The 54,911-nt window shown below is 66.1% G+C and carries 57 protein-coding genes (2 of these 57 only partly in view); 25 read left to right on the forward strand and 32 right to left on the reverse strand.

Annotation, left to right across the window (positions count from 1 at the left end; genetic code table 11):
• From AOA14_RS08955 to AOA14_RS08995, 9 genes are all read right to left on the reverse strand, one after another.
• Nucleotides 1-980, reverse strand: the 5' portion of a protein-coding gene (locus AOA14_RS08955) for a purple acid phosphatase family protein (RefSeq protein WP_238929762.1). The gene continues 493 nt to the left of window position 1, outside the view; only the first 980 of its 1,473 coding nucleotides appear in the window; it begins with the start codon at nt 978-980; the stop codon falls past the left edge of the window.
• Between the two features lie 13 nt (nt 981-993).
• Complete coding sequence (locus AOA14_RS08960) at nt 994-3,780, reverse strand: TonB-dependent receptor (protein WP_062901541.1); 2,787 nt, start codon at nt 3,778-3,780, stop codon at nt 994-996.
• Nucleotides 3,781-3,982: 202 nt separating this feature from the next.
• On the reverse strand, nt 3,983-5,722 hold the full coding sequence (locus tag AOA14_RS08965; protein ID WP_202988477.1) for a heparinase II/III family protein: 1,740 nt from the start codon (nt 5,720-5,722) through the stop codon (nt 3,983-3,985).
• 42 nt (nt 5,723-5,764) lie between these two features.
• A complete protein-coding gene (rpe, locus tag AOA14_RS08970) occupies nt 5,765-6,433 on the reverse strand; it encodes a ribulose-phosphate 3-epimerase (protein ID WP_062901543.1) in 669 nt (222 codons plus the stop codon).
• A 97-nt stretch (nt 6,434-6,530) separates the two neighbouring features.
• On the reverse strand, nt 6,531-6,821 hold the full coding sequence (locus AOA14_RS08975) for a hypothetical protein (RefSeq protein WP_062901544.1): 291 nt from the start codon (nt 6,819-6,821) through the stop codon (nt 6,531-6,533).
• 13 nt (nt 6,822-6,834) lie between these two features.
• Nucleotides 6,835-7,809 (reverse strand): alpha/beta hydrolase, encoded by a 975-nt coding sequence (locus AOA14_RS08980; RefSeq protein ID WP_062901545.1) that lies wholly within the window; start codon nt 7,807-7,809, stop codon nt 6,835-6,837.
• Complete coding sequence (locus tag AOA14_RS08985; protein ID WP_062901546.1) at nt 7,799-8,032, reverse strand: type II toxin-antitoxin system antitoxin; 234 nt, start codon at nt 8,030-8,032, stop codon at nt 7,799-7,801. Before AOA14_RS08985 ends, AOA14_RS08980 begins: the two co-directional genes overlap by 11 nt.
• Nucleotides 8,033-8,043: 11 nt before the next feature.
• Nucleotides 8,044-8,949 carry an SPFH domain-containing protein gene (locus AOA14_RS08990; RefSeq protein WP_062901547.1) on the reverse strand — a complete coding sequence of 302 codons (906 nt, stop codon included), beginning with the start codon at nt 8,947-8,949 and terminating at the stop codon, nt 8,044-8,046.
• Nucleotides 8,950-9,133: 184 nt separating this feature from the next.
• Nucleotides 9,134-11,323: a M3 family metallopeptidase gene (locus AOA14_RS08995; protein ID WP_062901548.1), complete on the reverse strand. Its 2,190-nt coding sequence runs from the start codon at nt 11,321-11,323 to the stop codon at nt 9,134-9,136.
• A gap of 235 nt (nt 11,324-11,558) precedes the next feature.
• Here AOA14_RS08995 and AOA14_RS09000 point away from each other — a divergent pair, with 235 nt between their 5' ends.
• On the forward strand, nt 11,559-11,873 hold the full coding sequence (locus tag AOA14_RS09000; protein ID WP_062901549.1) for a hypothetical protein: 315 nt from the start codon (nt 11,559-11,561) through the stop codon (nt 11,871-11,873).
• A 76-nt stretch (nt 11,874-11,949) separates the two neighbouring features.
• On the opposite strand, the gene AOA14_RS09005 is transcribed toward AOA14_RS09000, so the two are convergent.
• From AOA14_RS09005 to AOA14_RS09010, 3 genes are all read right to left on the reverse strand, one after another.
• Nucleotides 11,950-12,147, reverse strand: a complete 198-nt coding sequence (locus AOA14_RS09005) for a hypothetical protein (protein WP_062901550.1) — start codon at nt 12,145-12,147, stop codon at nt 11,950-11,952.
• Between the two features lie 110 nt (nt 12,148-12,257).
• Nucleotides 12,258-12,701: a hypothetical protein gene (locus AOA14_RS19745; protein WP_202988453.1), complete on the reverse strand. Its 444-nt coding sequence runs from the start codon at nt 12,699-12,701 to the stop codon at nt 12,258-12,260.
• Nucleotides 12,702-12,822: 121 nt separating this feature from the next.
• Complete coding sequence (locus tag AOA14_RS09010) at nt 12,823-13,692, reverse strand: SMP-30/gluconolactonase/LRE family protein (protein WP_062901551.1); 870 nt, start codon at nt 13,690-13,692, stop codon at nt 12,823-12,825.
• Between the two features lie 344 nt (nt 13,693-14,036).
• Between AOA14_RS09010 and AOA14_RS09015 the strand changes: the two genes are divergently transcribed.
• The 4 genes from AOA14_RS09015 to AOA14_RS09030 all read left to right on the forward strand — a co-directional run bounded on the left by AOA14_RS09015 (nt 14,037) and on the right by AOA14_RS09030 (nt 17,752).
• Nucleotides 14,037-15,191: an acyl-CoA dehydrogenase family protein gene (locus AOA14_RS09015; RefSeq protein ID WP_003041771.1), complete on the forward strand. Its 1,155-nt coding sequence runs from the start codon at nt 14,037-14,039 to the stop codon at nt 15,189-15,191.
• Nucleotides 15,192-15,243: 52 nt separating this feature from the next.
• The gene (locus AOA14_RS09020) at nt 15,244-16,413 is read left to right on the forward strand and encodes an acetyl-CoA C-acetyltransferase (protein WP_003041773.1); all 1,170 of its coding nucleotides are present in this window, start codon (nt 15,244-15,246) and stop codon (nt 16,411-16,413) included.
• Nucleotides 16,414-16,530: 117 nt separating this feature from the next.
• Nucleotides 16,531-17,313 (forward strand): SDR family NAD(P)-dependent oxidoreductase, encoded by a 783-nt coding sequence (locus AOA14_RS09025; RefSeq protein WP_058812323.1) that lies wholly within the window; start codon nt 16,531-16,533, stop codon nt 17,311-17,313.
• 1 nt (nt 17,314) lies between these two features.
• The gene (locus AOA14_RS09030; protein ID WP_062901552.1) at nt 17,315-17,752 is read left to right on the forward strand and encodes an acyl-CoA thioesterase; all 438 of its coding nucleotides are present in this window, start codon (nt 17,315-17,317) and stop codon (nt 17,750-17,752) included.
• A gap of 74 nt (nt 17,753-17,826) precedes the next feature.
• Here the strand turns inward: AOA14_RS09030 and gmk are convergent, their stop codons facing one another.
• Nucleotides 17,827-18,489, reverse strand: coding sequence for a guanylate kinase (gmk, locus tag AOA14_RS09035; RefSeq protein ID WP_062901553.1), 663 nt, complete (start codon nt 18,487-18,489; stop codon nt 17,827-17,829).
• Nucleotides 18,490-18,550: 61 nt separating this feature from the next.
• Between gmk and AOA14_RS09040 the strand changes: the two genes are divergently transcribed.
• The gene (locus tag AOA14_RS09040) at nt 18,551-19,105 is read left to right on the forward strand and encodes a DUF2585 domain-containing protein (RefSeq protein ID WP_062901554.1); all 555 of its coding nucleotides are present in this window, start codon (nt 18,551-18,553) and stop codon (nt 19,103-19,105) included.
• 24 nt (nt 19,106-19,129) lie between these two features.
• Here AOA14_RS09040 and AOA14_RS09045 read toward each other — a convergent pair whose 3' ends face one another.
• From AOA14_RS09045 to AOA14_RS09060, 4 genes are read right to left on the reverse strand one after another with little or no spacing between them, the layout of a single operon-like run.
• Nucleotides 19,130-19,492 carry a hypothetical protein gene (locus AOA14_RS09045; protein ID WP_238929763.1) on the reverse strand — a complete coding sequence of 121 codons (363 nt, stop codon included), beginning with the start codon at nt 19,490-19,492 and terminating at the stop codon, nt 19,130-19,132.
• Nucleotides 19,493-19,514: 22 nt separating this feature from the next.
• On the reverse strand, nt 19,515-20,930 hold the full coding sequence (gene fumC, locus AOA14_RS09050) for a class II fumarate hydratase (protein ID WP_062901556.1): 1,416 nt from the start codon (nt 20,928-20,930) through the stop codon (nt 19,515-19,517).
• Nucleotides 20,927-21,238, reverse strand: coding sequence for a hypothetical protein (locus AOA14_RS09055; RefSeq protein WP_062901557.1), 312 nt, complete (start codon nt 21,236-21,238; stop codon nt 20,927-20,929). Before AOA14_RS09055 ends, fumC begins: the two co-directional genes overlap by 4 nt.
• Before the next feature lies 1 nt (nt 21,239).
• The gene (locus AOA14_RS09060) at nt 21,240-21,722 is read right to left on the reverse strand and encodes an SspB family protein (RefSeq protein WP_062901558.1); all 483 of its coding nucleotides are present in this window, start codon (nt 21,720-21,722) and stop codon (nt 21,240-21,242) included.
• A 97-nt stretch (nt 21,723-21,819) separates the two neighbouring features.
• Here AOA14_RS09060 and hisB point away from each other — a divergent pair, with 97 nt between their 5' ends.
• From hisB to AOA14_RS09085, 5 genes are read left to right on the forward strand one after another with little or no spacing between them, the layout of a single operon-like run.
• Nucleotides 21,820-22,407: an imidazoleglycerol-phosphate dehydratase HisB gene (gene hisB / locus AOA14_RS09065; RefSeq protein WP_003041798.1), complete on the forward strand. Its 588-nt coding sequence runs from the start codon at nt 21,820-21,822 to the stop codon at nt 22,405-22,407.
• A gap of 9 nt (nt 22,408-22,416) precedes the next feature.
• Nucleotides 22,417-23,025 carry an imidazole glycerol phosphate synthase subunit HisH gene (gene hisH, locus AOA14_RS09070; protein ID WP_062901559.1) on the forward strand — a complete coding sequence of 203 codons (609 nt, stop codon included), beginning with the start codon at nt 22,417-22,419 and terminating at the stop codon, nt 23,023-23,025.
• Nucleotides 23,013-23,747 (forward strand): 1-(5-phosphoribosyl)-5-[(5-phosphoribosylamino)methylideneamino]imidazole-4-carboxamide isomerase, encoded by a 735-nt coding sequence (gene hisA, locus AOA14_RS09075; protein WP_062901560.1) that lies wholly within the window; start codon nt 23,013-23,015, stop codon nt 23,745-23,747. Before hisH ends, hisA begins: the two co-directional genes overlap by 13 nt.
• Nucleotides 23,744-24,508 (forward strand): imidazole glycerol phosphate synthase subunit HisF, encoded by a 765-nt coding sequence (gene hisF / locus AOA14_RS09080; RefSeq protein WP_058812331.1) that lies wholly within the window; start codon nt 23,744-23,746, stop codon nt 24,506-24,508. The genes hisA and hisF overlap by 4 nt, the downstream gene beginning before the upstream one ends.
• Nucleotides 24,509-24,556: 48 nt before the next feature.
• Complete coding sequence (locus AOA14_RS09085) at nt 24,557-25,639, forward strand: calcium:cation antiporter (protein WP_062901561.1); 1,083 nt, start codon at nt 24,557-24,559, stop codon at nt 25,637-25,639.
• Between the two features lie 45 nt (nt 25,640-25,684).
• Here the strand turns inward: AOA14_RS09085 and AOA14_RS09090 are convergent, their stop codons facing one another.
• Complete coding sequence (locus AOA14_RS09090) at nt 25,685-26,821, reverse strand: beta-ketoacyl-ACP synthase III (RefSeq protein WP_062901562.1); 1,137 nt, start codon at nt 26,819-26,821, stop codon at nt 25,685-25,687.
• A gap of 195 nt (nt 26,822-27,016) precedes the next feature.
• Between AOA14_RS09090 and AOA14_RS09095 the strand changes: the two genes are divergently transcribed.
• Nucleotides 27,017-27,568: a hypothetical protein gene (locus AOA14_RS09095; RefSeq protein ID WP_062901563.1), complete on the forward strand. Its 552-nt coding sequence runs from the start codon at nt 27,017-27,019 to the stop codon at nt 27,566-27,568.
• A 10-nt stretch (nt 27,569-27,578) separates the two neighbouring features.
• On the opposite strand, the gene AOA14_RS09100 is transcribed toward AOA14_RS09095, so the two are convergent.
• From AOA14_RS09100 to AOA14_RS09110, 3 genes are read right to left on the reverse strand one after another with little or no spacing between them, the layout of a single operon-like run.
• Complete coding sequence (locus AOA14_RS09100) at nt 27,579-28,802, reverse strand: TolC family protein (protein WP_062901564.1); 1,224 nt, start codon at nt 28,800-28,802, stop codon at nt 27,579-27,581.
• Entirely contained in the window at nt 28,799-31,909 is a 3,111-nt protein-coding gene (locus AOA14_RS09105; protein WP_062901565.1) for an efflux RND transporter permease subunit, read from the reverse strand. Before AOA14_RS09105 ends, AOA14_RS09100 begins: the two co-directional genes overlap by 4 nt.
• A 1-nt stretch (nt 31,910) precedes the next feature.
• Nucleotides 31,911-33,020: an efflux RND transporter periplasmic adaptor subunit gene (locus AOA14_RS09110; protein WP_062901566.1), complete on the reverse strand. Its 1,110-nt coding sequence runs from the start codon at nt 33,018-33,020 to the stop codon at nt 31,911-31,913.
• Nucleotides 33,021-33,147: 127 nt separating this feature from the next.
• Between AOA14_RS09110 and AOA14_RS09115 the strand changes: the two genes are divergently transcribed.
• The 3 genes from AOA14_RS09115 (at nt 33,148) to AOA14_RS09125 (ending at nt 36,112) form a co-directional block, all read left to right on the forward strand.
• Nucleotides 33,148-33,804, forward strand: coding sequence for a response regulator transcription factor (locus tag AOA14_RS09115; RefSeq protein ID WP_062903088.1), 657 nt, complete (start codon nt 33,148-33,150; stop codon nt 33,802-33,804).
• The gene (locus AOA14_RS09120; RefSeq protein WP_062901567.1) at nt 33,801-35,150 is read left to right on the forward strand and encodes an ATP-binding protein; all 1,350 of its coding nucleotides are present in this window, start codon (nt 33,801-33,803) and stop codon (nt 35,148-35,150) included. The genes AOA14_RS09115 and AOA14_RS09120 overlap by 4 nt, the downstream gene beginning before the upstream one ends.
• A gap of 167 nt (nt 35,151-35,317) precedes the next feature.
• On the forward strand, nt 35,318-36,112 hold the full coding sequence (locus AOA14_RS09125) for a TlpA disulfide reductase family protein (protein WP_062901568.1): 795 nt from the start codon (nt 35,318-35,320) through the stop codon (nt 36,110-36,112).
• A 3-nt stretch (nt 36,113-36,115) separates the two neighbouring features.
• Here the strand turns inward: AOA14_RS09125 and AOA14_RS09130 are convergent, their stop codons facing one another.
• A complete protein-coding gene (locus tag AOA14_RS09130) occupies nt 36,116-36,964 on the reverse strand; it encodes a class I SAM-dependent methyltransferase (protein ID WP_062903089.1) in 849 nt (282 codons plus the stop codon).
• Nucleotides 36,965-37,136: 172 nt separating this feature from the next.
• On the opposite strand from AOA14_RS09130, the gene AOA14_RS09135 reads away from it, so the two are divergent.
• Complete coding sequence (locus AOA14_RS09135) at nt 37,137-38,216, forward strand: GNAT family N-acetyltransferase (protein WP_238929764.1); 1,080 nt, start codon at nt 37,137-37,139, stop codon at nt 38,214-38,216.
• Complete coding sequence (locus AOA14_RS09140) at nt 38,213-39,058, forward strand: hypothetical protein (RefSeq protein WP_062901570.1); 846 nt, start codon at nt 38,213-38,215, stop codon at nt 39,056-39,058. The genes AOA14_RS09135 and AOA14_RS09140 overlap by 4 nt, the downstream gene beginning before the upstream one ends.
• A gap of 99 nt (nt 39,059-39,157) precedes the next feature.
• On the opposite strand, the gene AOA14_RS09145 is transcribed toward AOA14_RS09140, so the two are convergent.
• The gene (locus AOA14_RS09145) at nt 39,158-39,490 is read right to left on the reverse strand and encodes a hypothetical protein (RefSeq protein WP_062901571.1); all 333 of its coding nucleotides are present in this window, start codon (nt 39,488-39,490) and stop codon (nt 39,158-39,160) included.
• An 84-nt stretch (nt 39,491-39,574) separates the two neighbouring features.
• On the opposite strand from AOA14_RS09145, the gene AOA14_RS09150 reads away from it, so the two are divergent.
• Nucleotides 39,575-40,501, forward strand: a complete 927-nt coding sequence (locus tag AOA14_RS09150) for a LysR family transcriptional regulator (RefSeq protein ID WP_062901572.1) — start codon at nt 39,575-39,577, stop codon at nt 40,499-40,501.
• Nucleotides 40,502-40,612: 111 nt separating this feature from the next.
• Nucleotides 40,613-41,380, forward strand: a complete 768-nt coding sequence (locus tag AOA14_RS09155) for a sulfite exporter TauE/SafE family protein (protein ID WP_062901573.1) — start codon at nt 40,613-40,615, stop codon at nt 41,378-41,380.
• Between the two features lie 28 nt (nt 41,381-41,408).
• On the opposite strand, the gene trmB is transcribed toward AOA14_RS09155, so the two are convergent.
• The 6 genes from trmB to AOA14_RS09185 are packed head-to-tail and all read right to left on the reverse strand — an operon-like array spanning nt 41,409 to nt 46,842.
• Nucleotides 41,409-42,134, reverse strand: a complete 726-nt coding sequence (gene trmB / locus AOA14_RS09160) for a tRNA (guanine(46)-N(7))-methyltransferase TrmB (protein ID WP_062903090.1) — start codon at nt 42,132-42,134, stop codon at nt 41,409-41,411.
• A gap of 50 nt (nt 42,135-42,184) precedes the next feature.
• Nucleotides 42,185-43,411, reverse strand: coding sequence for a methionine adenosyltransferase (gene metK / locus AOA14_RS09165; RefSeq protein ID WP_062901574.1), 1,227 nt, complete (start codon nt 43,409-43,411; stop codon nt 42,185-42,187).
• Nucleotides 43,412-43,461: 50 nt separating this feature from the next.
• Nucleotides 43,462-45,129 (reverse strand): apolipoprotein N-acyltransferase, encoded by a 1,668-nt coding sequence (lnt, locus tag AOA14_RS09170; RefSeq protein ID WP_202988454.1) that lies wholly within the window; start codon nt 45,127-45,129, stop codon nt 43,462-43,464.
• Between the two features lie 39 nt (nt 45,130-45,168).
• Nucleotides 45,169-45,543 carry a DUF2141 domain-containing protein gene (locus AOA14_RS09175; protein WP_238929765.1) on the reverse strand — a complete coding sequence of 125 codons (375 nt, stop codon included), beginning with the start codon at nt 45,541-45,543 and terminating at the stop codon, nt 45,169-45,171.
• Nucleotides 45,524-46,312, reverse strand: coding sequence for a sterol desaturase family protein (locus AOA14_RS09180; protein ID WP_062901575.1), 789 nt, complete (start codon nt 46,310-46,312; stop codon nt 45,524-45,526). Before AOA14_RS09180 ends, AOA14_RS09175 begins: the two co-directional genes overlap by 20 nt.
• Nucleotides 46,309-46,842: a GNAT family N-acetyltransferase gene (locus AOA14_RS09185; RefSeq protein ID WP_062901576.1), complete on the reverse strand. Its 534-nt coding sequence runs from the start codon at nt 46,840-46,842 to the stop codon at nt 46,309-46,311. Before AOA14_RS09185 ends, AOA14_RS09180 begins: the two co-directional genes overlap by 4 nt.
• 45 nt (nt 46,843-46,887) lie before the next feature.
• Between AOA14_RS09185 and crtY the strand changes: the two genes are divergently transcribed.
• From crtY to AOA14_RS09215, 6 genes are read left to right on the forward strand one after another with little or no spacing between them, the layout of a single operon-like run.
• The gene (gene crtY / locus AOA14_RS09190; RefSeq protein WP_062901577.1) at nt 46,888-48,045 is read left to right on the forward strand and encodes a lycopene beta-cyclase CrtY; all 1,158 of its coding nucleotides are present in this window, start codon (nt 46,888-46,890) and stop codon (nt 48,043-48,045) included.
• A complete protein-coding gene (locus AOA14_RS09195; protein WP_062901578.1) occupies nt 48,042-49,514 on the forward strand; it encodes a phytoene desaturase in 1,473 nt (490 codons plus the stop codon). Before crtY ends, AOA14_RS09195 begins: the two co-directional genes overlap by 4 nt.
• The gene (locus tag AOA14_RS09200; protein WP_003041684.1) at nt 49,514-50,095 is read left to right on the forward strand and encodes an LOG family protein; all 582 of its coding nucleotides are present in this window, start codon (nt 49,514-49,516) and stop codon (nt 50,093-50,095) included. The genes AOA14_RS09195 and AOA14_RS09200 overlap by 1 nt, the downstream gene beginning before the upstream one ends.
• Complete coding sequence (locus AOA14_RS09205) at nt 50,095-51,066, forward strand: phytoene/squalene synthase family protein (protein ID WP_062901579.1); 972 nt, start codon at nt 50,095-50,097, stop codon at nt 51,064-51,066. Before AOA14_RS09200 ends, AOA14_RS09205 begins: the two co-directional genes overlap by 1 nt.
• Nucleotides 51,063-51,635: a nicotinamide riboside transporter PnuC gene (gene pnuC, locus AOA14_RS09210; protein WP_062903094.1), complete on the forward strand. Its 573-nt coding sequence runs from the start codon at nt 51,063-51,065 to the stop codon at nt 51,633-51,635. Before AOA14_RS09205 ends, pnuC begins: the two co-directional genes overlap by 4 nt.
• Entirely contained in the window at nt 51,632-52,153 is a 522-nt protein-coding gene (locus AOA14_RS09215; RefSeq protein ID WP_062903093.1) for an AAA family ATPase, read from the forward strand. The genes pnuC and AOA14_RS09215 overlap by 4 nt, the downstream gene beginning before the upstream one ends.
• Before the next feature lie 63 nt (nt 52,154-52,216).
• Here AOA14_RS09215 and AOA14_RS09220 read toward each other — a convergent pair whose 3' ends face one another.
• The 3 genes from AOA14_RS09220 to murJ form a co-directional block, all read right to left on the reverse strand.
• On the reverse strand, nt 52,217-52,918 hold the full coding sequence (locus tag AOA14_RS09220; RefSeq protein WP_082813247.1) for a DUF4136 domain-containing protein: 702 nt from the start codon (nt 52,916-52,918) through the stop codon (nt 52,217-52,219).
• 114 nt (nt 52,919-53,032) lie between these two features.
• Complete coding sequence (gene trpS, locus AOA14_RS09225) at nt 53,033-54,049, reverse strand: tryptophan--tRNA ligase (RefSeq protein WP_062901580.1); 1,017 nt, start codon at nt 54,047-54,049, stop codon at nt 53,033-53,035.
• A gap of 3 nt (nt 54,050-54,052) precedes the next feature.
• On the reverse strand, nt 54,053-54,911 hold the 3' portion of the coding sequence (gene murJ / locus AOA14_RS09230) for a murein biosynthesis integral membrane protein MurJ (protein WP_062901581.1). The gene runs 740 nt beyond the window's last position; the window shows 859 of its 1,599 coding nt (coding positions 741-1,599); its start codon lies off the right edge, out of view; the stop codon is at nt 54,053-54,055.

A 54,911-nucleotide genomic window follows, 5' to 3' on the forward strand; every position in this document is an offset into this window, starting at 1 on the left:
TCGTCGGGCCGGGCACAGGTGAAGACGGGCTGGTGGAACAGCACGACATTCCAGTTGGCCTTGCTCGATGCCAGCGCGGCATCGAGCCAGCGCGTCTGCGCCGCCACCGTGCCGAGGTCGAGGGCAGAAGTGCCGTCGAGGACGATGAAGCGCACGCCCTGATAATCGACAAAATAGGTCGTCGCCTTGACCGGATCGGCGCCGTTCGACGGCAACGCGAACTGCGCGGGCCAATAGGGACCGAGCCGGCGGCTTTCGCTGCCGTCAGGCGCGAGAGCGTCGACATATTCATGGTTGCCGGTCGCGGGCAGCTGCGGGACAATCGCGTAATTATAGCCGCCCGCCTGGTTCCATTCGCCCCATTCGTCGTCATGGTCGAGGTCGTCGCGCTGGCCGACGAGATCGCCGGCATGGAGGACGAGGCGAATGTCGCCGTTGGCGTGGAACGCCTGCCGGATGACGCGGCTGGCATAGGTCAGGATGCCGTTCTGGACATCGCCAAGATACAGAAAGCGGAAGGGTTTGGCTTCGGCTGCTGCGGTACGGAACTGATACCATTCGCTCCATCCCGCCGCGCCCTTCACGCGGTAGGCATAGACGGTGTCGGGCGTGAGCCCGGTAAAGCGCAGCTGGTGATAGAGCGCCGGCCCGTAGCTGCTGTCGACCCGCACCGCGGTGCCGGTCACGAGCCGGGCCTTTTCCTCGAGCGTCGGCCCGTCGACCGACACCGCGATCTGGGCCTGGGACTCGGCCTGTGCGGTGTCGGTGCGATAGGCGACCGCCATCTCGCGCGCCGGATCGGAGCCGGGCGTGAGGACTATGCGGTCGGGCAGGTTGCGCGGCGCATAGGGCATGCCGGGGGAACGGGGCAGGGCGCCGCCGGCGGCGGACGCCCCCGCCACGGCGGGGATGGCGCCGATCGCGGCGAGCGCGATCGGCAGGATCCAGCGGTTGCGGCGGCGCCGCGCTCCCGTCGTCATGGCCTCGCCCTCCTCAGAAACTGGCCTTGACGCCGAATTTGAACGTCGAGCCATATTCTTCATATTGGAGCAGCCGCTGGCTGCTCGCATAATTCTGATAGGCGAAATATTTGGCGTTGTTGATGTTCACCCATTCGCCATAGAGGCGGACATTGTCGGTGAGCTTGAACTTGACCGACAGGTCGAGCTGGAAGTGGTTGTCGACATAGCGGTCGGTTTCCGCATCGCCGCCGATTTCGTCGAGATATTTGTCGCGGTAGGTGCCGGCCAGCCGGATGTCGATCGGCCCCTTTTCATAGCCGAGCACGAGGTTGAAGGTGTTGCGCGAATTTGACGGCAGCGCGATGCTGCGGCCGTCGAACAGCTTCGCCTTCGACCAGGTGTAAGTGTAATTGGCCTGTGCCAGCAGCCCGTCGAAGGGTGCAGGCAGCATGTCGAACACCTGGCTGTAGCTTGCTTCGAGCCCGGCGACCTCGGCCTTGTCGCCGTTCACCGGGATGATCGCCTCGCTGAAGGCGGTGCCGCGATACACGCCGTTATAGGGCGCGTCGCTGTCCTCGAAGAAGCCATCGACGATGAAATTGTCGATCGACTTGTAGAAGCCGCCGATGCTCAGCGCGGCGTTGCGACCGAAATAATATTCGGCGCCCGCGTCGAGATTCCACGCCTTGTAGGGCAGCAGGTCGGGGTTGCCGAATTCGGCCTCGTCATCCTCGTTGATCGTGAAGCGCGGCGCGAGCTTCGACAGCTTCGGACGCACGATGCTGCGCGAGCCCGCCAGGCGCAGCACGAGATCCTGCTGCGGCTGGAAGCGGATCGTCATGCTGGGCAGCCAGTCGGTATAGTTGCGGCGGTAGGACACCGGCGTGACGAACACGTCGGACCCGTCGTCGGCGACGAGGTTGCCGTTGAGCACATTCTTGGTTCGTTCGACGCGGACGCCGCCGATCACGCGCAGCGTGTCGCTGTCCCAGCGGCCCAGCAGATAGCCCGCCAGAATATTCTCGCTGACCGAATAGTCGCTGCTGTTCGACCCGAGGTCGGTCTCATACTGGTTGACCTCGAAATTGCCGAGATTGGCATTGTAGAAGGCGGCCGGACCGGTCTTGCTCGCCACGGGGCCGATATCGGTGAGGCGATAGGTCTGCTGGCCCAGCACGTCGGCGAGGGTGAAGTCGCCGTTATAATCGCCATAATAAATGAGGTTGAAATTATAGCTCTTGTCGCGCCAGCGCGATTTGATGCCGCCCTGGATCGTGAAGTCGCCCTTGTCGCCGGCGAAGGTGCGGGCGAGGTCGGCCTTGACCGCATATTCCTCGTCCTGGCTGTCCGACAGGTCGGTGAGTTCGAGGCGGTTGAAGCCATATTCGGTGGGATCGTTGAACAGCGCGGCGCCGGCGGTGACGCTGTAGAGCGGCACGCGCGGATTGCTGTAATCCATGTTCACATCGACGCCATCGTCGTTGAAGCGGGCGCGGAAGCGCAGCGGGTCGATCGAGAAATCCTCGCGCTCGCTCGATTTGGCCCAGCTTGCCGACCAGTTGAATTTCCACACGCCGGTGTCGGTGTCGCTGCCGACGACGACGGTGCGGATGCGCTGACGCTCGAACCGGTCCTTGAGGTCGCGGCGGACTTCGATGCGGCCGTCGGCATCGGTGAAGAAGGCGCTGTTCGCGTCGCCCGAGGCGGGATCTTCGTTGAAGATGATCGTCGTGCGGCGGCGATATTCATGGTCGTCGAACTGGCTGAAATTGCCGCGGATATAGGCCTTGGTGGTGTCCGACGCGCGCCAGTCGAACGACAGCGCGCCGCTGATCCGCTCGCGGGTGACGTCATAGTCGCGATATTCGATTTCGGGGGCGAAGGCGACGCCGTCGGCTTCTTTCCAGAAGTCGCCGGCTTCGACATTGTCGGTTTCGAACTTGCGCTTGTAATAGCTGATACTGCCCGCGATGCCGAAATTGTCGCCGACCCGCGTCGCGAAATCGAGGCTGCCTTTGGGGGTCAGCTTGCCCGAATAATCATTGTAGCTGCCCTCGATACGCGCCGAATAGAGGTCGCGCTGGCGGTCGAACGCGCTGGTTGTGTGAATCTCGATCGAGGCGCCGATCGTGTCGGCATCCATGTCGGCAGTCAGTGATTTCTTGATCTCGATCGATTCGATCGTGTCCGACGAAATAACGTCGAGCGCCACCGAACGGACATCGCTTTCGGGTGCCGGCAGGCGCACGCCGTTGAGCGACGAGGCGTTGAGTTCGGGATCGAGCCCGCGCACCGAGACGAAGCGGCCTTCGCCCTGGTCGTTCAGAATGTTGACGCCCGGCAGGCGGCGCAGCGATTCGGCGACATTCTGGTCGGGGAACTGACCGATCGCGTCGCGCGTCAGGACGCTTTCGACGCCGTCGGCGGCTTTCTGACGCGACAGCGCGCTGGCCTGGTTCGCGGCCTGTCCGACGACGAGGATGTCGTTCGCGCCGCCGAGGCTGAAATTGACCGTGACTCCGCCGGTTGCGGGCACGTCGATCGTGCTGCGTACGGGCTCGGCGCCGACGTAGCGCGCCTCGAGCGTGTAGGTACCGGCGGGCACGTCGCCGAAACGGAAGCTGCCGTCGCGGCCAGCTTCGGCAACGCGGCCCAGTTCGACGATGCGAACCTCAGCGCTCTGCAGCGCGCGCGTGTCTGTGGCGTCGGTGACGATGCCGACGATGTCGGAAGCGAAGGCGCTCGCCGGAGCGAGCATGGCCGCGACCAGGCCGGTGCCGAGAAGGATGCGCGAACGGCAACTGCGAATCAGTGTCATGGAAAGAGCCCCTGTCCAGATGGCCGCCGGCGCCCTGTGCCGGCGGATCGAGGGGGCCTGTGACAATCGCCCATGACGGCTGTGTTACGTCGGTGTCACACGAGTGAAACAAGCAGGGGTGCGGCTATGCTAAACCGCTGGAAAATCCGTTTAAAATTCGGCCCAGGATTTTTTCCCGCGCTGCTGCGCGCGGCATGGGCGGTCAGCCGATATGCTTGAAGATCCAGCCGATGCTGGCACCGCCGGCGGGCGCGGCACCCGTTACGACGAGTTGCTCGGTCGGATGCGGCCGGCCGTCGCCGTCGACCCACAGGCTTTCCTCGATCGCGAGCTGGCCTTCGGAGGTGCGGAACTGCCACAGCGGGCCGCCCGCGATGCGCAGCAGCGCGCCGAGCTTGTCGGCGGTCAGACTGGCCGAGATATTGCGGCCGAGGTGAAAACGCAGCGTGAAAGCCTTGTCGCCCTTGCGCCGGCTGCGCGGGGCGGGGAGCAGCATGTCCTCACCGCGCAGCTCGCGCCCGTTGGGCGAAAGGATCAGCAGGCGGCGGTGGATCAGACCGTGGCGGCGAACATAGCCATCATGCCCCATCTCGACCCGGCTGCCCTGCGGCGTTTCGCGCCGGTCGAGCTCGACTTCGGTCACGCCGCGGCCAAGCGTCCCGTTGGGCAGGATCGCGGTCGAATTGCTGTCGGCGATGGTCAGCGTCGAATGGGCGGCGGTGGTGCGCAGCCCGCGCGCCAGGTCGGCGGGAATCGTCGCGCCGGTCAGCGCTGCGCCGCCGCAATTGACGACGATGCGTTCGTCGCCATCCGAAAGCTCGAACGCCAGCGTCGAGGCGCAGCCCGCTTCGGTAACCCGCGCGATCGGGGGCGGCGCGGCGTCGGCCAATACGACCACCTTGTTCGCAACCAAGCGCTGATAGCCCCAGTCGCGCGCCTGTTTGAGCGGCCGGGTGCGCACACCGCTTGCCGCGACGACCGCTTCGATAACCGCTGCCGGCGTCGCGCCGCTGCCTTGCCAATTGCCCATGCCGCCGTCGCTGTGGACGAGCCCGAGCAGCGCTGGCACGGTGCGCGCAAGCACTTCCTGCAGGAAGGGCGGCACCTCCATCCGGCGCATGTCGTAAATGCGCGCGAGCATCGACAGCGCCATGATCGCGTCGAGCTGTGCCTGCGGCGAACGCGCGATATTGCCGCCGTCGGCATAGAAGCTGGTCTCGAGAACCTTGCGCAGCCCTGCTTCGCCGAACACCTGGCGCGGCTCGCCGCCCGGCATCAGCAGCGATGCAGCGACGATGCCGATCCAGGCAACAAGCTGGCCGGTGCCGGGGCGCGTCTTGTCGGCGACGCGATCGAGGTGGCGCGCCGCGCGCGCGAGATGGTTGAGTACGGCGGAACGATAGACGAGATCGCTCGACGACAGGATCAGCGGCGCGTGCGCGGCCCAGAACAGGATGCGCCAGCCGGCATTGTCGGCGCGCCATGCGGGTTCGCTTACCGTTTCGCCGTGCGCGGCGAGCCATTGGCGGACGAGCGCTTCGGCGATCGGGGCGCCGTCGGCGCGCGTCCCGGTGGCGGCAAGATCGCGCAGCCAGGCAAAACTGTGCAGATAATCTGCGAAGGCCGGGGCGACCGAGAGCGCCGCGAAATCAATCTCCCTTATCGGCAGCTTGAGTCCGCGGTGGAGGAAATGGCCGGCGCGGATCGCCATGCCGGCGCGCGTGTCGCCGGGAACCGGATCGGCCGGAACGCCCAGCAGCTTGAGCGGGAAACGCCCCTTCAGCCGCAGCGCATGGAGCGGAGTGCGCCAGGTCAGGCGGGTGAAATGATTGGCGATGCGGTCGCCCAGCGACAGTCCCTTGTCGGCGGGCAGGCGGATCAGCCGTTTGCCGGGTTCGATGCTGTCGTCGAGCGGGGCGACGGGGTCGCCCGTTTCGGGCATCGGATCGACGGGAGCAGAGGTCAACGGTCTCCCTTCCATCGATCAGCCGCGCAGGCGCTTGATATTGTCGGCGTAGGCCGCGGGACCGCCCTTGAAGGTTGCGGTGCCGGCGACCAGGACGTCGGCCCCCGCCGCGATGGCAAGCGGGGCAGTTGCGGCGTCGATGCCGCCATCGACTTCCAGCCGGATGTCGCGGCCCGATTTGTCGATCATCTTGCGCACCGCCTCGATCTTGCGAAGCTGGCTCGAAATGAAGCTTTGCCCTCCGAAACCCGGATTGACGCTCATCACGAGGACGAGGTCGATGTCGTCGATCAGATAGTCGAGCATCTTCGCCGGGGTCGCGGGATTGAGCGACACGCCCGCCTGCTTGCCCAGCGACTTGATGTGCTGGATGCTGCGATGGATGTGCGGCCCGGCTTCGGGATGGACGGTGATGATGTCGGCGCCCGCCGCGGCGAAGGCGTCGAGGAAATTATCGACCGGCGAGATCATCAGATGAACGTCGAAAGGCAAAGTCGAATGGGGACGCAGCGCCTTTACCACCATCGGTCCGATGGTAAGATTGGGCACGAAATGCCCGTCCATCACGTCGATATGGACCCAGTCGGCGCCCGCCGCCTCGATGCGGCGCACCTCTTCGCCCAGCTGCGCGAAGTCGGCGCTGAGGATCGAAGGGGCGATGCGGACGGAGGATGGATCGGCGGTCATGACGACCGCCCTTAACCATCAAGCGGTATGGGGGCAAGGCGCTGGACGTCGCCGCCCGGCGGAGACTGTCGATAATCGGTCGGGGCGGACAGCGCGGCTATTTTTTCCGCCGCTTGTCGTCGCGCTTTTCGGCGGCGCGATTGCCCCAGCGCCATTTCCAGCCGCCCTCGGTGCGGGCCTGGTAGATGGGCATGGGCGCAAGCGCGGCGAGGACAACAACGATGGTCATCGCGACCGGCTGGCTACGCAGCGCCATCGACAGCCCGGCGATCAGCGCGATGTGGAGCGCCATGAAGACCCACCCCTGCCACGCGATCGGCAGGCCGGTGCCATAGCCGTGGTTTTTGGCGCGGAACCAGGGCTTCTTGTCGAGGAAGAGGTGAAGCATGATCGGGCCTCCTTCAGTGGCTGTTCGCGCGCACGAAGCGGATGATGTCGACGACGAGCGAACGGTCGATCGCCAGACTCGGATCGGTGTAGGTCGCCATATTGGCGGCGCGGTCGCTCGCGCTCGCCTGCTTCAGCACATGGGTCATCCCCTTGATCACCGACAGTGTCGCGTCGGGGCGCGCGGCCTTCAGCTTTTCGGCATCGACGAGGGGAATTTGCAAGTCGGCGCTGCCCGCGACGATCAGCAACGGCTTGGTGGTGGCGGCCAGCATCGCGGCGGGATCGTGCCCGATCAGGTCGATGAGATAATCCTGCACCGCCGGATTGAAGAGGCCGCGGGCGAGCGCCGGGTGCATCGCGCTCACATCGACATGCTCGCCCTTCGCGAGCCGGTCGAGCGCGCCGTTGGCGTCGGACAGGATCGGCGCGTTGGCCGGATTGGCGGCAAGCTGTTCGCGCAGCACAACGTCGAAGGGGCGTCCCATCGCCGATATCAGGATCAGGCCGCAGACATGCGGATCGGCTTCGGCCGCGATGGCGACCAGCCCGCCTTCGCTGTGTCCGGCCACCCAGATGCAGTGCTGGCCGGTTCGCTCGGTCAGGCTACGCGCCCATGCGCCGACGTCGGCAGCATAGGCGGCGATCGTCACCTTATTCGCATCGGTGACCGCCGCCTCGCTGCCGAACATGCCGCGCTTGTCGATGCGCGCCGCGGAGATGCCCTTTTGCGCCAGCGCCTCGGCAAGCAGGCGGTAGCTTGCCGAGGTGATGCCGAGCGGGCTGTTGCCGTCGCGGTCGGTCGGCCCCGATCCGGGGATGATCAAGACGACGGGTGCGCTCGCCTTCTCGGCGCTCAGCAATGTGCCGGCGAGCGGGCCGTCGGCGCCCGGCGCGCTGATTTCGCTGGCGACCGGGCTTGCCCCGGCAGGCGCGGCGGTGGGCAGCAGGGCAGCGGCGAGGGCCGCAGCGGCGATCCTATTTTTCATCAGGGGACTCCGTCGCGCGCGTATCGGCTACCGCCGGCGGGCGACCGCGGCGGGGCTTTTCGCTCGCCTTCACGGCAACGCCGCGGCGAGCGAGCGCTTCGCGAAGCAGCATTTCGATCTCGGCATTGGCGCTACGCAATTCGGCCGCCGCCAACCGCTCGATCGCCGCATAAAGGGCGGGATCGACGCGGAGGGCAAAGGCTTTCCTGGCAGCTGTCGACATCGTTTTTGGGCTCAGTAGAGCGACCCGGCATTGACGACCGGCTGCGTGTCGCGCTCACCGCACAGGACAACCATCAGGTTCGATACCATCGCGGCGCGGCGTTCATCGTCGAGGTCGACGACCTGCTTTTCGGACAATTGCTGCAACGCCATCTCGACCATCGACACCGCGCCTTCGACCAGCTTGGCGCGGGCGGCGACCACCGCCTCGGCCTGCTGGCGGCGCAGCATGGCGCCGGCGATCTCGGGGGCGTAGGCAAGGTGCGTCAGCCCGCATTCGTCGACGGTGATTCCCGCGACGTCGAGCCGCTCGATCAACGCCTTTCGCAGTTCGACGCCCACCTCGTCATGGTTGCCGCGCAGCGTGATCTCGTCATGCGTGTGATCGTCATAGGGATAGCGCGATCCGATCGCGCGCACCGCCGCTTCGATCTGCGCGAGGACGAATTCCTTGTAATCGTCGACGTCGAACAGCGCCTGCGCGGTGTCGGTAACGCGCCAGACGACCTGCGCCGCCATCTCGATCGGGTTGCCTCGCAGGTCATTGACCTTGATCTTGTCCGAAATCACATTGTTCGCGCGCACCGCGATCTTCTTGCGGGTCAACCACGGCAACACCCAGCGCAGCCCGCTTTCGCGGTCGGTGCCCTTGTAGCTGCCGAACAGCTGGATCGCCGCCGCTTCATTGGGGTTGATTAGGTAAAAGCCGCACAGGATCAGGGTGCCGACGATGCCGCTCGCGACAGCAACGCCCCATTTCCAGTTCCAACCGGCCGTTTCGCCCTGGATGTTGGTCACCGCCGCCCAGATCGCGATGCCGAACAGCACCAGCCAGACCAGCAGCATCAGATAGCCGCTCTGTGTCGCAGCCCGCGTTTCGCGGCTGCGGTTCAGTGCCGGCGCAGTTCCGTCTCCCATCTTACCCTCCGAATCATCCGATATAAAGATGATATCATATTTATATCGGATTCGGCGGCCGTCAACAGGAATCGGATGGGGCGGGTCTATCGGCTGTTGGAAGGCCTCCGGTCGCCTTTGTTGTGGACAGCGGGCAAAACAAAGGGGGCACGGCGGCCCCCTTTGCTCCCCGGTTTTCATTTGATTATTCGCTGGTCGGGAACCCGCGCCGTTCGAGCAGAGCCTTCACGTCGGGGTCGCGGCCGCGGAAAGCGCGATAGGCTTCCGCGCGGTCGGTCTCGTTGCCCGTCATCAACAGGATTGTCCGGAACTTGTCGGCGACGCTGCGGTCCCACGGCCCGCCCGCTTCCATGAAGGCAGCCCAGGTGTCGGCGTCCATCGTTTCGGACCAGAGATAGCTGTAATAGCCCGCCGAATAGGCGTCGGAACTGAACAGATGGCCGAACTGCGGCAAACGGTGCCGCATGACGATTTCCTTGGGCATGCCGATTTCGGCCAGCGTTTCGCGTTCGAAAGCATCGACGTCGGTTACCGGCACCTTGCGGTCGTGCAGCTTCATGTCGACGATCGCGCTCGCCAGATATTCGACCGTGTCGAATCCCTGGTTGAATTTGCTCGACGCGATGATCTTGTCGACCAGCGCCTGCGGCATCGGCTCGCCCGTCTTGTAGTGCGTCGCGAATTTCGACAGCACTTCGGGCGTCATCAGCCAGTTTTCGTTCACCTGGCTCGGATATTCGACGAAGTCGCGCGGTACCCCGGCAAGCGCCGGATAATAGACGTGCTGCAACAGATAATGGATGCCGTGCCCGAATTCGTGGAACAGCGTCGTCGCATCGTCGAGGCTGACGAGCGTCGGTTCGCCGTTCGCGCCTTCGGTGAAATTATTGTTGTTCGACGCGAGGACATTGCGTTCGCCGCCCAGGCCCTGTTCGCTGCGATAGGTGGTCATCCAAGCGCCCGAACGCTTGCCGTCGCGCGCAAAATTGTCGAGGTAGAGGACCCCGACATTCTTGCCGGTCTTGAGGTTATAGACCTCGAACGTCTTCACCTTGGGATCGAAGACCGGGATCGTGCCGGTGTTTTCGCGGAAGCCCAGATCATAGAGCCGCCCCGCCGACCAGAACATCGCGTCGCGCAGCTTGTCGAGCTGGAGGTACGGCTTCACCTCGCTTTCATCGAGGTCATATTTCGCCTTGCGGACCTTCTCCGCGTAGAAGCGATAATCCCACGGTTCGATCGTGATCTTCGGCCCCTTGCCCGCCTTTGCCTCGGCATCGGCGATCGCCTGCATGTCGGCGACCTCTTCATGCACGCGGGCGACCGCGGCCGGCCACACCTTCATCATCAGCGCCATCGCGTTCGCGGGCGTCTTGGCCATCGTGTCGGCCATGCGATAGTCGGCGTGGGTCGGAAAGCCGAGCAGTTCGGCGCGCGCCTGGCGCAGCTTCAGTATTTCGGCGATCGTCGCATTGGTGTCGTTGGCATCGCCATTGTCGCCGCGGTTGACGAAGGCGCGCCACACCTTCTCGCGAAGCGCGCGGTTGGTCGCATTTTGGAGCACCGGCTGCGCCGACGAGCGGGTGTTCTTGATCGCCCACTGGCCAGGCTTGCCCTGCGCCTCGGCCGCGGCGGCCAGCGAAGCCACGAAACCTGCCGGCAGCCCGTCGAGTTCGGCCTTGTCCGTGACGAAGGTGTATAGCTTTTCATCGCCGAGCAGCTTCGACGAAAAGGTCGAGAACAGCCCTTCCAGCTTGGCGTTCATATCGACCAGCTTCGCCTTATCGGCGGGGGGCAGATTGGCGCCGTCGCGCACCATCTCGTCATAGCTGCGCTCGACAATGCGAATCTGCTGGGCGTTGAGCCCGCTCGTCAGCCGCGTGTCATACACCGCCTTGTAGCGCGCGAAGAGTTTGGGATCGAGGAACAGCTCGGTATAGAATTTGGTGAGCTTCGGGCTCCATTCGGCGTCGATATCTTCGACGCGGTCGTTCGACTTGTTCGACGTCTGCACGCCCCACATCGCGAAGACGCGGTCCATCGTTTCGCCGGCAAGCTGCATCGGGACATGCGTGTTTTCGAAAGTCGGCGCGGCGGGATTGTCGATGACCGCCTGCACCTCGGCCTTCACCTCGGCCATCCCTTTTTCAAAGGCGTCGGGGAACAGGTCGGGGTCCAGCTTGTCCCACGGCGGCACCCCTTCATAGGGACCGGTCCACGGGGCAAGCAGCGGGTTCGCGTCGGCCGGGGCGGAAGCGGGCGCCTTGGCGGCGGGTTCGGCGGCAATACTCATCTGGCTATAACCCATCATCAGTGCCGTCGATGCAAGCAGCATCGACAAATGACGGACAGGGCGGGGCGCGATACGCAGCATCTGTGATCTCCCGGGGGTTTTGGTTTCGGACGAAACCATGTCGGGAGGTGCCTTAACCCGATAGGGCGGCAGTGTGCAAGCCGACGAGGTCAAGCCCGGCAAGCGCTCCAGTCGTTGCGGGAATGACCGGAATGCGGTGGGAGAGCAGAAAGGCGGCTTTCGGCCTTAGATCGGTGCAAAGGGGACGTTAAGACTGCTTGCCTATGCCCCTACCGAGCCGCTTCGGAGCCAGGCCGTGTTTGACGTTCATCTAGACATATCACTGTTCACCACGAACGCCGCGTTTGGCATGATCTCAGGCAGCATGCGCTTACCCCTGATTCCTCAGGTCGGCGATGTATTGTCATTCCGGATTACAAGGTCGGTCGAAGCCTTCTGCGACACCCACCCATTCACCGGAGTTTTGCGAGTCACTAATCGGATCATCAGCCCAGATGGGGTCAGTGTTGCTCTGGAGGATTTGACCGCCGCGACACCCGGAGATGCCCAGTCGATAATTGAAATTTTCGAAGAAAATCACGGGCTATACGGAGATGTTTGGGAAAACTAACGACGGCTATTAGGATCGTTGGCACCTTGGAATGATGACCAAAACCGGTCGGAAGCGCGCCTAGCTTACCTCAGTACTAGCGCAGTTTACTCCACGCTTCGCTTGTGAGCCACATGGCCGGCAGCAGCATGAAAATCATCACGAGCCAGAATTGAAACGGTCTTTCATCGCGGCGTGGATCGGTGAAGCCAATCGGCACGCCCGCTCGGATGGAACGGCCAATCAGAATCAAAAAAGATGCTGCAAGCAGCACGCAGAGCAGACTCTTCATCATGAGGAATATACATCACTGTGAAATGGCAGCAATCGGTCGATTCCGATTCAATTTAAATCGGTGGCGAACGGCGACTTTGGGATGGGATGCCGACCGACCGCTTCTGGTTTTCACCGGAGATTTGGTGATAGCTCTATCCGAGGAAGTTTGCTTCCCCCGACGCCTCTTAAGCCCGACTTTCCCCAGACCATCGGCACCACTTGCCGCATCATCTTGCCGTTGGCTTCTTCGAATCCTCCCAAAACGTGAATTAGTGCTTCGTTAGGACCGTTGCAGCCGATCTCGACCCGGTCCAAAACGTGAAGGGGCGCGATGGCGGCGTTGATTGCTGACCGATCATCCTTCGAAAGACGCCGCGAAAATCCTTCAATTGCAACGACAGAAACCACATAGCCCTGCCGGTCAAACTCCGCCGTTACTCGGCCTGCCTCGGGGCAGACGACGGAAACACGGTCGCTGTTTGCGATTGGGGCGTAGGATGACCAGTCCTCTATCGCAGTTAGTGGCGGCGGCGGGGAAGCCGTCTGGGCCAAAACAGCCACGATGAACTGCATTAACAATGTATCATCCTCATGCCGGAACCATCGATAATCGTCTTATCGCGGGAACATAAACGATGTGTAGAGCCCTCGAATGCCTGCAACCTGTCGCTTCATGCCATATGGCGCGCGCCGTTCACCCGCCAAAGCCCGGCTGGACGATCCCCGGCACATCGACGCGAAAGGTGAAGAGGCCGCCAGCGTGCGGCTGGGCCGCGCGGTCGCCATCGGACAGGTCTTTGCCCGCGCTGGTGACGAAGGCGGTGCACAGGTCGGCGCCGCCCAGCGCGATCATCGAGGGGCGCTGGACGGGCATCTCGATCGTCTGGAGAATCTCGCCGGCGGGCGACAGGCGCACGACGCGCCATCCGTCCCACAGCGCCGACCAGTAACAACCCTCGGCATCGACCGTTCCGCCGTCAGGGCGGCCCTTGCCCTGCTCGAACTGGTGGAACAGCCGGCCGTCGCCAAGCGCGCCGGTCGCGGGGTCGACCGCATAGGCGTGCAGCGCATGCGTTGGCGTGTCGGCATGATAAAAGGTGCGGCCGTCGGGGCTGAAGGCCGCGCCGTTGCTCGTCAGCAGCCCGCCGAGCATCGGAGTCAGCGTCCCGTCGGGGTCGAGGCGGAACAGCATTGCGCCCGGGTTGGACTTGTCGCGCGTCACGCTGCCGATCCAGAAGCGGCCCGCGGCATCGACGCACCCGTCGTTGAAGCGCTGTTCGGCTATGCCCGCCAGCACCGCCGGACCGAAGGGGCGCGGGTCCTCGCCCCACGCGTCGATCAGCGCGCAGCCGTCCTTGAGGCCCATGACCAGCCCGCCGTCCGCGCGCGGCGCGACGCAGCCGACGGGCTGGTCGAGCTGCATCGTTTCGGTCGCGCCAGTCGCGGGATCGGTGCGATGGATGCGATGCGCATCGATATCGACCCAGTAAAGGCGTGCTTCGGGGGCGTGCCAGCGCGGCGATTCGCCGAGCAGCGCCTGCGCATCGAGAAGGAGATCGACCATCGCAGCGGCTTAGCGCGGCGCGGCGGCGCTGCCCAGCGCCCGCAAACCTATTCGGTGCCTGATTCGATTATGGAACAGCCGCCTCGGCGCAGATTCCGTTCATCGTCACTGACTTGATGCGGGGTCGATTCTCGCCGCGCGGGGCGCACGGGTCCGGTATCCGGTCCGGGGCGACAAGACGGTGGGCGGCTTCGCGTGCGTTTTATGCCGTAACGGCATTTCCACTTGACGTGGACGTAAACGTAAGGTCCATTAGCAAGCGAAGGACGTGCCCCGGCGCGGCCCCGTTTCGCGCGCACCGGCTCCCCGAAATCGTCCGGACGCGCTCAGGGAAAGGAAGAAGGATGTCGCTCGATAATCTGTCGCGCACCGCTTACACCGACGATCATGAGGCGTTCCGCGCGACGGTGCGCCAGTTCCTCGAAAAAGAAGTCGCGCCCAATCAGGCGAAATGGGCTGAGGACGGCATCGTGCCGAAGGATCTGTGGCCCAAGGCGGGCGAGCTGGGCCTGCTGTGCCCCACCGTTCCCGAAGAATATGGCGGGCTGGGTCTCGACTTCGGCTATAATGCGATCGTCGACGAGGAAAGCGCCTATTATGGCCGCGTCACCACCGGCTTTTCGCTCCAGTCGGATATCGTCACCAACTATATCGTCCGTTACGGCAGCGAAGAGCAGAAGAAGCATTGGCTGCCCAAGATGGTGTCGGGCGAAGTGGTCACCGCGATCGCGATGACCGAGCCGGGCACCGGCAGCGACCTTCAGGGCATGCGCACGACCGCAAAGAAGGATGGCAACCATTATGTAATCAATGGGTCGAAAACCTATATCACCAACGGCCAGAACGCCGACCTGGTCCTGGTCTGCGTCAAGACCGACACCGAGGTGCAGCCCGCTTGGAAGGGCGTGTCGATCGTGCTCGTCGAGGCCGATCGCGACGGTTTCCAGCGCGGCCGTAACCTCGACAAGATCGGGCAGGACGAAGCCGACACGTCGGAGCTTTTCTTCAACGACGTCCGCGTCCCCATCACTAACTGTCTCGGCGAAGAGGGACAGGGGTTCATCTATCTGATGAGCGAACTGCCGCAGGAACGCCTGTCGATCGCCGTGTCGGCGCAGGCCTCGGCGCAGCGCGCGTTCGACGATACTGTCGAATATACGCGCGACCGCAAGGCGTTCGGCAAGCCGATCCTCGATTTCCAGAACAGCCGCTTCGTCCTCGCCGATCTGAAGGCAAAGCTGCAGGTCGGCTGGGCGCACCTCGACTGGGCGCTCGCGCGGCATCTGAAGAAGGAACTCACCCCCGAAGAGGGCGCTGCGGCGAAGCTGTGGCACACCGATCTTCAGTGGGAAGTGATGGACAAGTGTCTCCAGCTGTTCGGCGGCGCGGGTTATATGAACGAATATCCGATCGCCCGCGCCTGGCGCGCGGCGCGCGTGACGCGCATCTTTGGCGGCACGAACGAGATCATGAAGGAACTGATCGGGCGCAAGCTTTAATCCCGTCGCCCCCGCCTTCGCAGGGGCGGCGACAATCGGAAAGGAACTCTCCATGGCCACAGCCTATATCGTAGATGCCGTCCGCACCGCCGGCGGTCGCCGCGGCGGCAAGCTCGCCGGTGTTCACCCTGTCGACCTCGGCGCCGCGGTCTATGACGCGATCGCCGACCGCAACGACTTCGACACGTCGAAGATCGACGATGTCATCACCGGTTGCGTCAGCCAGGGCGGCGAGCAGACGATGGACCTCGGCCGCAATGCCGTGCTCGCCTCGAAGCTTCCCGATTCGATCCCCGCGGTGACCATCGACCGGCAGTGCGGATCGTCGCAGCAGGCGATGATGTTCGCCGCGCAGGCGGTGATGTCGGGCACGCAGGATATCGTCCTCGCCAGCGGCATCGAAAGCATGACGCGCGTACCGATGGGCAGCGTCGCGACGCTGTTCATGAAGGAAGGGCTCGGCAATTATAAGTCGCCGCGGCTCGAGGAAAAATATCCCGGCATCATGTTCAGCCAGTTCATGGGTGCCGAGATGATCGTCAAGAAGCACGGCTTCACCAAGGACGACCTCGATGCCTTCGCGCTCGAAAGCCATCGCCGCGCCCGCGTCGCGACCGAGGCGGGGCTGTTCGGCAATGAAATCGTCGGGATCGAGGTGGAGACGCCCGAAGGGCCGCAGCGCCACACGGTCGACGAGGGGATCCGCTTCGACGCGACGCTCGAAAGCATTGCCGGGGTGAAGATCCTGCAGGAAGGCGGCACCATCACCGCGGCGACCAGCTCGCAGATCTGCGACGGCGCGTCGGCCGCGCTGATCGTGTCGGAACAGGCGCTCAAGGATCATGGGCTGACCCCGCGCGCGCGCATCCACCATATTTCGGTGACCGCGGGCGACCCCATCATCATGCTCGAAGAGCCGCTGTTCGCGACCGAAAAGGCGCTCAAGAAGGCGGGTCTGCGGATCGAGGACATTGACGCCTATGAAGTGAACGAGGCGTTCGCGCCGGTGCCGCTCGCCTGGCTCAAATATCTTGGCGCGGACCATGCGCGGCTCAACCAGCATGGCGGCGCGATCGCGCTCGGCCACCCGCTTGGCGCCTCGGGAACCAAGCTGATGGCGACGCTGCTCGGCGTGCTCGACGCCACCGGCGGCAAATATGGTCTTCAGACGATGTGCGAAGGCGGCGGCCAGGCCAATGTCACCATCGTCGAGCGGCTCTAACGATCTTGTGCTCCGGCGGAAGCCGGAGCCCAGGGCGGCCTGACGCGGGCGTCAGTTGTTCACGCTCTGGGTTCCGGCTTTCGCCGGAACACGCATTTTTCAGGGAAAGGACATGACATGAAACTCGATTCCACCGTATCCGCCGTCGTCACCGGCGGCGCTTCGGGCCTTGGTGCCGCCACCGCGCGCGCACTTGCCGCGAAGGGCGTCAAGGTCGCGATCTTCGATTTGCAGGCCGAAAAGGGCGAGGCGCTTGCTGCCGAACTCGGCGGCGTTTTCTGCGAATGCAATGTCACCGACGATGCGTCGGTCGACGCCGCCTTCGAAAAGGCGCGCGCCGCGATCGGTCAGGAGCGTATCCTTGTGAACTGCGCCGGCACCGGCAATGCGATCAAGACCGCCAGCCGGTCGAAAGAAGACGGCAGCATCAAGCATTTCCCGCTCGATGCCTTCAACTGGATCATCCAGATCAACCTAGTCGGCACCTTCCGCTGCATCGCCAAGTCGGCGGCGGGCATGATGACGCTCGACCCGATGGAAGATGGCGAACGCGGCGCGATCGTCAACACCGCGAGCGTCGCGGCCGAGGACGGCCAGATCGGTCAGGCAGCCTATTCGGCGTCGAAGGGCGGCGTCGTCGGCATGACCCTGCCGATCGCGCGCGACCTTGCGGCGGAAAGCATCCGCGTCAACACGATCCTGCCGGGCATCTTCGACACCCCGCTGCTCGGCGCGGCGCCGCAGAATGTCCGCGATGCGCTCGCGGCCTCGGTCCTCAATCCGAAGCGCCTCGGCAACCCGGCCGAATATGCGGGTCTCGCGCTGACCATGATCGAAAACGGCTATTTCAACGGCGAGGACGTGCGCCTCGACGGCGGCATCCGCATGGGTCCGCGCTGATATGCCGAAACCGGAAAGCTGGCGGCTCGATGCCGCCAGCTACCCTGTCCACCTCGATCTGCAGACGCGGTTCCAGGACATGGACATCAACGGTCACCTCAACAATGTGGCCTTCGCGGCACTGTTTGAAAGCGGCCGCGTGCTACTGAACCGCGAAATCCGTCCTTGGGAGGAGCGCCCGGCGAACGAGCGCACGATGGTCGCCGCGGTCGAGATCAACTATCTGGGTGAGGGAAATTTTCCCGACCCGGTCGAAATTGCGACCGGCATCGGCCGCCTCGGCACGTCGAGCTGGACGATCGTGCAGGCGATGTTCCAGAACGGTCGCTGCATCGCGACCTGTGATACGGTCGTGGTGTGCCGCACCGACGGCGCCGCCAAGCCGCTGCGCGCCGAAATGGTAAGGGAACTGGAAGCGAAGCTGGCGCGGCCGGGTTGAGCTTTCGTCATTGCGAGGAACCAACGGCGACGTGGTAATCTCCCGGCTTTCGCCGGGGTGGCAATGACGGCGCTCTAAAGCGTCGGGTCCGCCTCGGGCACCGAGCGGATCAGATCGCGGGCGAACCCGATCAGGCCGATCTGGCGGCGGCGCTTCAGCCGCTCGGCGCGCAGGATCGCCTTCACTTCCTCGAAGCAGCCTTCGATATCGTCGTTGATCAGCACATAGTCATAGCCGTCCCAGTGACTGATCTCGTTCGCCGCGCGTGCCATCCGCGCCGCGATCACTTCGTCGCTGTCGGTGTTGCGCGCGCGCAGCCGGCGTTCGAGCTCCTCCATCGTCGGCGGCAGGATGAACACCCGCACCACATCGGGGCCCGCTTCCTGATAGAGTTGCTGCGCGCCCTGCCAGTCGATATCGAACAGCACGTCCTTGCCGGCTGCGAGCAGTTGCTCGACGCGGTCGCGAGGGGTGCCGTAGCGATGGCCGAAGACATGCGCCCATTCGAGAAACTCGCCATCAGCGGCCATCTGCTTGAACGTGTCGACGTCGACGAAATGATAATCGACCCCATCCTGCTCGCCGGGACGCATCGGCCGCGTGGTGGCAGAGATTGACAGCGCAATGTCGCGGTCGCCCGCGAGCATCTTTTTGGAGATGGTGGTCTTGCCTGCACCCGAGGGCGAGGAGAGGACGAACAGGACGCCGCGGCGGTTGAGGTGGACGCTTTCAGCCATGGGCGCTAATTGCCCGAGCGAGGGCGGCGGTCAAGCGGGAAGGAATGCGGGGATGCGGGGAATGTCGCGCACGGGCTGGCTGGTCGCGGCGGGGCTGCTCGGCCTGCTGGCCGCGATACTTATCGCGATGGGGCGCCCGCCGATCTGCCCCTGCGGCACGATCAGCCTTTGGCACGGCACCGTCCAGTCAAACCAGAACAGCCAGCAGATTTCGGACTGGTACAGCTTCAGCCATATCATCCACGGCTTCATCTTTTACGGCCTGTCGCGCTGGCTGATGCCGCGCGCGCCGCTGTGGGCCGCGCTCGCCGTAGCGATCGGGATCGAAGGCGCATGGGAGATATTGGAAAATTCGTCGGTTATCATCGACCGCTACCGCGAGGTCACCATGGCCTATGGCTATGCGGGCGATTCGGTACTCAATTCGGTCAGCGACGCCGGTTTCATGATCTTGGGATTTCTGGCCGCCAGCCGGATGCGCTGGTGGACGACCGTCACGCTCGCGCTCGCCTTCGAACTCTTCACCCTGTGGGCGATCCGCGACAATCTGACGCTCAACATACTCATGCTGGTCTCACCGATCGAGGCGGTGAAGGAGTGGCAGGCGGGCGGATAGCGCTCGCTGCTCGGTGCACGCTGCTCAGTGGGTGGCGAGGCGCGGCGCCTTTTCGTCCACCGGAATCGCGGGCGGCAGGGCGTCGCCCAGATCCTGGCCGTCGGTGTGGACGATCCCCGCATAGGGATCGACGACGCCCTCCTGCGCGAGCGCGCTGTCGGCGCGATGCGCGGCCTCGGCGGCATGCCGCGCTTCGGCGCGGTCGGCCCATTTCTTGGTAAGATAGGCCGCCGCAGCGGTCGCGGCGAGCGCCGCATAGCGCTGCGGGAACATCCGCCGCGCGACGAACAGCGTCCCGGCGCCGATCACGGCGCCCGCCATCGTATGATTGCCTTTCCTGCGGCCGATCGCGCTCCCGATCACGCCGCCGATGATCCGTCCCATCATCTTCATATCCTTCCTCCCCCTATCAATCCCCGGCAGGCGATTCGGGTTCCGGGCCGAGCATGTGCCGCGGGTTGACGACGCGGTCGAAGGTCGCAGCGTCGACATAGCCGAGGTCGAGCGCCGCCGCGCGCAAGGTCGATCCCGTCTCATGCGCATGTTTGGCGATCTTCGCGGCCTTGTCATAGCCGATTTCGGGCGCCAGCGCCGTCACCAGCATCAGCGATCGGTCGACCAGTTCGGCAATGCGCGCGCGATTGGGCTCGATTCCCTCGACGCAGCGCACCGCAAAGCCTTCCATCCCCGTCGCGAGCAGATCGATCGAGCGCATCACATTGGCGCCGATCAGCGGCTTGAACACGTTTAGTTCAAGATGCCCCTGCATCCCGCCGACGGTTACCGCCTGATGATTGCCGATCACCTGCGCCGCCACCATCGTCAGCATTTCGCACTGGGTCGGATTGACCTTGCCCGGCATGATCGAGCTGCCGGGTTCGTTCGCTGGCAGGTCGATCTCGCCCAGGCCGGCGCGCGGCCCCGATCCCAGCAGGCGTATGTCGTTGGCGATCTTGGTCAGCGCGACTGCGAGCGTGTTGAGCCGGCCCGACAGATCAACCAGCACGTCGTGGCTCGCCAGCGCCTCGAACTTGTTGGGTGCGCTCTTGAAGCCAAGGCCGGTGATCGCCGCCAGTTCGGCCGCGATATCCTCGGCAAAACCCGCCGGGGCATTGAGCCCGGTGCCGACCGCGGTCCCGCCCTGCGCAAGCCGGGTGATGGCATGGTCGACCATCGGTTCGGTGCGCGTCCGGCACAGGCGGAGCTGCGCATAATAGCCCGAAAACTCCTGGCCCAGCGTCAGTGGAGTGGCGTCCTGCAAATGGGTGCGGCCGATCTTGACGATATCGTCCCACGCCTTCGCCTTCACAAGCAGCGCGTCCATCAAACGGTCGAGCGCGGGCATCAACCGGTGCGTCATCGCCAGTGTCGCGGCGACATGCATCGCGGTCGGGAAGCTGTCGTTCGACGATTGGCTGCGGTTGACGTCGTCATTGGGATGCACGGGCGATTTGCCGCCGCGCTGGCCCGATAGCATCTCATTGGCGCGCCCGGCGATCACCTCGTTGACATTCATGTTCGACTGGGTGCCGCTGCCGGTCTGCCAGATGACGAGCGGGAACTGGTCGTCATGCTTCCCGTCGGCGACCTCGCGCGCCGCCGCTTCGATCGCGTCGGCCTTTTCGGCGGACAGGCCGTGCCGACGGTTCACCCGCGCCGCCGCCTGCTTGACCAGCGCGAGCGCATGAACGATCTCGATCGGCATCCGCTCGCGCGCGCCGAAAGGGAAATTCTCGATCGAACGCTGCGTCTGCGCGCCCCAATAGGCGTTCGCCGGGACCGCGATCTCGCCGATGCTGTCGCTCTCGATCCGCGTGCCGCTCATCCTATCAATATCCTCGTCACGGCCACCGCGCCGGCCCAGATCAGCGCGACCATGCCCAGAAACTGCCAATAGCCGCCTTCGCCAATCCGTCGCCGGAACCAGGCTGCGGCTGCCCAGACGATCAGCAGCGCCGGGGTCAGGATCAGCAGGCTGAAGCGCAGCAGCCCGTCGACGATCGCATCGCCGACGCCGCTTTCGAACCGGGCATAGCCCTCGACACCCCACCAGAAGGCGGCGGTCAACACCAGCATCCCTGCGAGTGCCCAATATTGCCAGAAGCGGCTGGGGGGCCAGTTGGGGCCCGCCATCCTATCGTTTCTTGCCGAAATCCACCGTCACGACATTCGATCCGTCCTCGACCGCAACATCGGGGCGGTCATTATCGGCTTCGTCATGCGGCTCGGGCTGCTCCAGCTCGTCTTCGCTGACCTGGAACTGCAGGCCGAAATCGACCGACGGATCGACGAAGGCGGTGATCGCGGCATAGGGGATCACCAGCGTCGAGGGCGTCTGGTTGAACGACAGGCCGACGCTGAAAAGATCCTCTTCGACCTTCAGGTCCCAGAAGCGGTTCTGGAGGACAATCGTCATTTCGTCGGGGAATTTGGCAACCAGATGCGCGGGGATCGATACACCCGGCGCCTGCGTCTTGAAGGTGATGTAGAAATGATGCTCGCCGGGCAGATGGTCCGATCCCTCGACTTGCGAGAGCACGCGGCCGACCACGGCGCGCAGCGCGTCCTGCACGATTTCGTCATAGGGAATCAGGCTGTCGCGAACGTCATCACTCATGGCGGTGGGGGATGAACGGACGACGGGCGCGGGTCAAGGGGGGTCTGTGGGGCAGAGTCGCCTTGCAACGCGAAAATTAGGCTCTAAGGGGCATGCCATGCGAACCGCCACCGTCCAGCGCACGACCAAGGAAACGGATATCGCGATCGCCGTCAACCTCGACGGTACCGGCGACTATTCGGTGTCCACCGGAATCGGTTTCCTCGACCATATGGTCGAACAATTGTCGCGCCATTCGCTGATCGACATTTCGATGACCGTGAAGGGCGATCTGCACATCGACCAGCATCATACGGTCGAGGACTCGGCGCTCGCGCTCGGCGAAGCCGTGGCGAAGGCGCTCGGCGACAAGCGCGGTATCGCCCGCTACGGCGAAGCCCATGCGCCGATGGATGAAACGCTGACTCGCTGCATCCTCGATATTTCGGGGCGCCCGCACTGCGTTTGGAAATCGGCCTTCTCGCAGCCGCGGCTCGGCGAGATGGATACCGAGCTGTTTCCGCACTGGTTTCACAGCTTTGCCCAGACCGCCGGGATCACGCTCCACATCGAAACGCTTTATGGCGAGAACAACCACCATATCGCGGAGAGCATGTACAAGGCGCTGGCCCGCGCGCTGCGTGCAGCCGTGGAGATCGATCCGCGCAAGGGCGACGCGATTCCGTCGACCAAGGGTGTCCTTTAGGGGCCGTCCATGAGCGCCATTGCCCTGATCGACTATGGCGCGGGCAATCTTCGCTCGGTGCATAATGCGCTCGTCGCGGCGGGCGCGGACGATGTTGCCGTCACCGCTGATCCCGATGTCGTGGGACAAGCCGACCGCATCGTGCTGCCGGGTGTGGGGGCCTTTGCCGCGTGCATGAACGGATTGGCGGCAATTCCCGGGCTGATCGAGGCGCTGGAGCAGCGCGTTCGCGGCGAGGGCGCGCCCTTCCTCGGCATCTGCGTCGGGATGCAATTGCTCGCCGACGCGGGTGAGGAGCATGGGCGGCACGAAGGGCTCGGCTGGATCGGCGGAACGGTGCGCGCCTTCACGCCGGCGCCGGGACTGCGCATCCCGCACATGGGCTGGAACGATGTCGTGCCAAGTTTCGCGCATCCGGTGCTGGCTGCGGGCGAGGCCTATTATCTGCACGGCTATCATTTCGCCGACGCGGCGCATGTCGCGGCGACGAGCAGTCACGGCGGCCCTTTCACCGCCGCGGTGGCGAAGGACAATATCGTCGGCGTGCAGTTTCACCCCGAAAAGAGCCAGGCCTATGGCCTCGCGACCCTCGAAAGATTCCTCGCATGGCGCCCCTGATCATCTTCCCCGCGATCGACCTCAAGGGCGGGCAGGTGGTGCGGCTCGCCGAAGGCGATATGGCGCGCGCAACCGTCTATGGCGACGATCCGGCGGCGCAGGCGCGGCTGTTCGCGGACGCGGGCGCCAGCCATTTGCACGTCGTCGATCTCGACGGCGCCTTCGCCGGTGAAAGCGTCAACGGCGCGGCGGTCGAAAGCATCGTCGCGGCCTTTCCGGGCAGGGTGCAGGTCGGCGGCGGTATCCGCGATCGCGCGGGCGTCGATCGCTGGCTCGCGCTCGGGGTAGAGCGCGTCATCATTGGCACCGCGGCGCTCAAAGACCCCGATTTCGTCAAATCGGCCGCGCGCGATTTGCCGGGCCGGATCATCGTCGGCGTCGATGCGCGCGATGGCATGGTCGCGACCGAAGGCTGGGCCGACGTCTCCGACGTGCGCGTCGAGGATCTGGCGCGGCGCTTCGAAGATGCCGGCGTTGCTGCGCTGCTGTTCACCGACGTCGGGCGCGACGGGCTGCTCAAGGGCTGCAACGTCGCCGCGACCGTGGCGCTGGCGCGCGCGGTCGCCATCCCGGTGATCGCGAGCGGCGGCGTTGCGGATATTGGCGACATCCATGCGCTGCGCCCGCGCGTCGCCGACGGGATCGAAGGCGTGATTACCGGCCGCGCGCTCTATGACGGCCGCCTCGACCTCGCCGAAGCGATCGCGGCGGGGCGGGCATGACCGTCCGCGTCCGCGTGATCCCGTGCCTCGACGTCGCTGATGGGCGCGTCGTGAAGGGCGTCAATTTCGTCGACCTGCGCGACGCCGGCGATCCGGTCGAAGCCGCGCGCGCCTATGACGCGGCGGGCGCCGACGAGCTTTGCTTTCTCGACATTTCCGCGAGCCACCAAGGGCGCGGCACGCTGCTCGACATGGTCGCACGCACCGCCGAAGTCTGCTTCATGCCGCTCACCGTCGGCGGCGGCGTGCGCAGCGCCGATGATGCGCGCGCGCTGCTCCTCGCGGGCGCCGACAAGGTCGCGGTGAACAGCGCCGCGGTGGCGCGCCCCGAACTTGTCGCCGACATCGCCGACCGTTTCGGCAGCCAGTGCGCGGTCGGCAGCATCGACGCGCGCCGCGTCGCAGAGGGGCGGTGGGAAATCTTCACCCATGGCGGACGCACCCCGACGGGGGTCGATGCGCTTGCCCATGCGGTGCGCCTTGCCGAACTGGGCGCGGGCGAATTGCTCGTCACCAGCATGGACCGCGACGGGACCAAGGACGGCTATGACCTCGCGCTCACCCGCGCGATTGCCGATGCGGTGTCGGTGCCGGTGATCGCATCGGGCGGTGTCGGCAATCTCGACCATCTGGTCGCCGGCGTGATCGAAGGCGGCGCGAGCGCGGTGCTCGCGGCCAGCATCTTCCATTTCGGCGAAGCGACGATCGCCGAGGCGCATGCGCGGCTCGCCGCCGCAGGGCTGCCGGTGCGCGCGCATTGATGTCCTGAAGGACTGGCGCTGAGGCCAAGCGGCTGCAATAGAAAGCCGATGACAGCCAAGCTCCGCCTCGCCGACCGTATCAACGACCTGCTTCCGATCCTCGGTTTCGGTACCGCGATCGCCAGCCTGGCGATACCGCTCAATCCCTTTTTGGTCGGGGTGATCCTCGCCGGGTCGGTGATCGCCGCGGTCCATCATGCCGAAGTCGTCGCGCACCGCGTCGGCGAACCCTTCGGGACGCTGATCCTCGCGCTGGCGGTGACGGTGATCGAGGTGGGGCTGATCCTGACACTGATGCAGGCCGAGCCCGAAAAGGCGGCGACGCTAGCGCGCGACACGGTGTTCGCGGCGGTAATGGTGATCATCAACCTGCTGATGGGGCTTTGTCTGCTCAGCGGCGCGATCCGCCATCATGAACAACGGTTCCAGCGCACCGGAATGGGCGCTGCGCTGGCGACGCTCACCGTGTTGACGGTGGTGACGCTGGTGCTCCCCAATTTCACCTCGAGCGCGCCGGGGCCGCGCTATTCGGCGACGCAACTCGGCTTCGTCGCGGTGGTGTCGCTCATCCTCTATGCAACCTTCGCGCTCGTCCAGACCGTGCGCCACCGCCATTATTTCCTGCCCGATGGCGAAGCGCAGGACGAACCCGACGCCCACGCCGCCCCGCCATCGGCGCAGCGGATGTGGCTGTCGCTCGCCCTGCTCGTCGCGTGCCTGTTCGGGGTCGTGCTGCTGGCGAAAGCGCTGTCTCCGGTGATCGGCGCGCTGCTCGCCGAAGCGGGCGCGCCGCCGGCGGTGCTCGGCGTTCTGATCGCGGCGCTGATCCTCGCCCCCGAAGGACTGGCAGCAGTACGCGCGGCAAAGGCCGATCGGCTGCAAACCAGCCTCAACCTTGCGCTCGGATCGGCGCTGGCGACGATTGGACTGACCATCCCGGCGGTCGCGATCCTGTCGATCGCCACCGACATGCCGATCAGCCTGGGCCTCGATGCCAAATCGACGGTGCTGTTGTTCCTGTCGCTGATCGTCGCGTCACAGACGCTGGCGAACGGGCGAACGACCGTGCTGCAGGGCACGATCCACCTGATGCTGTTCGCAATCTATCTGTTCACGACCTTCGTGCCGTAAGCGGTTCCGTCGCCCCCGCCTTCGCGGAGGTGACGATTTTGGCGGTCACGTCTTGCGAACGAACACCGTACCCGCCGAATAACCGGCGCCGAACGAACAGATCAGCCCGGTATCGCCGGCCTGCATATCTTCGTGGTTCAGGTGATAGGCGATGATCGACCCGGCGCTTGAGGTATTGCCATAGGTGTCGAGCACCGTCGGGCTTTCGTCGGCGCTTGCCTCATGCCCCAGCACCTTGTGCGCGATCAGGCGGTTCATATTGGTGTTCGCCTGATGCAGCCACAGACGGCGCATGTCGGCGCCTTGCAGGCCGAGTTTCTCCATTTCCTCGACGATCATGGCGGCAACCATCGGCACCACTTCCTTGAACACCTTGCGGCCTTCCTGGACGAACAGTTTGTCGGTCTTCGGTCCCGACTGGTCGATGGCGCCGTGGGCGCGGTTCAGAAAGCCGAAATTGTTGCGGATATTGTTGGAGAAAACGGTCTTCAGCCGCGTACCCAATATGTCCCAATGCCCCGCCGGCGCGATGGCCTTGTCCTCGACGAGAATCGCGGTGGCGACGTCGCCGAAGATGAAATGGCTGTCGCGGTCGCGCCAATTGAGGTGCCCCGAACAGATTTCAGGGTTCACGACCAGCACGCTCCTTGCATGCCCCGCACGAATATAGTCGGCCGCGGTCTGGATGCCAAAGGTCGCCGAGGAGCAGGCGACATTCATGTCGAAGGCAAAGCCGTCGATGCCCAAAGCCTGCTGAATCTCGATCGCCATTGCGGGATAGGCGCGCTGCATGTTCGACGCCGCGCACAGCACCGCATCGACGTCGGCGGCATCGCGGCCGGCGCGCGCCAGCGCGTCCTTTGCGGCCGCCACGCCGATCTCGGCGAGGATCGACAGCTCGTCATTGGTCCGCTCGGCAAGCCGCGGTGCCATATGCTCGGGGTCCAGGATGCCCGCCTTGTCGACGACGTAGCGCGATCCGATGCCGCTCGCCTTTTCGATGAAATCGACGCTCGATTCAGCGAGTTCGTCGATCTCGCCCGCTGCGATCGCCGCGGCATTTTCCCTATTGTGCAGCGCAACATACCGGTTAAAACTGGCGACAAGTTCTTCGTTGGTGATGCGTTCGGCGGGGGTGAAGAGGCCGGTGGCGGAAATGACCGGCTGCGGTGCGTGCGACATTGTTGTCCCTGCGTGTCTTATGGTCTGATGACACGCTGATTAGGCCCGGTCGCGGCGCGGCGCAACGCCCCACAAGCGAAGCTGAACGCGCGCCGACGTCATGGTTAACCGGCCACTAACCATTTCAGTGGCAGACTGTTCGATGCAAGCCTCCGGGGGGACGGCTCCCCGGGGTGCGCAAGCGGGAGCATGACCATGGCGACGCGTTCGGGACCGGCATCCGGCGATTTGTCCCTCGCCGAAATCAAGGAATTTGCGGGCTTCGCTGCAGGGACGCAGCGCTATATTCGCCGCTCGCTCGATATCGGGCTCGAGCGTGACGATGCAATCGAACGCTGGTCGCGCGACATGGTCGAAGAAGCGGCAATCCGCGTTCAAGCCCGCGTCTATCAGCGGCTATGCGACATTCGCACCCATATTCCGGAGGACAGCGGACTCGACGCGCTCGAAGGCTTCATGGCGCCGCTCGTCGCGGTATCGGCCTTCGATCTGGGGCAGGATCGCCTGCCCACCTTCGCCGCCTATCGCTTTCTCTATGAACGTCTGCTCGGCGCGCACGCGCGCCCATGGCTGCCCGGCGCCTTCTGCGCCGCGGCATCGCTGCCGCACCTGCACCCAGACAAGCGCAAGCTGCTGCTCCAGTCGATCAGCGAAGCCGCCGCCACCGCGCCCGGCTGGTCGGCGCGCGAACCGAGTTTCTATCCCGAATGGGTCGAAAAGATCGACGTGACGAAGCCGGCGAATTGAACGGCGCGGCCTATTCGCTGATCCACAGATTATGGCTGTCGATGCGCAGCCGGGTGATGTCGCGCAGCGCTTCGGTGCGGGCGATCGTTTCGGCCCGGAACGACGCGTGCGTCTGGCGCTCTCCGAGCAGGACGTCGGCGAGATCGATCGCATCCAGATCCTGCCCGCGGCGAAGCTTGGCGAGCGCCGCCATCTGCGCCGCGCGCGCCTGATCGGCGCGCTGCCACGCCGAATAAGCCGCGGCAGCGCGCGCGAGGTCGCCGTCGGCCATTTCCTGCACATCGAAGCGGACAGCGCTGAGCTGCGCCGCCGCGGCCTGCGCCTCGGACGCCGCGCGCGCCGCCATGGCGCCGCGGTGATTGCCGCCGATCGGGATCGTTACGGTCAGACCCGCGCCCCGTTCGGCGCCGCTGCGTTCGCTGAACAGCCGGAGGCCGACGGTGGGATCGGGAATCCGGTCCTGCCGCCCGCGTTCGGCGAGTGCACCAAAGCGCCGCGCCTCGGCATCGGCGGCAGCGATTTCGTGGCTGCGTTCGATGACCTGATCGCGCATCTGCGACGCCCCGGCTGAATCGAAGGTCGGCGTGGCGAGCGTCGGTGCCTCGGCGGGCAGGGCGATACCCGGAAATTGTGCGGCAAGCCGGGCCCGTGCCAGATCGGCGCGCCCCGCCGATTGGGCCGCGAGCAGGCGCGCCTCCGCCAGCGCGGCTTCGGCCTGATCGGCCTCAAGCTGCGGGGCGTCGCGCAGATCGACCCGTCGGCGCACGATCCGGACCAGCGTTGCATAATTTTCGACGCCCTGCGCATCGACGACGGCCTCGGCGTTGGCACCGACCCAGTCCCACCACAGCGCGTTGAGCAACAACGCGGCCTGATGCCGAGCATCTTCGAAATGATTGGTGGCGGCCTCGACGCCCAGCGCGCCGGCCTTGCGGTCCAGCCGCGCCTTGCCCGGCATACGAACCGGACGCGCGAGGATCGCGTCATATTCGTTGAAGCGCCCCTCGCGGTCGATGCTGCGGCTGACATAGCTGCCGGTGACGCTGAACTCATAGGGTCCGGCTTCGAGCGCGCGCTTCTCTGCCGCCGCGACATCGACACGGGCTCTCGCCGCAATGACCGAGGGGTGGGCGTCGAGCGCCTCGCGCACCACGGCTTCGGGCAACAGTCCCGGCTCGGCGGCGGCAGGCGACGTCAGGGCCAGACTGGCGGCAAGGAACAGAAGGCGGGTCATGCAGGGGCTCCGGCAGGATGATCCTGATCGCCCGCGCCGCGCTCGGCAGCGCTTTCGCCGAAGCGCTCGTACAGGATGGGCAGCAGGATGAGTGTGAGCAGCGTCGCCGTCACCAGTCCGCCGATGACGACGATGGCAAGTGGGCGCTGGATTTCCGACCCCGGACCGGACGCGAAGAGCAGCGGGACGAGGCCGAAGGCGGCGATGCTCGCGGTCATCAGCACCGGGCGCAGACGCCGCGCGGCGCCCTCGCGCACCGCCTGGTGCAGCGGGACGCCGCGTTCGCGCAGCTGACGGAAATAGCTGACCATGACGAGCCCGTTGAGCACCGCGATGCCGAGCAGCGCGATGAAGCCGACCGAGGCGGGAACCGACAGATATTCGCCCGATAGTGCGAGCGCGATCATCCCGCCCACCGCCGCAAAGGGTATGTTGACGAGGATCAGCGCCGCCGCGCGCAGCGAGCGCAGCGTCAGATAAAGAACGACGAAGATCATCAGCACCGCGATCGGCAGCACGATCATCAGGCGTGCGGCCGCCCGCTGCTGATTCTCGAACTGGCCGCCCCAGACGATACGATAGCCGGGCGGCAGTTTCACATGCTTGCCGATATCCGCCTTAGCCTCCTCGACGTAGCCGACAAGGTCGCGGCCGCTGACGAAGGCCTGCACGAGCGCGAAGCGAGATCCATTTTCATGTTCGAGCTTCACCGGCCCCGCGACCTGTGCGATCGCCGCGACATCGCTGGTGCGAAGAAGAGTCCCGGCGGGGGTGCGATAGAGACGGTCGGTGTAGCTTTGCGCGTCCATGCCGTCGCCGCCTTCGCCGCGAATAACCACGGGAATCCGGCGCGCGCCTTCGGCGATCGTGCCGGCGCGGACGCCCTCGACATCGGCGCGCATCATGTCCTGCAGCATGTCGACGGGCATTCCCGCCCGCCCTGCGGCCATACGATCGATGTCGATCTGCAGATAATCGACGCTGTCGTTGGCGACCGTCATCGCCTCGCTCGTCCCGCGGATCGTTTCGAGCCGGCCCTGGATCGCGCCCGCGAGCCGCGCCAGTTCCTTAAGGTCGGGGCCGAACAATTTGATCGCCAGATCGCCGCGCGCACCGGTGAGCATTTCGGAAACGCGCATCTCGATCGGCTGGGTGAAGCTGGGATCGATCCCCGGAAAATCGGCGAGCACGGCCCGAATCCGGTCGTTGAGCCAATCCTTGTCGGCAACGCGCCATTCGGACCGCGGCTTCAGCTTAAGAAAGCTGTCGGTTTCATTGGGGCTCATCGGGTCGAGGCCGAGCTCGTCGCTGCCGACGCGCGCGATCACACTGGTAACTTCGGGCACCTGTTCGAGGATTGCGCGCTGCACCTTCATGTCGCCCGCGGCGCTATGCTCGATATTGATGCTTGGTAGCTTGGTGAGCTGAACGATCGTCGACCCCTCGTCCATCGTCGGCAGAAAGGTCTTGCCCGTCACCGTATAAGCGACCCCGGCGAGCAGCAGGCCGATCGCGGAAATCCCGGCGACGGTCCGGCGGTGGGCAAAGGCCCATTCGAGCGCCCGCGCGTGACGCGGCGCCAGGAAACGCATCAGGCGCGGTTCGCGGTGGCCGTCCTGCTGCTTCAGGATGAAATAGGCGAGCACCGGCACCAGCGTCAGCGACAGGACCAGCGCCGAAAGCAGCGCGAGCACGATGGTCAGCGCGACGGGCGCGAACAGCTTGCCCTCCAGCCCCTCGAGCGTGAGCAGCGGCAGGAACACGAGCGCGATGATGAGGAGCCCCGAGGCGACCGGCATCGCGACTTCGGACGCGGCGACGAACACAGCATGCAACTTGCCCATCCGGCGATGCCTGGGATCGGACAAGCGCTCGACGACATTTTCGACGACGACAACGGCGCCGTCGACCAATATGCCGACCGCGATGGCAAGCCCGCCGAGGCTCATCAGATTGGCGGTGAGTCCGATCGCCCGCATGAAGATGAAGGTCAGCAGCGCCGCCATCGGCAGAGCGAGTGCGACGATGACCGACGCGCGGACATCGCCCAGAAACAGGAGTAGCAGGATGACGACGAGGATCGTCGCTTCGATCAGCGCCTTCTCGACCGTCCCGACCGCGCGTTCGATGAGGTCGGACCGGTCGTAGAAGACGTCGACGCGCATCCCGCGCGGCAGGCTGGGCTGGATTTCCGCGAGCCGCGCCTTGACTCCGTCGACGACCTTCGACGCGTCGGCGCCGCGCAGCGCGATGACCAGCCCCTCGACCGCCTCGCCCTTGCCGTCCTTCGTGACGGCGCCATAGCGCGTCAGATGCCCGGCGCGCACCGCCGCGACGTCGCCGACGCGCACGATACCGCCATCCCGCGAGCGCACCACGACCGAGGCGAGATCGTCGAGCGTGCGGATAGCGCCGACCGAGCGCACGATCAGCGCTTCGTCGCCGATCTTGAGCCGACCGGCTCCGTCGTTGCGATTGCTCGCCTCGATCGCCGCGCGCAGATCTTCGACGCTCAGCCCCGCCGCCGCCAGCGCGCCATTGTCCGGGCGCACCTCGAAGGTTTCGGCGAAGCCGCCGAGCGCGTTGACATCGGCAACGCCGGGAACGGTGCGCAGCGCCGGGCGGATGATCCAGTCGAGTACCCGCCGCTTTTCGGTCAGATCCTGTGGCCCTTCGAGCGTGAACATATACATGTCGGACAGCGGGGTAGAGATCGGCGCCATCCCGCCCGCGACCGTCGCCGGCAGGTCGCCCGCGACATTCGACAGCCGCTCGGCGACCTGGCTGCGCGCCCAATAGATGTCGGTGCCGTCCTTGAAATCGATCGTGATGTCGGCGATCGCATATTTAGCTACCGAGCGCAGGTTCGCCTGATCGGGGATGCCCAGCATCTCCATCTCGATCGGCGTGATGACGCGGCTCTCGACCTCCTCGGGGGTCATTCCCGGCGCCTTCAGGATGATCTTGACCTGCGTCGAGCTGATGTCCGGAAAGGCATCGATCGGCAGATTGGCGAAGGACCAGGCCCCGATGCCGCCCAGCAGCAGCGCGGCACCGATGACGGCAAGACGCAGCGCGAGCGCCTTTTCGACGAGTTTGCCGAGCATCCTATTCGCCGCCCAGCACGGCCTTGAGTTCGGCGATTGCCGAGGTTGCGACGCGTTCGCCGGGCTTCAGTCCGGCGGTTATCGTCACGCTGGCGCCGACGCGGCTGGCGACGGTGACGGGGCGCAGCGCGAATCCGTCCGCCCCCTTCACGAAAACCGCATCCCTGTCGCCGACCCGTGTCAGCGCGGCGGAAGGGATGCTCGCACCGGCGACGGGCTGAACGCCGCCGAGGATCGCGACGACCGACTTGCCGCTGACCAGTGCGGGCGCGGCGTCGAGGCGCGCCTTTGCCGTCAGCGCGCGCGTCGTAGGGTCGATCGAGCCGCCGACCGCGATGACGCGGCCCGTGGCGGGCGCGGTGCCGGGCATTCGGACTTCGACGGGGGTGCCCGGATGAACGGCGCCCGCGAGCCGTTCGGGGATTTGCAGATCGAGCATCAGCCGCGCCGTGTTTTCGACGATGAACGGCGCGCTGAGGCCACCCACCGGACCGCCCGCCTGCACATTGACGGCTGCGATCCGGCCGCCGATCGGCGCGCGCAGCGTCATCATACCGCTGCCGTCGGCATTGGCCTGCGCGAGAATGCGGCGGTTTTCGGCGACATTGACCTCAGCCTCGCGCAGCGCGGCGCGCGCCTCGTCGGCGCGGGCGCCCGCGACAATGCCTTCCTTGGCGAGCTGGCCGGTGCGGCCCGCGGCGGCGCGTGCAACTTCCAGCTGCGCCTGCGCGCGCGCCAGCGCCGCGCCATATTGGACAGGCTCGGCGGCGCGGATGCTGGCGAGCGGCTGACCGCTCGTTACCGCCTCGCCCTCGACAACAAACAGCCGTACTGCGATCCCGTCGAATGGCGCGGTCACCGCGACCCGCGCATCGGGGGGCAGCGAGACGGTCGCAGGGACCGCGCCAAGCTCGGCACTGCTGGCGGCCGCCGCGACTGCGGTCGCGATGCCGAGCTTCTCGATCTGTCGGGCGGTCAGCTTGCCCGGCGCGATGGCCGTTTCGCCGCCGTCGGGCGCAGGCGGGGGCGCCTCCTTCGACCACCAGAGGGTTGCGGCACCCGCCGCAAGGGCGAGCGCGGTCGATGCGGTGATGAGGGCTTTCCTGTCCATGGCTGCCCTCTGCCAAGCGAGTCTGACGCCAGCCTGACATTTTGTCAGTGTCGCGTCAGGCAATTGCGCTAGGACCATCACACCGGGATGAAGACGATGAGATCATCCCCATAAGGACAAGATGCCGATGCGCGTATTGCTGGTCGAAGACGATCCCGAACTGCGCCGCCGCCTGACCGAGCGGCTGGTGGCGGCGGGGATTGCCGTCGACAGCGCCGCGTCGGCGGGCGACGCCCGCGACTGGCCCGACATCGACATGCTGGGCGCGGTGATCCTCGATCTGGGACTGCCCGACGGCGACGGGATCGATGTGCTGCGCTACTGGCGCGGCGCCGCGCGGACGGTGCCGATCCTGATCCTGACCGCGCGGGGCAACTGGCGTGAAAAGGTCGAGGGGCTGAACAGCGGCGCCGATGATTTCATCGTCAAGCCGGTGCGGTTCGAAGAGCTGCTGGCGCGGCTGCATGCGCTGTGGCGGCGTGGACGCGGGCGCGGCAGCAACGCGCTGACGGTCGGCCCGCTTTCGCTCGACCCCGTCGCGTCCACCGCGACGCTGCACGGCGAAGCGCTGACGCTCAGTCGCAAGGAGTTCGCGCTGCTGCACCTCTTCATGCGGCGTCCCGAACATATCCTGTCGCAAGCCGACATCCTCGATCAGCTTTACGCACTCGAAGCCGAGCGCGACCGCAACGCGGTGGAGGCGCATATCAGCCGGCTGCGCCGCAAGATCGGACGCGACGCTATTCGCACCGTGCGCGGCCTGGGATATCGGCTCGAATTGTGACCCGACTCTTTTCCAGCCTGCGCGCGCGCTTTCTGGCCGCCATCCTGATCTGGGTGGCGCTGGGCATCGGCGCGTTGTGGTTTTCGTCGGTGCGGCTGTTCAGCAGCCATGTCGAACAGCAATATCATGAAGAGCTGGAGGTTCATGTCCGCGAGCTCGCCGATCTGACCGTGCTCGATGCGGCGGGTAACCCCCGCCTGTCGCGGCCGCTGTCCGATCCGCGCTATGCGGTGCCGCTGTCCGGATTTTACTGGCAGATCGGGCGCCCCGGCTATCGCTCGCTGAAGTCGCCCTCTATGACGCGCGGCGCGCTCGACGAGGATGTCGCGCACAGCCCGGACATCCTGCACCGCGTCGAAAACGGCCCAACGGGCCCCACGATCACCTATGGCTTCGAGCGCGCCGTGCCGGGCGGCGCCCCGCTGCATTTCGTCATCGCCACCGACGAGCGCCTGCTGCGCGCCGTAATCGCGAGCTTCACCCGCGAGCTCAGTCTGTGGCTCAGCCTGCTCGCGCTCGCGCTTCTGGCAAGCGGCCTTGCGATCATCACGTTCGGCTTCCGGCCGTTCAACCGGCTGGCCGCGCGGATCGCGGCGCTGCGCCGCGGGCAGGCCGATCACATCGAGGGGTTGTTTCCCGACGAAATCCGCCAGCTCGTCGATCCGTTGAACAGCTATCTGGCGCGCAACGCCGAGATCGTGGAACGCGGGCGTGTCGCCGCGGGCGCGCTGGCGCACTCGCTGCGCACCCCGCTCGCCGTCGTCACCGACGAGGCCGAACGGCTTCAACAGCGCGGCACCGAAAGCGCTGCGGCCGACGTCTTCCTGTCCGAAAGCGAGACGATGCAGCGCCAGATCGACTATCATCTGTCGCGCGTCCGGTCGGGCGGGTCGCATGCGGGGGTGGTCGGCGGCGTGCGGCTCGCCGCGATCCTGCCGCCGCTGATCGCCGCGATGGAACGCTGCCATCCGGGCAAGCGCTTCGCGGCGACCGCCGCGGCGCTCGATCCCGCTGCCCCTTCGCTTCCCATGGATGCCGAGGATCTGAGCGAGATATTGTCGAACCTGCTCGACAATGCCGGAAAATGGGCGCGATCGGGCATCACGATCGACTATCGTTTCGACGGCGCCGCGCGCCGCATTGCCATTGCCGACGACGGGCCGGGCGTTCCGCCCGATCAGCGCGATGCTATGTTCGGCATCGGCGCGCGCGGCGCCGGCCCCGGCGCCGGATCGGGCCTTGGCCTTGCCATCGCGCGCGATGTGGCGCGCGACTATGGGGGCGATGTAGCGCTCGATCGCGCCCCGTCGGGCGGCACGGTCGCTACGCTCCGCATCGGCGATTGACCCGGGAGCGACATGTAACGAACGACTGTCCTGCGGCCATCCCTTTTCTTTCGCCGCCGTTTCGCCGATCAGATTGCGCGGAGGGGGCGCTTCGGGAGCCAAAAGGAAATCGACTTGGATGTGACCAAATCGCCGCGACCATATCGCGCAGCCCGGCGGCCGCGCCGATGACGATTTCGCTCGGACCGCTCGCGCTTGCCGCCGACCGCCTGCTCGCGGTCGCGCTGATCTGGCTGTTTCTGGCGGGCGGCAGCCTGATCGCGGCGCGCGGCGATATGCGCGCGGCGACAGCGAGCTGGATCGCCGTCATCGTGGGGCTGCTCGTGGCGCGCGCCGCCTATGTGGTGCGCCACGCCGATGCCTATGCACCCGAACCCTGGTCGATCCTTGCGGTCTGGCAGGGTGGTTTCCTGCCCTGGGCCGGGATCGCTGCGGCGGGGATGGCGGTGGCCGTCTGGCTCCGCCGCTCGCGCTCGAGAGCGCTGTTGCTCGGCGTGCTCGCCGGGCTGGCGGCGGTTCATGCGGTCGCGGCGCCGGCGCTCGAACCCGCGCCGCGCCCGCTCGCGCGCGGGCTGATGCTCACCGACATGGAGGGGCGCGCGATCGCGCTCGATACGCTGCGCGGGAAGCCGATGGTCATCAACCTGTGGGCGACATGGTGCCCGCCGTGCCAGCGCGAACTGCCGATGCTCGCCGAGGTTGCGGCGACATCGCGCGTGCCCATCCTGCTGGTCAATCAGGGGCAGGACAGCGCGACCGTCGCCGCCTATCTGGCCGAGCGCAAGGTGACGGGCACGCACGTCTATCTCGACCATAGCGGGCGGACGGGCGATGCCGCGGGCGGGCTGGTGCTGCCGACGACCCTGTTCGTCGATGCCAAGGGCCGGATTGTCCGCCGTCACAGCGGCGAAATATCGCGCGCCGCACTCGCCGACGGGCTGGCGCTGATCGCGCGGCGCTAAGGCTCAGGCGGCGGTCACCAGCCAGGCGCGCGCGCCGAGGCGAACCCCCGCTTCGGGATCATGATGCTCGCCATAGACGCGCTCCAGATCGGCGCGCGCCACTGCCATCACATCGGCGCCCGCCTCGCTCAGCACGCGCGCAGCGGACATCGATCCGAGCGCAAAGTCGGCGGCCTCCGCCGGGGTGCGCCCCGGCCCGCCGATCGCCTGATCGCCGCGCCAGTCGTCGATGTCGACCCGGGCAAAGCCGGCATCGGCGAGCAGGCCGCGCAGATAATCGATATCCTCGAAGGCGAAGGGCCCCGGGGCGCGCGGCGTCGCGGGCGGTACGTCGACGTGCGCGCGGATCACCGCCATCACCGCCATCATCCAGACATTGTCGCGCGGCGGTCCCCAGACGGCGAGGTCGAAGCGCGCGCCGGGCACGAGCTGCGTTCGCAAGTGGCGAAAGGCGGCGGCGGGATCGGTGAAAAACATGCTGCCGAAACGCGAGACAAGCCGGTCATAAGGTGCTGCCGGCAGCACCGCGCTCGCCGCATCGCCGCAGAAAAAGCGCAGCGCCGGAAGATCGGCGCCGGCCCGCGCGCGCGCCGCGACGATCAGGTCGGGCGAGATGTCGAGCCCGAGCACTGCTCCCCGCGGTCCGACGCGCGCCGCGATCGCGCGGCTCGTCGCGCCGCCCCCGCACCCCAGATCGACGATGCGCTCGCCCGCCGCGATCGCTGCGCGATCGAGCAGCGCGGTGCCGATCGGTTCCAGCATCGCTTCGAAATGGTCGACATTGCGCAACCAGCGCTGCCCCATTTCGCCGGACCAGTCGTCCGCGAACACCGATGTCTTGTCGCCCGTCATCGCCGCCTCCCGTCGCATCGCTCGCGCCTGCCTCCCGCAAGCCCCGTGCGGCGTCAAGCGATGATCCGCGCCGCGCAGACATTTATTAGCCTTTCCGCGCTATTCGCGCAGGCGAGAGGGGCAGAATTTGCTGCATGCGCATTTCTTCAGGCGCGCAGACCGACACGCGCAAATGGCGCCGCCGCATTCGGCGCGCGCGATCGATCTTGCGCGCTGGGACGGCAGCGCCTGGCTGGCCGAAGAATGGCGCGCGCTCGAACCCCATGCCCGCTGGCCGACCCAGAGTCACGCCTTCGCCGCCGCGCTGACCCCGTTGATCGAAGGCCAGCGCCGCAAGCTGCTCGGACTGCGCGCCGGCCGCACGATTTCGGCGCTCCTGCCGCTGTGCCGCGACGCGGGCGCGATCGGCCGCTGGCGCATCGCGGGATCGCGCGAACTGTTCGAGCCGGGCGATCTTCTTGCGGCGCGGCCCGATGATGCCGCCCCGATCGCGGGCGCGCTCGCGCGGTTGCACCAGCCGCTCTCCTTCGACCGGATTTCCGCCGACTCGCCGCTGCTTCCGGCGCTGCGCCGCGCGATGCACGGGCGCGGCCTGCTGTCGGTGCGCCCGGCGATGCCCTGTCCGCTGATCGTGCTCGACGTGAGCTGGCGCGATCCCGAAAGCCACTTCAATTCGGGCCGCCGGTCCGATTTCCGGCGCGCGGCCCGGCGCGCCGAGGCCCTGGGGCCGGTCACGTACGAGACGCTGGCGCCGGGCCTGGAGGATTTCGACGCGCTGTTCGACGAAGCGATCGGGGTCGAGGCGAAGAGCTGGAAGCTGGAGGCGGGCAGCGCGATCGCGGTTGACCGCCGCCGCGAGACATTCTTCCGCCGCTTTTTTCGCGATGCCGCCGCCGAGGGCCGGTTCCGGCTGTCCTTCATGCGGATCTGCGGCAATGCGGTGGCGATGCAATTGGCGCTGGTCAGCGACGATCGATACTGGCTGTTCAAGATTGGCCACGACGACCGCTTCGGCAAATGCTCGCCGGGGACGCTGCTGATGCTCCACACGCTGCGCTGGGCGGCGGGCGAGGGCCTGCGCAGCTACGAACTGCTCGGCGAGGCCGAGGGCTGGATCACCCGCTTCTGGACGCAGGAACAGCGCGCGTGCGTGCGCGTGCGCACCTATCCGGCAAGCGTGTCGGGGGCGCTGGCGCTCGCCGCCGACGGCGCCCATTGGGTGTGGCAACGCCTGGTCCGGCGCAGCACATGAAGGATAGGCCGCTCTGGCGCTGGCTGCGCGCGCGGCGCTATGCACTGCCGCAGCAGGCGGGCAGCTGGCTGCCGGTTCCCGACGCCGCGGCGGGCGCACGGGTCGCCCGGCGGCTGTCGCGCGGCGGTATCGCGGTGACGATCGGCTATTTTCAGGGCGATGCCGATGACGCCGACGCCATCGTGGCTGCTTACGGCCGGATCGCCGCCACTCCGCTGCCGCCGGGAAGCTATTTGTCGGTCAAGGCGCCGCCGCTGGGCTTTTGTCCGCGGCGGCTGCGCCGGATTGCCGAGGTGGGCGCGGCCGCGGGGCTGCCGGTGCTGCTTGATGCCCATGCCCCCGCCGATGCCGACGCGACATTGGATGCGCTTGCCGCCCTGCTGCCCGACTTTCCGGACAGCGGCATCGCCTTGCCCGCGCGCTGGCGGCGCAGCGCCGCCGATGCCGCGCGCCTGTCCGGGACATCGGCGCGTATCCGAGTGGTGAAGGGCGAATGGGCCGATCCGCTTTGCGATGCGGCGGATAGCGATGCCGCCTATCGGACGCTGATCGACGCTCTCGCCGGGCGCGCGGCGCCCGTAGCGGTGGCGACGCACAAGCCTGCGCTGGCTGCTGCCGCGCTCGACCGATTGCTTGCGGCGGGAACCCCGTGCGAGCTTGAACAATTGCGCGGGCTGCCCGGGCGCCGCGCGCTGGCCGCGGCGCGGATGCGCGGGGTCGGCACGCGCCTCTACGTCCCGCTCGGTCCCGGCTGGTGGCCCTATGCGATCAACAAGGCGCTTGCGCGGCCGCATCTGCCCTTATGGTATCTGCGCGACCGGATCGGGCTTGCTGATCGCTGAAACAAAATGGGGCGGCCCGTTTCGGTGCCGCCCCAGTTGTGCGTCCGTCCGGGGAGAGGGAGAGAGGACGGACCGGAGATGGTGTCGTGGCTTATTCGATCAGCGCGATGCAACCTGGCTGTCGGTCGCTTCATCGACGCCGGCAACCTTGAGCGCGGCGCGGAACTGCTTGGCGGCGGCGCGTTCGTTGCCCGCTTCGCACAGCTTCTTGCCGGTGGCGACGAAGCGCTTCGCGCTGGCCTGCTTGCCACCCTGGGCGCTGTCGGCGGCGGTGTTCGCCTGGTCGGCAAGGCCGGTGCAGCGATAATCGGCGCTGCCCTGCGCATAGGCCGGCGAGGTCGAAGCGATCAGGCCGCCGAAGGCGAGCGCCGAACCGGCGACGATCGCGAAAGCGGTGGGAAAGCGGCGAAAAGAGGAGAGCTGATTGGTCATGGGAGAGGTTTCCTTTCGTTTCGTTGTGCAACCTTTTTAGGCGCGCTTGCGCACTTAGATAATCCTCTATAATCTGCAAGTGCCTTGAAGCAGGATTTAACAATCCCCCATGGGGCGCTCGACGGGATCGAAGCTTTCCTGCGTGTCGCGGAAAGGCGGAGCTTTTCCGCCGCGGCAGCCGATCTGGGCGTATCTCCCTCGGCGATCAGCCAGACGATCAAGACGCTGGAAGCGCGCGTCGGCGCGCCTTTGTTCATGCGGACGACGCGTAGCGTCGGGCTGACGCAGGCGGGCGAAATGTTCCTCGAACGCGCCGCGCCTGCCTTTGCCGGGCTGGCTGACGCCTATGAAGCGGCGCGCAACCTGGGCAACCGTCCGGCAGGGCGGCTGCGCATCAACCTGATGCGCGGCGCGGTGCAGCCGATGTTCGAGCCGATCATCGCGGGCTTCGTCGACGCCTATCCTGAGATCGAGCTGGAAATTTATGCCGACGACGCGCTCGCCGACCTGAGCGCCGGGGGCTTCGACGCCGGCGTCCGGATGGGTGAATCGCTCGATGCCGATGTGATCGCTATTCGCCTCACCGGCCCGTTTCGCTTCGTCGCGGCCGCTTCGCCTGCCTATCTCGACCGCTTTGGGCGTCCCGAAAGGCCCGAAGATCTGAAAGATCATCGCTGCATCCGCTTCCGCCTGGCGACGGGGGCGCTGATGCCGTGGACCTTTGCGCAGGGGAACCGCGAATTCGAGGTCGGGGTGACCGGGCCGGTGATCGTCAACGACTGGATCGCCGCGCTGGTCGCGATGCGTACCGGCGTCGCGATCGGGATGATGGCCGAGCCGATGGCGAAGAAGATGGTCGAGACGGGCGAGCTCGAACTGGTGCTCAGCGACTATGCCGACGCGACCAGCGGGCTGTTCCTCTATTACCCCAGCCGCAAGCAGGTGATGCCCAAGCTGCGCGCCTTCATCGACTATGTCCGCGAATATCTGCCCGACCAGATAGGCGCCTGATCGGCTGCTGGCCGCACAAATAATATTCTTTGCCGCACGCAGAAAATTTATGCTGGTCAAGCTGCGCAAATCGCGGCAGCTAGTTCTCAACTAAAAAAGTTGGGAAGAATCATGCTCGATCTGTCGACCTTCGATTTCGCGGCGCTGTTGCCCTTCATCCTGATCGGCTTCGCCGCGCAGCTCGTCGACGGCGCGCTCGGCATGGCGTTCGGGGTGATCTGCAACACCTTGCTCGTCGCCGTGATGGGCGTGCCGCCCGCCACTGCATCGGCGCGCATCCATGTCGTCGAGGTATTCACGACCGCAGTGTCGGGGATCAGCCATCTGTTCCACCGCAATATCGAATGGGGCCTCTTCTTCCGCCTGCTCATCCCGGGCCTGATCGGCGGGGTGTCCGGCGCCTATCTGCTGACCTCGATCGACGGTGCGATCGTCAAGCCCATCGTCCTCGCCTATCTCGTCGCCGTCGGCGTGTGGCTGCTGATCCGCGGGCTGCTCTATCCGCCGAAAATTCGCAAGCCGACGGTGATTGCGCCGCTCGGCCTCGTCGGCGGCTTCCTCGATGCGGCGGGCGGGGGCGGCTGGGGGCCTGTCGTGACCTCCAACCTGCTCGTCCAGGGCGCCGAACCGCGCAAGGTGATCGGCACGGTCAACAGCGTCGAATTTTTCCTGACGCTCGCGGTGTCGGCAACCTTCATCTGGCACCTCGGCCTCGATGATGTCGCAGGCGCGACGCTCGGCCTGCTGATCGGCGGCGTTTGCGCCGCCCCGATCGGCGCCTTCATGGCCAAGCGCATCGCCCCCAAGCTGATGCTCGTACTCGTCGGCATCGTCCTGACCGCGACGAGCTGCTTCGGACTATATCGCGCGTTGATGTAAGAGGGCCGCCGGCAATCGACCGGACGATCTAGATGCGCCGATAGCGAAAATACCAGACCTCGTGCCCCTGCGCGCGCGCCTTGGCTTCGTAGCGGGTTTCGGGCCAGCCGCCGGGGCGCACCAGAAAATCCTGTGCGCTTTGCGCCAGCCATTCGAACTGGTGGCGGTGGCGCCGCATCACCATCAGCGCGTGGGCAAGGTAGACCGGATGGTCGGTGCCGAAGCGAAATTCGCCGCCGGGTTTCAGCTTGGCGGCGATCAGGTCGAGCGGGCCGTCGTTCATCATCCGCCGTTTGGCATGGCGCGCCTTGGGCCACGGGTCGGGGTGAAGCAGATAGGCGAAGCTCAGCGCCCCGTCGGGGATGCGGCGCAGCACCTCGAGCGCGTCACCATGGTGGATACGGACATTGGCGAGCGGCAGGCTCCGGCCATGGTCGCCCGACACATGCACCAGCGCCTGCGCGACGCCGTTGAGGAAGGGTTCGGCGCCGATGAAGCCGTGGTCAGGCAACATGTCGGCGCGCCCCGCCATATGCTCGCCGCCGCCGAAACCGATCTCGAAGTGCAGCGGACGCCCGGCTCCTTCGGCGTCGCCGAACAGCAATGACGCGGTGACCGGCCCTTCGGCCGGAACCGCGATCTGCGGCAGTAGCGTGTCGATCAGATCCTGTTGCCCCGCGCGCAGGGCTTTGCCCTTCGCGCGCCCGTAAAGGCGGTTGAGCGTTGTCGGATCGCCGGATTTATAAGCCGTCATGCCGCGCGCGTTAGCCGCCTCGGGCCGAGGCGGCAAGCGCCGCGGCGGCATCAGCCAGCGAACGCAGCTTTCAGCTTGTCGGTGAGGTCGGTGCGTTCCCACGGGAAGGCATCGCCCGACGCCTGGCGACCGAAATGGCCATAGGCGGCGGTCTGGCGATAGATCGGCTTGTTGAGGCCGAGGTGGGTGCGGATGCCCTTCGGCGTCAGGCGGACGAGCTGCGGCAGTAGCTGTTCGAGCGCGGCCTCGGTCACGCCCTCCGCCGCGGTGCCGTGCAGATCGACATAGACCGACAGCGGCTCGGCGACGCCGATCGCGTAGCTAAGCTGGATCGTGCAGCGGCGGGCAAGGCCCGCGGCGACGATATTCTTGGCGAGGTAGCGCGTGACATAGGCCGCCGAACGGTCAACCTTGGTCGGATCCTTGCCGCTGAACGCGCCGCCACCGTGTGGGCTTGCGCCGCCATAGGTGTCGACAATGATCTTGCGGCCGGTCAGGCCGGCATCGCCGTCTGGGCCGCCGATCTCGAAACGTCCCGTCGGGTTGATGTGATAGACGGTGTTCGCGGTCAGCAATTCGGCCGGCAGCACGTCGGCGATCACGCCGAGCACATATTTGCGCAGCTCCTGATATTTCGCCTCGTCGCCTTCGCCGCCGTGGAAGAAATAGGCCGGCGCATGCTGCGTCGAAACGACGATCGCGGTCGCCTCGACCGGGCGTTCGTTGGCATAGCGCAGCGTGACCTGGCTCTTCGCATCGGGTTCGAGGAAGGGGGCGATGCCCGCCTTGCGGTCGGCCGCCATGCGTTCGAGAATTTTGTGTGCATAGTCGAGCGTCGCGGGCATCAGGTCGGGGGTTTCGTCGGACGCATAGCCGAACATGATCCCCTGGTCGCCCGCGCCTTCGTCCTTGTCGGCGCTTTCGTCGACGCCCTGCGCGATATGCGCCGACTGGCCGTGCAGATTATTTTCGAAGCGGAACTGGTTCCAGTGGAAGCCGGCCTGTTCATAGCCGATGTCCTTGACCGTGTTCCGGACGGTCGCTTCGATCTCGTCGAGCGCGCCTGGCGCCCATTCACCGTCTTCGAACAGCCCCTTGCAGCGGATCTCACCCGCCAGCACGACGAGCTGCGTCGTCGTCAGCGTTTCGCACGCAACACGCGCTTCGGGGTCCTTCGCCAGGAACAGGTCGACGATCGAATCGCTGATCTGATCGGCCACCTTGTCGGGATGTCCTTCGGACACGCTTTCGGAGGTGAAGAGGAAGCTGTTGCGCATGGGGAGCCTTTTGGAATCGAATATAAAGGAAACTTTATGTCGCGCCGCTGTTAGCGCCCGCGCCGCCGAAAGGCAATGGCGAGTGCGAGCAGCAGCAGGGCAAAGCCGACGGGCAGCATGTTGCCATAACGCGCGAACAGGGTCGGTGCATGCGCCTTTGGAATGATGGTGTCGATGCGGCCGGCGGCGTGCATCGGCAGCGCTTCGACGATCCGGCCGTCGGCGTCGATCACCGCGCTGATCCCCGTCGGCGTTGCGCGGATCACCGGCAGCCCTTCCTCGATCGCGCGCAGCCGCGCCTGCGCCAGATGCTGCGGCGGACCCCAGGTACCGAACCAGGCATCGTTCGACGGATTGAAGATGAAATCGGGGCGGTGGGCGCGGTCGACGACCTGGCCCGAAAAGATGATCTCGTAACAGATTTGCAGTCCCGCCTTGCCGAAGGCGCCAAGGTCGAGCGTATGAGGTCCGGGGCCGGGCCAGAAATCGAGATCGCCGGGGGCGAGGCGCGACAGGCCGATCGCCGAAAGCAGCGGCCGCATCGGCAGATATTCGCCATAGGGCACCAGATGCGCCTTGTCATACCGCGGGCCGAGCGTCCCATCGGCATGGACCGTCATCACAGCGTTGCGCGCGCCCACGGCCTGCCCCGTGCGGTCGAACTCCAGCTTGAGCGCGCCGAGCAGCATCAGATCGCCGGAGTTCATCAGCGCGGTCAACCGTCCGCGTGCCTCAGCGGGCGAGCGGTCGTAATAGACCGCGGGATAGCCGGTTTCGAGATAGTCGGGAATCGCCGCCTCAGGCCACAGGATCAGGCGCGGCGCGTCGGATTTGGGCGCGGTCAGCCGCGCGAGCTTGGCGAAATTGGCGTCGGCCTTGCTGCCCTCCCATTTGTCCTGCTGCCCGACATTGGGCTGGACGACGGTGATTAGGGTACGTGGGGGCGCACCAGGGACCTTGCCGTTGATCGCGACGGCGACGCTCGAACTCGCAATACCGGCAATGGCGGCTGCGGTGATCAGCACCGGGCCCGCCGCAACGAGCGCGGCCGCTTTCCATCGCCGCGCGGAAGCCAGCAGCAGCCCTCCAGCTATTAGCAGGATCAGGGCACCCAGCCCATAGGTCCCGATCCAGATCGAGGCCGAGGCAAAGGGGCCGGAGGCGATTGCGCCGAGCGGATTCCACGCAAAACCGGTGAACGCCCAGCTTCGCAGCCATTCGGTGAGCGTCCAGAGCGCAGCGAAGCCGAGGATGAAGGAGAGCGTCGCCCCCGCGAAGGCGGGGGCCGGAATCGGGCTTAGGCCATCGGCGCTGGACAAGCCGCCAGCGGCCCCCGCCTTCGCGGGGGCGACTCGCGTGGATACCAGCCACGCCCCCCACGCTGCGAGCGCCGGATAGATCGCCAGATAGAGCGCGAGCAACACCACCGCGATCCACCCCAGCCACGCGGGCATTGCCGCCTGATAGGTAAAGGCGGTCGCAATCCAGTTGAGGCCTAGCGCGAAATGGCCGACCCCGAAGCCCCAGCCGATCCCGAAGGCGCGCGTGCCCCGCGGACTCCGCGCGACGAGCAGCATCCACCCGGCGAGCGCAAGCAGCGTCAGCGGCCAGAGATTCAGCGGCGCAAAACCGGTTGCGGAAATCAGACCGAGCAACAGCGCGAGCCCTTTGGGCCAGCGGTCGGCGATCGAAGCGATGCGGGTGGGGAGGCCGGTCACGCGCGCTGCTTTAGCGGGCGGCCGCGCAGCCCACAATCGTCACAGCATATATTTCATCTTGATCGACTGGCGCATGTCGCCAGTGACGGCAAAGCTCGCCGATTTGAACTTCGGCGGCCCCATGCGGATCGCCGGGTCGCGCGAAAAGCCGAAGCCTTCCTTGGGCAGGAACAGCGCCATGTCCATCTTGTTGTTGCCATTCTCGTCATGGACCACCGCGATGGCATAGGTTCCGGCGACGACTCCGCGGATTTTGAAATCGCCGGCGTCGGCCGCCTTTACCGCCATCCGCACCGACGCCTTGTCCTTGCTGCAGTCGGGAAAGGCCTTTGGGCTGGCGGTCAGGCAGACAAGAATCTGTCCCTTGACGTTGCGCAGGCCGGTAATGCTGACTTCAAGCGTCGGGCCGGGCATCGGAGCGTGAGGCGGCGCGGTCGCCGCGACCGGCAGCGGCACGAGCGCCGCCAAAGCTGCCCAGCCCGATATCGGTGCCGCATGCCTTGTCCCAGAAGCGGAAGTAAAGACCATAATTCCCCCGATAGGCAGCGTGATGCTGCTCATGGTGCGTCGCGGTTATCAGCCAGCGCCCTGCTGGTCCATGAACGAGTGCGCGCGGGAACATCTCCCACCCCATATGATTGCCGACCCCCATCAGCGTCATGATCGCGAGCACGAGACCCAGCACCGCGACATGGACAGGAACGACAAAGACCAGCGCCGGAATGACGATCGCGCCGGTGATAGCTTCCCAGGGGTGAAAGCTCATCGCCGCCCATGCGGTCGGCGGCCGGCTCTGGTGATGCACGGCATGCGCGATGCGGAACAGTCGCGGCTGGTGCATCCAGCGATGCGTCCAATAGAACCATGTGTCGTGAAGAAGCAGATAGACGAAGAGGCTGACCGGCAGATACCAGAGGGGAAAGGCGTGGACGTCGGTGTAGATGCCCGTCCAGCCTCGCGCCTGCCATCCCCAGGCGACGATGCCCGCCGGAATGCCGTAAATCGCTGCGCTGGCAAGGCTCCAGCCGATTTCGCGCCGCATCTGCGTCTCGAGCCCGCGATAGAGACCGGGATGCTTGAGCCGCGTTGCGAGCGCAAATCCTCCGCTGCTCAGCAGATAGCGTCCGCCGACGATCAAGGTCATCGCAAGCGCCGACAGCGCGATGGCGAGCGCGGCGCTCATGCGGGCGCGCTCGCGGTGCCGTCGCCGAGAGGGCGCTGCATATAGACGGTGTCGAGCCAGCGCCCATGCTTCCAGCCCATGCCGGCGAGGCGCCCCGCATGGACAAAACCCGCCGCCGTATGGAGCGCGATCGAGGCAGGCTCGGCGCCGCCGATCACCGCGACCATCGTGCGGAAGCCCGATGCTTCGGCGGCGTCGAGCAGCGCGGCGAGCAAGGACCGGCCGACCCCGCGTCCTTGCTGCGTCGGGGCCACGTAAATGCTGTCCTCGCACGCCCAGGCATAGGCGGCGCGCGGGCGGAACTGGCTGGCATAGGCATAGCCCACGATCCCGCCGTCGGCCGCCTCGGCGACCAGAAAGGGCCAGCCCTTTGCGCGATGCTCCGAAATCAGCGCCGCGGTGGCGAGCGTGCTGCGCGGCTCGGTGTCGTAGCTGGCGGTTCCGTGCGCGACATGGTGCGCGTAAATTGCGGCGATGGCCTTGGCATCGTCGGGGGTCGCGGAGCGGATGACGGGAACTAGCGCTGCCATGCGAAAGCGATAGCCGCTCGCCGCCAGCCTCGCTAGGGCTGCTGGATGAACGGCGCCGATTCCGACTCTTGCGACATTGCCATCGTCGGCGGCGGGCTCGCCGGCGGGCTGGCAATGCTTGCGCTGGCGCGGCGGCGCCCCGATCTCGACGTGCGGCTGATCGAGCCAGGGCCGGTCGGCGGCAATCATCTCTGGTCCTTTTTCGACGGCGACGTCGCGGCGCGCGACCGCTGGCTGATCGAGCCGCTGATCGCGCATCGCTGGAGCGGCTATGACGTTGCCTTTCCCGCCTATCGCCGGGCGATTGCCATGCCCTACAACAGCATCGACAGCGAAACGCTGGCGGAGGCGGTCGCCGCGCTGTTGCCGCCCGAACGGCTGATCGCGAAGGCGGCGACGCGGCTCGCGCCGCAATCGGTGCTGCTGGAGGGCGGCGACCGGCTCGCCGCGCGCCACGTCATCGACGCGCGCGGGATCGGCGACCTCACGGGGGTCGATTGCGGCTGGCAGAAATTCGTCGGGCAGGCTCTGCGCGTCGCGGGTGGACACGGCCTCGCTCAGCCCGTGGTGATGGATGCGACGGTCGATCAGATTGGCGGTTATCGCTTTGTCTACTGTCTGCCTTTCGATGCCGAGACCGTCTTCGTCGAGGACACCTATTATGGCGACGATGCCGACCTTGACGTCGGCGCGGTTCGCGCGCGGATCGCCGATTATGCGGCGGCGCGCGGGTGGACGGTCAGTGCAGTCGCGCGCGAGGAAACCGGATGGCTGCCCGTCGTCATGGCGGGCGATTTCGACGCGATCTGGCCGCGGGACGACGCCGTGGCGCGTATTGGCGTGCGCGCGGGTCGCTTTCACGCCACGACCGGCTATTCGCTGCCCGACGCGGTGCGCGCCGCGGCGGCGCTTCCCGCGCTCGTCGATCGCGCCGATCTGGGCGCGCGGCTGCGCGCCGATGCGGCGACCGCGTGGCGGCGTCAGCGCTTTTACCGCATGCTCGGCGCAATGCTGTTCCGCGCTGCGGAACCGGCCGAGCGCTATTGCATCTTCCAGCGCTTCTATCGCCTGTCGCCGGCACTGATCGCGCGCTTCTACGCCAGCGCGTCGAGCGGTGCCGACCGGCTGCGGCTCTTGTCGGGCCGCCCGCCGGTGCCTATCGGACGGGCGATCAGGGCAATCGGGAGTTTCGACTGGCTATGACGCGAAGGGCCATCGTTATCGGTGCGGGGTTCGGCGGGCTTGCGCTCGCGATCCGGCTCCAGTCGGCGGGCATCGCGACCACGGTCGTCGAAGCGCGCGACAAGCCCGGCGGGCGCGCCTATCATTGGAAGCGCGAAGGGTTCACGTTCGACGCGGGGCCGACCGTCATCACCGACCCGCCCTGCCTCAATGAACTCTGGGCGCTCAGTGGTCAGGACATGGCGGCCGACGTCGATCTTGTTCCCGTTACCCCCTTTTACCGGCTGAACTGGCCCGACGGCACCAACTTCGACTATTCGAACGACGAGGCGGCGCTGCGCGCCGAAATCGCGAAGCTCGATCCCGCCGATATCGCGGGATACGAGCGTTTTCTCGATTATTCGCGCGGGGTTTATGAAGAAGGCTATGTGAAGCTCGGCTCGGTCGCCTTCCTCGATTTCGCCGCAATGCTACGCGCAGCGCCTGCGCTCGCGAAATATCAGGCATGGCGCAGCGTCTATTCGATCGTATCCTCTTATGTGAGGGACGAACGGCTGCGGCAGGCGCTGTCGTTCCACACGCTGCTCGTCGGCGGCAATCCGATGACGACCAGCAGCATCTATGCGCTGATCCACACGATCGAAAAGGACGGCGGCGTGTGGTTCGCGCGCGGCGGCACCAACGCGCTGGTCGCGGCGATGGTGCGATTGTTCGAGCGGCTGGGCGGGGTGCTGCGGCTGGGCGATCCGGTGGCGCGGATCGAAACGCAGGGCGATCGCGCGACCGGGGTGGTGACCGCCGGCGGCTGGCAGGGTGCTGCCGATATGGTCGCGTGCAACGGCGACCTGATGCACAGCTACAGAGATCTTCTCGACCATTCGCGTGGGGCAAAGGTCGCCAAAAGCCTGGCGCGCAAGCGCTGGTCGCCATCGCTCTTCGTCATCCATTTCGGCGCGAAGGGCGACTATCCGGACGTCGCGCACCACAGCATCCTCTTCGGCCCGCGCTACAAGGGGCTGCTCGACGACATCTATGGCGGGAGGGTGCCCGACGATTTCTCGCTCTACCTCCATCATCCCAGCATCACCGATCCCGGCATGGCGCCGCCCGGCCATTCGACCTTCTACGCACTCGCCCCGGTCGCGCATCTCGGCAAGGCGAAGGCCGACTGGGACGGCGATTTCGGCGCGCGTTTCGCGGAGGCGATCCTCGAAGAGGTCGAGCGCCGCGTCGCGCCCGGACTCCGCGCCAATCTTGTCACGCGCTTTCACTATACGCCCGCCGATTTCGGCCGCGATCTGTCGGCGCATCTTGGCAGCGCCTTCAGCCTCGAACCCGTGCTATGGCAGAGCGCGTGGTTTCGCGCCCATAATCGCGACGATATGATTTCGAACCTTTACTTCGTCGGCGCCGGGACGCATCCGGGCGCCGGTATTCCAGGTGTCGTCGGCAGCGCGAAGGCGACCGCCCAATTGATGTTGGAAGAATGATGAAACGCATTGCCGTCTATTGCGGGTCCGCAACCCCCGAAGACCCAATCTATATGGAAACCGCGCGCCACGTCGGCCGGACGCTGGCGAGCCGCGGAATCGGGGTCGTCTATGGCGGGGGCCGGCTCGGGCTGATGGGTGCGGTCGCCGACAGCGCCCTGGAAGCGGGCGGCGAGGTGATCGGGGTGATCCCGGATGCGCTCGTTGGGACCGAGGTCGCGCATCGCGGCTGCACCGAACTGCACGTCGTTTCGGGAATGCACGAACGCAAGAAGATGTTCACCGACCTGTCGGACGGCTTTCTGACCATCCCCGGCGGCGTCGGGACGATGGACGAATTGTGGGAAGCGATCAGCTGGGCGCAACTCGGCTATCATGCCAAGCCGGTCGGGCTACTCAACGCGGCGGGTTTCTATAACGATCTGATCGCCTTCAATCGCCGGATGATCGACGTCGGCTTCATCCGGCCCGCGCACGCCGGGATCATGATTGTCGATGCGGGAATCGACGAACTGCTCGACAAGATGGCCGCTTACCAGCCGCACGAGCCGATCTTCGCGATGAAGGCCGACGATCTGTAATGACCGCGGCCGGGGGCTATGATGCGGCGGCCCTGCACCGCTTTGCGCACGACAGCATCGCGCGCGGGTCGAAAAGCTTTGCGCTCGCCAGCCGGCTGTTCGACCGGCGGACACGCGAACGGGTGCTGCTGCTCTATGCCTGGTGCCGCGCCGCCGACGATCTGACCGACGGGCAGGATCATGGCGGCACCATGCGCGCGGGGCACGACGCGGTGGCGGCGGTCGCGCGCATCCGCGACCTGACCGATCGCGCCTTTGCCGGCGATCCGACCGGCGACCCCGCCTTCGACGCGCTCGGCCTGCTGCTGACCGAGGTCGCGATCCCGCGCGCGGTGATCGACGACATCGTCGCAGGCTTCGAACTCGACGCCGCCGACTGGCGCCCGCGCAGCGAGGCCGATCTGTTGCGCTATTGCTATCATGTCGCGGGCGCGGTGGGCGTCGCGATGGCGCTCGTCATGGGGGTCGATCCGACGGACGAAACGACGCTCGACCGTGCGTCCGACCTCGGCATAGCTTTCCAGCTCGCCAATATCGCGCGCGACATTGCCGAAGATGCGGCGGCCGACCGCTGCTATCTGCCGGTCGACTGGCTGGTCGAGCTGGATATTCCGCCGGGTCAGCATATGCATCCCGCCTTTCGTCCACGTCTTGCCGTAATGGCGAAATGGCTCGCGGAAATGGCCGGAGAATATGAAGCGTCGGCGCGCTGGGGGGCGCGCAAGCTGCCGCCGCGCAGCCGCTGGGCGGTGCTTGCGGCCGCGGGCATCTATGGCGACATCGCGCGGGCGGTGCGGCGCCGCGGCGATCATGCGTGGGACCATCGCACCGCGACGACGCGCGCCGCGAAATTCGGCTGGGTGGCGCGCGCCGGCTGGTCGGTGCTGCGCCGCCCGCCGCTGCGGCGGATCGCCCGCGACGGGCTGTGGACCCGCCCGCGGATCGCCGGCGGCGCGGAGACGGCGCAGTGAGCCAGCTCGAGTGGCTGGCCGCCGCGCTCGTCCTGATCAACGTTGCGCTGGTCGCGATGCGCAAGGTGTGGAACTATCCTTTCGCGCTCGCTGCCGTCACCCTCTATGCTTTCGTCTTCTTCGAAGCGAAGCTGTACAGCGACATGCTGCTCCAGGGATTTTTCTTCGTCCTCAATCTTTACGGCTGGCTCAGCTGGGTTCGCGCGCGCGACGACAGCGGCGTGCCCGTCGGATGGATGCCCGGCCGCGATCGCTGGCGATGGGGCGCCGCTGTCGGGGTGGCCTGGGTCGCGTGGAGCTCGGCGATGCACCGCTACACCGACGCCGCGGCGCCGTGGATCGACGGCGGCATCGCGATGCTCAGCATCGCGGCGCAATGGCTGCTCGCGCGGCGCCGGGTCGAAAGCTGGTGGCTGTGGATTCTCGTCGATCTGGTCGCGGTGCCGCTGTTCGCGTGGCGCGGCCTTTATGCGACCAGCGCGGTCTATGTCGTCCTGCTGGGACTGTCGATCGACGGGCTGATCCAGTGGCGCCGCGCCGCCGCCGCGCCCGCAGCGATGCCGGCATGACGCGCCATATCGGCCTCCACGGCGCCGAATCGACCGGCAAGTCGAAGCTGGCGCCGCGTCTTGCTGCGCGTCTGGGCGGCGTGGTCATCCCCGAATATGGTCGCACCTATTGCGAGGCGAACGGCACCGATCTCGATGCCGCCGATCTGCTCGCCATCTTTCACGGCCATGTCGCCGCGACGAAGCTTGCCCTCGCGCAAGCCCCGGCGTGGGTGATCTCGGACACCGATCCGCTGATGACGCAGGCGTGGGCGATCATGCTGCTCGGCCGGCGCCTGCCCGAAATCGACGCCTGGAGTGATGTCGCCGACTTCTACCTCGTCCCCGCGCTCGACCTGCCGTGGCGCGAGGACGGCACGCGGCTGTTCGGAAGCGACCTTGCACGGCGGCAGTTCATGGATGTCGCGATAGCCGAACTCGACCGCCGCCGCCTGCCCTGGGCCTGGGTCGAAGGCGATGGCGACGCCCGCCTCGAAAGCGCTCTCGCCGCGATCGCGGCGGCGGGGCTTGATCGATAACCCGCGCACGAAAAAGCCCGCCTTCGGCCTGAAGGCGGGCTTTTACAAAACCACCTTTGGCGGTTACTTCTTTTCGGGCGGCGCCACGGTGATGCGCACCCGTTCGCCCGAATTGCCGGGGAAGTTGGTGAACATCGCCTCGACAAGATTGGGAACGATCTGCGTCAGGTCATTATCGCGTGACTGCGCCTGTGCATGGCCTTCGAACAATCGATAGCCGTCGGCGGCGCGGCTGATCTGCAGATTGAGGTCGCTGGTGTAGACGGTGAAGCTTTCGACGTCATTATAGCCCCAGCTCGGGCCGAAGCCGCCCCACATGAAGGGGTCGCGCCAGCCGTAAATATAGCGGCGCCCGCGGGGGCCGCGCACGATCACGGGCGGCGAATAGAAGCCGCGGCCGTAATAGCCGCCGTACCAGGGATTGCCGAAGCCGGGCGAGGAGACGACGCGTTCGCGCCCCTTGTCGATGCCATAATCCATGCGCACGACCATGTCGGCCTTTTCGCCGGGGGCGGCGGGACGATAGCCATAGCGCGTCAGTTCACCCGCGACGAGCGTCGCATATTGATTGAACTCGATCCCGCCCTGCAGCGCCGGGTCATTCGCCTCGATCGCGAAGCTCTGCCCCTGCGGTGCGGGAAGCTGGGTCTGGAAGCGCGCGACATCGGCGCGGAAGGGCGTGGCGGCACAGCCGGCCATCACCAGCGCCGCGCCCGTCATGGCGGCGAGTCCCAGACGCCGAAAGATTGTCTTGCTCATCATCATGCTCCGTGATTCGGTGCGCGCACAGCACACACCGTTTATAGCATGACTACGCCGGCGCGGCTGAACCTTGGTTTAACCCGCTTCGTCGCAGCTCCGTTCCACGCAGACAATGACTTAGCGGCAAAGCCCCAAGACTTTGTATGTGGTGTCGAGCGTCGGCTTTGCAAGCGCGCGTGCCTTGTCGGCGCCCTTGTCGAGGATCGCGTCGAGCGCCGTCTGGTCGTCCTTGAGCGCGACGAAGCGCGCGTTGATCGGCGCCAGCCGCTCGACCAGCAGCTCGCCGAGCGCGGGCTTGAACGCGCCGAAGCCCTGCCCGCCGAACTGTTGCAGCACCGCGTCGGTGCTCGAGTCGGCAAGCGTGGCGTAAATCCCGACCAGATTGCGCGCCTCGGGCCGCCCTTCCAGCCCTGCGGCCTCGGACGGCAGCGGTTCGGGATCGGTCTTCGCCTTCTTCACCTTCTGCATCATCGTGTCAGCATCGTCGGTCAGGTTGATGCGGCTCATGTCCGACGGATCGGATTTGGACATCTTGGCCGACCCGTCGCGCAGGCTCATGATCCGTGCCGCGTCGGGCGGGATGATCGGTTCGGGCAGGGTGAAGACCGGGTCTTGCGCGCTCGCATAGTCATTGTTGAACTTCTGCGCGATGTCGCGCGCCAGCTCCAGATGCTGCTTCTGGTCCTCGCCGACGGGAACGTGCGTCGCCTGATAGAGCAGCACGTCGGCCGCCTGCAGCACCGGATAGGTGTAGAGCGCCGCCGAGGCGCCCTCGCGATTCTTGCCCGACTTGTCCTTGAACTGCGTCATCCTGTTCAGCCAGCCGATCCGCGCGGTGCCGTTGAGCAACCATTGCAGCTCGGCATGCGCGGGGACGCGCGCCTGGTTGAACAGGGTCGAACGGTCGGGGTCGATGCCGCAGGCGACGAGCGCCGCAGTCATCGCGCGGGTGTTTGCGGTCAGATCGGCCGGGACGTGCGGCATCGAGATTGCGTGCAGGTCGGCCAGAAAGAACAGGCAGTCGCCGCCTTCGCTCGCCACCTGATCCTGCATCCGCACCCAGTTGCGGATCGCGCCCAGATAATTGCCGAGGTGCAAATTTCCGGTGGGCTGGATGCCCGAAACGATCCGCATGTCTTACTCCTGTGTTGGCGCGGGCTTGCCGCGGCGCCGCGTCAGCATGGCGACCAGATCCTTGTCAAGCGCACCGACAAGGAAAGCCACGGCGAAAAAGGTCGCGCCGCCCGCCAGCACGAGCGCGGCGAGCGCGCCGACCCGTTCGGCGACATTGCCGCCATAATAGGGGGCGACGACGGGCATCAGCCAGACGAGCAGCGCCGACATTGCCGCGACCGCGACGATCTGCCGCGCGATCCGGCTTGCCAGCCGGGCGGTAAAATGGAACCAGCCGCGGCGGTGGAGCACGGCATAGAGCAGCAGGCAGTTGAAGCTTGCCGAAGCTGCGGTCGCCCCGGCGAGTCCGACGATGCCATAGCGTTCGACGACATAGAGGTTGATCGCAATATTGAGGGTGAGCGCGGCGAGCGCGGTCCACACCGGCGTCCGTGTGTCTTCGCGCGCGAAAAAGCCGGGGTTCAATATCTTGACGATCACATAGGCCGGCAGCCCCGCGACCAGTGCCACGACGATATCGGCCATGATTGCGCCGTCGGCCGCAGTGAATTTGCCGCCCACGAAAAAGGCGGTGACGAAGGCGGGCGCGCAAATGGCAAGCGCGGCGGCGGCGGGCAGGGTGAGCAGCGTTGCCATTTCAAAGGCATTGCTCTGCAACCGCTGCGCCTCGGCGGCGTCGCCGCTGTGAATATGGCGCGACAGCATCGGCAGGATCGCTGTGCCGAGCGCAATGCCGACAATGCCGAGAGGCAACTGGTTGAGCCGGTCAGCGAGCTTGAGCAAGGTTAGCGACCCCTGCGGCAGCGAGGTGGCGAAGAAGGTGTCGACGAACTGGCTGATCTGGTAGATGCCCGCGCCGAAC

It is taken from the genome of Sphingopyxis terrae subsp. terrae NBRC 15098 (genome assembly GCF_001610975.1).
Lineage (GTDB): Bacteria > Pseudomonadota > Alphaproteobacteria > Sphingomonadales > Sphingomonadaceae > Sphingopyxis > Sphingopyxis terrae_A.

Excerpts from the sequence above, each read along its gene's own strand:
- AOA14_RS08975 (WP_062901544.1), bottom strand. The coding sequence starts at position 6,821 with ATGCTTCACCTCTTCCTCGACAAGAAGCCCTGGTTCCGCGCCAAAAAC.
- AOA14_RS09175 (WP_238929765.1), bottom strand. The coding sequence starts at position 45,543 with ATGCCCGGCCCGACGCTTGAAGTCAGCATTACCGGCCTGCGCAACGTC.
- AOA14_RS09045 (WP_238929763.1), bottom strand. The coding sequence starts at position 19,492 with ATGATGGGACGGATCATCGGCGGCGTGATCGGGAGCGCGATCGGCCGC.
- AOA14_RS09030 (WP_062901552.1), top strand. The coding sequence starts at position 17,315 with ATGCCGAAACCGGAAAGCTGGCGGCTCGATGCCGCCAGCTACCCTGTC.
- AOA14_RS09025 (WP_058812323.1), top strand. The coding sequence starts at position 16,531 with ATGAAACTCGATTCCACCGTATCCGCCGTCGTCACCGGCGGCGCTTCG.
- AOA14_RS09090 (WP_062901562.1), bottom strand. The coding sequence starts at position 26,821 with ATGTCGCACGCACCGCAGCCGGTCATTTCCGCCACCGGCCTCTTCACC.
- AOA14_RS09195 (WP_062901578.1), top strand. The coding sequence starts at position 48,042 with ATGACGCGAAGGGCCATCGTTATCGGTGCGGGGTTCGGCGGGCTTGCG.
- AOA14_RS09110 (WP_062901566.1), bottom strand. The coding sequence starts at position 33,020 with ATGGACAGGAAAGCCCTCATCACCGCATCGACCGCGCTCGCCCTTGCG.
- AOA14_RS09085 (WP_062901561.1), top strand. The coding sequence starts at position 24,557 with ATGACAGCCAAGCTCCGCCTCGCCGACCGTATCAACGACCTGCTTCCG.
- AOA14_RS09100 (WP_062901564.1), bottom strand. The coding sequence starts at position 28,802 with ATGACCCGCCTTCTGTTCCTTGCCGCCAGTCTGGCCCTGACGTCGCCT.
- trpS (WP_062901580.1), bottom strand. The coding sequence starts at position 54,049 with ATGCGGATCGTTTCGGGCATCCAGCCCACCGGAAATTTGCACCTCGGC.
- AOA14_RS09060 (WP_062901558.1), bottom strand. The coding sequence starts at position 21,722 with ATGAGTGATGACGTTCGCGACAGCCTGATTCCCTATGACGAAATCGTG.
- AOA14_RS09145 (WP_062901571.1), bottom strand. The coding sequence starts at position 39,490 with ATGACCAATCAGCTCTCCTCTTTTCGCCGCTTTCCCACCGCTTTCGCG.
- AOA14_RS09105 (WP_062901565.1), bottom strand. The coding sequence starts at position 31,909 with ATGCTCGGCAAACTCGTCGAAAAGGCGCTCGCGCTGCGTCTTGCCGTC.
- metK (WP_062901574.1), bottom strand. The coding sequence starts at position 43,411 with ATGCGCAACAGCTTCCTCTTCACCTCCGAAAGCGTGTCCGAAGGACAT.
- AOA14_RS09220 (WP_082813247.1), bottom strand. The coding sequence starts at position 52,918 with ATGATGATGAGCAAGACAATCTTTCGGCGTCTGGGACTCGCCGCCATG.
- AOA14_RS09125 (WP_062901568.1), top strand. The coding sequence starts at position 35,318 with ATGACGATTTCGCTCGGACCGCTCGCGCTTGCCGCCGACCGCCTGCTC.
- rpe (WP_062901543.1), bottom strand. The coding sequence starts at position 6,433 with ATGACCGCCGATCCATCCTCCGTCCGCATCGCCCCTTCGATCCTCAGC.
- crtY (WP_062901577.1), top strand. The coding sequence starts at position 46,888 with ATGAACGGCGCCGATTCCGACTCTTGCGACATTGCCATCGTCGGCGGC.
- AOA14_RS19745 (WP_202988453.1), bottom strand. The coding sequence starts at position 12,701 with ATGCAGTTCATCGTGGCTGTTTTGGCCCAGACGGCTTCCCCGCCGCCG.
- AOA14_RS08965 (WP_202988477.1), bottom strand. The coding sequence starts at position 5,722 with ATGCCCGAAACGGGCGACCCCGTCGCCCCGCTCGACGACAGCATCGAA.
- hisH (WP_062901559.1), top strand. The coding sequence starts at position 22,417 with ATGAGCGCCATTGCCCTGATCGACTATGGCGCGGGCAATCTTCGCTCG.
- AOA14_RS09135 (WP_238929764.1), top strand. The coding sequence starts at position 37,137 with ATGGCGCCGCCGCATTCGGCGCGCGCGATCGATCTTGCGCGCTGGGAC.
- gmk (WP_062901553.1), bottom strand. The coding sequence starts at position 18,489 with ATGGCTGAAAGCGTCCACCTCAACCGCCGCGGCGTCCTGTTCGTCCTC.
- AOA14_RS09020 (WP_003041773.1), top strand. The coding sequence starts at position 15,244 with ATGGCCACAGCCTATATCGTAGATGCCGTCCGCACCGCCGGCGGTCGC.
- AOA14_RS08990 (WP_062901547.1), bottom strand. The coding sequence starts at position 8,949 with ATGGGAGACGGAACTGCGCCGGCACTGAACCGCAGCCGCGAAACGCGG.
- AOA14_RS08960 (WP_062901541.1), bottom strand. The coding sequence starts at position 3,780 with ATGACACTGATTCGCAGTTGCCGTTCGCGCATCCTTCTCGGCACCGGC.
- AOA14_RS09215 (WP_062903093.1), top strand. The coding sequence starts at position 51,632 with ATGACGCGCCATATCGGCCTCCACGGCGCCGAATCGACCGGCAAGTCG.
- AOA14_RS09015 (WP_003041771.1), top strand. The coding sequence starts at position 14,037 with ATGTCGCTCGATAATCTGTCGCGCACCGCTTACACCGACGATCATGAG.
- hisB (WP_003041798.1), top strand. The coding sequence starts at position 21,820 with ATGCGAACCGCCACCGTCCAGCGCACGACCAAGGAAACGGATATCGCG.
- AOA14_RS09115 (WP_062903088.1), top strand. The coding sequence starts at position 33,148 with ATGCGCGTATTGCTGGTCGAAGACGATCCCGAACTGCGCCGCCGCCTG.
- AOA14_RS08995 (WP_062901548.1), bottom strand. The coding sequence starts at position 11,323 with ATGCTGCGTATCGCGCCCCGCCCTGTCCGTCATTTGTCGATGCTGCTT.
- AOA14_RS09205 (WP_062901579.1), top strand. The coding sequence starts at position 50,095 with ATGACCGCGGCCGGGGGCTATGATGCGGCGGCCCTGCACCGCTTTGCG.
- AOA14_RS08985 (WP_062901546.1), bottom strand. The coding sequence starts at position 8,032 with ATGTCGACAGCTGCCAGGAAAGCCTTTGCCCTCCGCGTCGATCCCGCC.
- AOA14_RS09005 (WP_062901550.1), bottom strand. The coding sequence starts at position 12,147 with ATGATGAAGAGTCTGCTCTGCGTGCTGCTTGCAGCATCTTTTTTGATT.
- AOA14_RS09180 (WP_062901575.1), bottom strand. The coding sequence starts at position 46,312 with ATGAGCGCCGCGCTCGCCATCGCGCTGTCGGCGCTTGCGATGACCTTG.
- AOA14_RS08980 (WP_062901545.1), bottom strand. The coding sequence starts at position 7,809 with ATGAAAAATAGGATCGCCGCTGCGGCCCTCGCCGCTGCCCTGCTGCCC.
- AOA14_RS09155 (WP_062901573.1), top strand. The coding sequence starts at position 40,613 with ATGCTCGATCTGTCGACCTTCGATTTCGCGGCGCTGTTGCCCTTCATC.
- AOA14_RS09185 (WP_062901576.1), bottom strand. The coding sequence starts at position 46,842 with ATGGCAGCGCTAGTTCCCGTCATCCGCTCCGCGACCCCCGACGATGCC.
- AOA14_RS09055 (WP_062901557.1), bottom strand. The coding sequence starts at position 21,238 with ATGGCGGGCCCCAACTGGCCCCCCAGCCGCTTCTGGCAATATTGGGCA.
- AOA14_RS09010 (WP_062901551.1), bottom strand. The coding sequence starts at position 13,692 with ATGGTCGATCTCCTTCTCGATGCGCAGGCGCTGCTCGGCGAATCGCCG.
- AOA14_RS09200 (WP_003041684.1), top strand. The coding sequence starts at position 49,514 with ATGAAACGCATTGCCGTCTATTGCGGGTCCGCAACCCCCGAAGACCCA.
- fumC (WP_062901556.1), bottom strand. The coding sequence starts at position 20,930 with ATGAGCGGCACGCGGATCGAGAGCGACAGCATCGGCGAGATCGCGGTC.
- AOA14_RS09140 (WP_062901570.1), top strand. The coding sequence starts at position 38,213 with ATGAAGGATAGGCCGCTCTGGCGCTGGCTGCGCGCGCGGCGCTATGCA.
- AOA14_RS09130 (WP_062903089.1), bottom strand. The coding sequence starts at position 36,964 with ATGACGGGCGACAAGACATCGGTGTTCGCGGACGACTGGTCCGGCGAA.
- AOA14_RS09095 (WP_062901563.1), top strand. The coding sequence starts at position 27,017 with ATGGCGACGCGTTCGGGACCGGCATCCGGCGATTTGTCCCTCGCCGAA.
- trmB (WP_062903090.1), bottom strand. The coding sequence starts at position 42,134 with ATGACGGCTTATAAATCCGGCGATCCGACAACGCTCAACCGCCTTTAC.
- hisF (WP_058812331.1), top strand. The coding sequence starts at position 23,744 with ATGACCGTCCGCGTCCGCGTGATCCCGTGCCTCGACGTCGCTGATGGG.
- hisA (WP_062901560.1), top strand. The coding sequence starts at position 23,013 with ATGGCGCCCCTGATCATCTTCCCCGCGATCGACCTCAAGGGCGGGCAG.
- AOA14_RS09040 (WP_062901554.1), top strand. The coding sequence starts at position 18,551 with ATGTCGCGCACGGGCTGGCTGGTCGCGGCGGGGCTGCTCGGCCTGCTG.